The following is a 57,671-nucleotide window of genomic DNA, read 5'->3' as shown; positions in this document are numbered from 1 at the left end:
CCGACGAACAGACCCGCGCAATTCTCTGCGCCGCCATTCGCAACTACAGCCACGGCAAATCCGGCATTCATCGCCGGGTGGTCGAAGCCCTGTTGGCGCTGCTCAATCGCGGCATCACCCCGCAAGTGCCGTCCCAGGGTTCGGTGGGTTACCTGACCCACATGGCCCACATCAGCATTGCGCTGCTGGGTGTCGGCAATGTCAGCTATCGCGGGCAGATCGTTTCCGCGCAGCAGGCGCTGGCCGAAGAAGGTCTGCAGCCGGTTCAGCTGGGCGCCAAAGATGGCTTGTGCCTGGTCAACGGCACGCCGTGCATGTCCGGCTTCAGCTGCCTGGCACTCGCCGACGCGACGCGTCTGCTGCAATGGGCCGACGTGATCGGTGCCATGAGCTTCGAAGCCCAGCGCGGTCAGATTGCCGCGTTCGATGCCGAGATCATCGCGCTCAAACCGCATCCAGGCATGCAGCAAGTCGGCATCAACCTGCGTGCGTTGCTCGATGGCAGTGAAGTGATCGCCAGCAGCAAAGGTATTCGCACTCAGGATGCGTTGAGCATTCGCTCGATTCCGCAAGTCCATGGCGCCGCTCGCGATCAGCTTGAGCACGCGAAAAAGCAGATCGAAACCGAACTCAACTCCGTCACCGACAACCCGATGTTGCTGGGTACGCCGGACGACTTCCGCGTGATGTCCCAAGCCAACCCGCACGGTCAATCCGTGGCCTTGGCGGCGGATTTGCTGGCCATCGCCATGGCTGAAATCGGCTCCATCGCCGAACGTCGTCTGGACCGCTTGATCAACCCGCATGTCAGCGGTTTGCCGGCATTCCTGGTGGCCAATCCGGGGGTGAACTCCGGAATGATGATCGTCCAGTACGTCGCCGCTTCGCTGTGTGCGGAAAACCGCCAGTTGGCGCAACCGGCGGTACTCGACAACTACGTCACCTCAGGCCTGCAGGAAGATCACCTGAGCATGGGCACCAACGCCGCGTTGAAGCTGCATCGCGCGCTGGAAAACTGCACGCAGATCCTCGCCATCGAGTATTTGCTGGCGGCTCAGGCATTTGAATTTCTCAAGGAACAACGCTTCGGCGCAGGCACCAATACAGCCTGGCGTCTGCTGCGTGAGCGAGTCCCGGCCTACGATCAGGACCGCTGGTTGGCACCGGACATCGCCAGTGCCGCCGCCGTTTTGAAAGACCCGATTTTGCTGCACAAAGTGTTACCGAACCTGAACTGATTTCCACCACACCAGCGTGCCAAGGCGCGGCTCCCCAGAAGGCGAGACGCGACGGACAACGGATATCTCCGGAGCGTCTGGTGAGTTAATGACAAACTCTCAAAAGGAGCACGAAATGACTGCGTTAAACCTTATTCCCGGCCAACTGAGCCTTGCCCAACTGCGTGATGTTTATCAGCAACCGGTCAAAATCACCCTCGACAACAGTGCCTCGGCCCAGATCGAAGCCAGCGTTGCCTGCGTGGAACAGATCCTCGCCGAGAACCGCACCGCTTATGGCATCAACACCGGTTTCGGTCTGCTGGCTTCGACCCGTATCGCCAGCGAAGACCTGGAAAACCTCCAGCGCTCGCTCGTTTTGTCCCACGCTGCCGGTGTTGGCGAGCCGATCAGCGACGCGCTGGTTCGACTGGTCATGGTGCTCAAGGTCAACAGCCTGAGCCGTGGTTTCTCCGGCATTCGTCGCGTCGTGATCGACGCACTGATCGCTCTGATCAATGCCGAGGTTTACCCGCACATTCCATTGAAGGGTTCGGTCGGTGCATCCGGTGACCTGGCGCCTTTGGCCCACATGTCGCTGGTGCTGCTGGGCGAAGGCAAGGCTCGCTACAAAGGCGAGTGGATGGAAGCCACCGAAGCACTGAAAGTGGCCGGTCTGACCCCGCTGACCCTGGCGGCCAAAGAAGGTCTGGCGCTGCTCAACGGTACTCAGGTGTCCACCGCTTACGCGCTGCGTGGTCTGTTCGAAGGCGAAGACCTGTTCGCCGGGGCCCTGGCCATTGGTGGCATGACGGTTGAAGCGGTATTGGGCTCGCGCTCGCCGTTCGACGCCCGCATCCACGCCGCTCGTGGCCAGAAAGGCCAGATCGACGCCGCTGCCGCTTACCGCGATCTGCTGGGCGAGCGTAGCGAAGTGTCCGACTCGCACCAAAACTGCGAAAAAGTCCAGGACCCGTACTCCCTGCGCTGCCAGCCGCAAGTCATGGGCGCCTGCCTGACTCAGTTCCGTCAGGCTGCCGAAGTGCTCGCCATCGAAGCCAACGCCGTTTCGGACAACCCGCTGGTATTCGCCGCTGAAGGCGACGTGATCTCCGGCGGTAACTTCCACGCCGAACCGGTCGCCATGGCTGCCGACAACATGGCCTTGGCCATCGCTGAAATCGGTTCCCTGAGCGAGCGTCGTATCTCGCTGATGATGGACAAGCACATGTCGCAACTGCCGCCGTTCCTGGTGGCCAATGGCGGCGTGAACTCCGGCTTCATGATCGCCCAGGTGACTGCTGCGGCACTGGCCAGCGAGAACAAAGCGCTGTCCCATCCGCACTCGGTGGACAGCCTGCCGACTTCCGCAAACCAGGAAGACCACGTTTCCATGGCGCCGGCTGCCGGCAAGCGTCTGTGGGAAATGGCCGAAAACACTCGTGGTGTTCTGGCGGTTGAATGGTTGGCGGCGGCTCAGGGCCTCGACCTGCGTGAAGGTCTGAAGACCTCGACGAAACTGGAAAAGGCTCGTGCCATCCTGCGTGCCGAAGTGCCGTTCTATGAGAAAGACCGTTTCTTCGCGCCGGACATCAATGCGGCGAGCGAGTTGTTGGCGACGCGTTGCCTGAATGAGCTGGTCACGGCGAAGTTGCTGCCGAGCCTGTAATGTCCCCATCGCGAGCAGGCTCGCTCCCACAGGGTTTACGCAATCTGATGTGGGAGCGAGCCTGCTCGCGATTCGATTTAGCGTCGAATAAGAATAAATAAGGACGAGCAATGCAACAGTCAGAAAAGGGTTTGAAACGCGGGCTCTCTGCCCGACATATTCGCTTCATGGCGCTGGGGTCGGCGATCGGCACCGGGCTGTTTTACGGTTCTGCCTCGGCCATTCAAATGGCCGGGCCTGCGGTCCTGCTCGCTTACCTGATCGGTGGCGCGGCGGTGTTCATGGTCATGCGCGCCCTCGGCGAGATGGCGGTGCACAACCCGGTGGCCGGCTCTTTCGGTCACTACGCCAGCACTTATCTTGGGCCGATGGCGGGCTTCATCCTCGGTTGGACCTACGCGTTTGAAATGGTCATCGTCGGCATGGCCGACGTCACCGCATTCGGTATTTACATGGGCTTCTGGTTTCCGGAAGTCGCCCGCTGGATCTGGGTACTGGGCATCGTTTCGGTGGTCGGCGGCCTGAACCTGTGCAACGTCAAAGTCTTCGGTGAAATGGAGTTCTGGCTGTCGCTGCTCAAGGTCGCGGCCATCGTCGCGATGATCCTCGGTGGCTTCGGCATCATGCTGTTCGGCATCAGCACCGCGCCGGGTGCCCAGGCGACCGACATCAGCAATCTCTGGAGCCATGGCGGCTTCATGCCTAATGGTGTGGGCGGCCTGATCGCTTCGTTTGCGGTGGTGATGTTTGCGTTTGGCGGCATTGAAATCATCGGCGTCACCGCCGGTGAAGCCAAAGACCCGCAACGCGTCCTGCCCAGGGCGATCAATGCCGTACCGTTGCGTATCTTGCTGTTCTACGTGCTGACGATGTTCGTGTTGATGTCGATCTTTCCATGGCAGCAGATCGGCAGCCAAGGCAGCCCATTCGTGCAGATTTTCGACAACCTGGGGATCAGCTCGGCGGCGACCATCCTCAATATCGTGGTGATCTCGGCGGCGGTGTCGGCGATCAACAGTGACATCTTCGGCGCTGGCCGCATGATGTACGGTCTGGCCCAACAAGGGCATGCGCCCAAGGGCTTTGCCCGCTTGTCGCGCAATGGCGTGCCATGGATGACGGTCGTGGTGATGAGTGTCGCGTTGCTGTTGGGCGTGCTGCTGAACTACCTGATTCCGGAAAACGTATTTCTGTTGATCGCGTCCATCGCGACCTTCGCCACTGTATGGGTCTGGTTGATGATTCTGTTCACTCAAGTGGCCATGCGTCGCTCCATGAGTGCCGAGCAGGTCGCCCAACTGAAATTCCCGGTGCCGTTCTGGCCCTATGCGCCGATGGCGGCGATTGCCTTCATGCTGTTCATCTTTGGCGTGCTGGGCTATTTCCCGGACACCCAGGCGGCTCTGATCGTCGGCGTGGTCTGGATTGTATTGCTGGTGCTGGCCTACCTGACGTGGGTGAAACCGGCGGCAGGGAAGGCAGTACCGGTGGAGCGGGAACCTTCTTTTTCTCATCGATAACCTAACGGAGGCCACGGATGAAAACTCTCTGGCAACACTGCCACGTCGCAACCATGGCGCAAGGCGCCTACTCGATCATCGAGGATGCGGCCATCGTGACGTCAGGAGCGCACATTGAGTGGATCGGCCCACGCGCTGAACTGCCGGCGGGCGAGTACCCGGCAGTCAATGATCTTAAAGGGGCCTGGGTGACGCCGGGCCTGATCGACTGCCACACCCACACGGTGTTCGGCGGTAACCGCAGCGGTGAATTCGAACAGCGTCTGCAAGGCGTCAGCTATGCAGAAATCGCAGCGGCCGGTGGTGGCATCGCCAGCACCGTGCGCGCCACTCGCGCGGCCACTGAAGATGAACTGTTCGCCAGCGCCGCCAAGCGTCTGAAGAGCCTGATGCGCGACGGCGTGACTACGGTCGAAATGAAATCCGGCTACGGCCTGGACCTGGCCAGCGAACGCAAGATCCTGCGGGTCATCCGCCGTCTCGGCGCCGAGCTCCCGGTCAGCGTGCGCAGCACTTGCCTGGCCGCTCACGCCTTGCCGCCGGAATACGCGGACCGTGCCGACGACTACATCGATCACATCTGCGCCGAGATGCTCCCGGCCCTGGCCGCCGAAGGACTGGTGGATGCGGTGGACGCGTTCTGCGAATACCTAGCGTTTTCGCCAGCGCAGGTCGAGCGGGTGTTCATCACCGCGCAGCAGCTCGGTTTGCCGGTGAAGCTGCACGCCGAACAGTTGTCGTCGTTGCATGGTTCGAGTCTGGCCGCGCGTTACCACGCACTGTCGGCCGACCACCTGGAATTCATGACCGAAGACGACGCCATCGCCATGGCCAAGTCCGGCACCGTCGCGGTGTTGCTGCCCGGCGCCTTCTACTTCCTGCGGGAAACCCAATTGCCGCCGATGGAGGCGCTGCGCAAACACGGCGTGAAAATCGCCATCGCCAGCGACCTCAACCCAGGCACCTCACCAGCACTGTCGTTGCGTTTGATGCTGAACATGGCGTGCACCTGTTTCCGCATGACCCCGGAAGAAGCCTTGGCGGGTGCAACGATTCATGCCGCTACGGCGCTGGGCATGGCTGAAACCCACGGTTCGCTGGAAGTCGGCAAGTGTGCAGATTTCGTCGCCTGGCAAATCGATCGTCCGGCCGACCTGTCGTACTGGCTGGGCGGTGACCTGGAAAAACGCGTCGTGCGTCACGGCGTTGAAGTGAGCATTTAGGAGAACAGTTGTGGATAAGGTTCTGAACTTCAAACAAGGTCGTGTACCGCTGCTGATCAGCATGCCCCACGCCGGCCTGCGCCTGACCCCGACGGTCGAAGCCGGGTTGATCCCCGACGCGAAAAGCCTGCCGGACACCGACTGGCATATTCCGCAGCTTTACGAATTTGCTGCCGAGCTGGGCTCCAGCACCTTGGCCGCCGAGTACTCGCGTTTTGTCATCGACCTGAATCGACCGTCTGACGACAAGCCGTTGTATGCCGGCGCGACCACCGGTCTGTACCCGGCGACACTGTTCGACGGTATTCCGTTGTTCCGCGAAGGGCATGAGCCATCGGCCGCAGAGCGCGCGACTTACCTGGAGCAGATCTGGACGCCGTATCACACGACCTTGCAGCAGGAACTGGCGAGATTGAAAGCCGAGTTCGGCTACGCGCTGCTGTTCGATGCGCACTCGATCCGCTCGATCATCCCGCACCTGTTCGACGGCAAACTGCCGGACTTCAACCTCGGTACCTTCAACGGCGCCAGTTGCGATCCACAGTTGGCCACTCAGCTGGAAGCCATCTGCGCGCGCCACGGCGATTACAGCCATGTGCTGAACGGTCGCTTCAAGGGCGGCCACATCACCCGGCATTACGGCAATCCGGCCGAGAATATCCATGCGGTGCAACTGGAGTTGGGCCAGTGCACGTACATGGAAGAGTTCGAGCCATTCCGTTATCGCCCGGACCTGGCGGCGCCGACGCAGGTGGTGCTCAAGGAATTGCTGCAAGGCCTGCTGGCCTGGGGCGAGAAACACTACAACGCATAACCCTGTGGGAGCGAGCCTGCTCGCGATGAGGTCATAGCATTCAATATCTATGTTGACTGTTACACCGCAATCGCGAGCAGGCTCGCTCCCACAGTTTTGGGTTCTTCTCGATACCTTTCCGGAACAGTCGCCACCGTGCAAAACACGGTCGCTACAGTTCGCTTTTACCCTCTCGACGCTGCGTAATGTTCCGGGCACGGTGCACAAAGACACCGGCCCGACAATAATCCGCTGCCGCACGAGAACCTCCCCAATGAAAAGACTGTTTACCCGCTGTCTCTCAATCCTCTGCGGCACTGCTCTCCTGAGCACCAGCGTCCTGGCCAGTGACGACGCTTCTTGCAAGGCCGTGCGCATGGGCGTGGTCAACTGGACCGACGTGATCGCCACCAGCGGCATGGCTGACGTACTGCTCAATGGCCTCGGCTACGAAAGCAAGCAAACCAGCGCCGTGCAGCAAATCATCTTCGCCGGCATCCGCGACAAGCGTCTGGACATCTACCTCGGTTACTGGAAACCGGCGATGGACAAAAACATCGCGCCTTTCCTGGCTGCCAATCAAGTGAAAGTCATGGACAAGCCGAGCCTGGCCGACGCCCAGGCAACGCTCGCCGTACCTGAGTACGTCGCCCAAGCGGGGCTGAAAACCTTCGCCGATATCGCCAAATTCAAGGACCAACTCGGCGGCAAGATCTACGGCATCGAACCGGGCAGTGGCGCCAACACCACCATCAAAACCATGATCGAGACCAATCAATTTGGCTTGAAGGATTTCAAGCTGATCGAGTCAGGCGAGGCCGGCATGCTTGCCGCCGTTCAGCGGGCGGTGAATCGCAAGGAATTCGTGGTGTTCGTCGGCTGGACCCCGCACCCGATGAACATCAACATGAAGATCGCCTACCTGACCGGCAGTGAAGACGTTTACGGCCCGAACGAGGGCGCCGCTACCGTCTCCACCGTGACCGCCCCGGACTACGCCCAGCGCTGCCCGAACGTAAACCGCCTGCTGGAAAACCTGACCTTCACCGCCGCCCAGGAAAGCCAGTTGATGGTGCCGATCATGGAGCGCAAGACGCCTCAGGATGTTGCCAAACAATGGCTGCGCGACCATCCAGAGGATTTGCAGCGCTGGCTTGCCGGTGTCAGCAGTCTCGATGGCAAGGATGGCGTTGCGACCGTTCAGACCAGTTTGAAAAACTGATCGCAACCGCAAAACCCTGTGGGAGCGAGCCTGCTCGCGAAGGCGGTGTGTCAGGCAACATCAATTTGAATGACACGCCCTCTTCGCGAGCAGGCTCGCTCCCACAGGGGGCAGGGGGTTGACCCTACCTATCTCCTTGATCGAGCACCGGCTCATGGCTCCTTACCCGCTTTCTGCACAGATGACGGCTTTCGTCGAGAAAACCGTCAGCTTCAACAGCATCGACAGCATCGACAGCAGTCTCGCCGGTTTGCGTCAGGCCTACAGCGACATGTGCCGGGCGTTCACACCGTCACGTCCCGGCGGGCTTTATGTTGTGGATTTCGAATTGGCCGGCGTGCCGGTCCGGTCTTATCAACCGCCCATTTCACCACCGACCAGCGGTTGCCCGTGCATCGTGTATCTGCACGGCGGCGGTTGGGTGGTGGGGGACCTGGATTCCCACGACTTCATCTGCGCCGAACTGGCGTCGACGCTCGGTGTGCTGGTGATCGCCGTGGATTATCGGTTGGCGCCGGAACATCCGTTTCCGGCGGCGTTCGAGGATTGTCTGGGTGTCTGGCGCGCGCTACGGACCGGGCCATTCCGGCTCGATCCCGAGCGAACGCTGGTGGCCGGGGACAGCGCCGGTGGCAACCTTGCGGCGGCGCTGTGTCTGGCGTTACGCGATGCGGGCGAGCCATTGCCGGCTGCGCAGGTGCTGATTTATCCGGGGCTGGGCGGTGATCACCGATTGCCGTCGCGCAGTGAATGCGTCGATGCTCCCTTGCTCAGCAGCAGCGATCTGGACTGTTATCACGCCCTGTACTTGCGCGGCACTGGACAGCCAAGTGCCTATGCAATGCCGTTGCTCGCCGAGGATTTCAGTGGGTTGCCGCCGACCTTGATCGCCGTGGCGCAATTTGATCCGTTGCGCGATGACGGCATGCTCTACGCCGAGCGACTGAACGCAGCAAATGTGGACGCGACGCTTTACTACGGCGAAGGGTTGGTCCACGGCTGTTTGCGGGCGCGAGGGCAGGTCGCCGAGGTCGACGCCCTCTATGAAACGCTGCTTGGCTATTTGTCTGAAAAAACCGGCTGAAAAACTCTGACCCTGCAAGGCATGCTCATTGGCGTAATTCGGGTTTATGATGCCGGACGGCAGAATAATAGAAGTCCCCCCAGGGATGACCTCGACCCCTTACGGAGCGCGCAATGCAGACTTTGTACCCGCAGATCAAACCCCACGCCCGGCACGATCTGGCCGTCGATGAAACCCACACGCTGTATGTCGACGAAAGCGGTTCACCGGAAGGTTTGCCGGTGGTGTTCATCCACGGCGGCCCCGGCGCCGGGTGTGATGCCCAGAGCCGTCGGTATTTCGATCCGAACCTGTATCGCATTGTGACCTTCGACCAGCGCGGTTGCGGTCGTTCCACGCCCCACGCCAGCCTGGAAAACAACACCACCTGGGATCTGGTCGCCGACCTTGAGCGAATTCGCCAGCACCTTGGCATCGATAAGTGGGTGTTGTTCGGCGGTTCATGGGGCTCGACCCTGGCGCTGGCCTACGCGCAAACCCACCCGGAGCGCGTGCACGGTCTGATTCTGCGCGGGATCTTTCTCTGCCGTCCGCAGGAAATCGAGTGGTTCTACCAGTGTGGCGCCAGTCGTCTGTTCCCCGATTACTGGCAGGACTACATCGCGCCGATCCCGCTGGACGAGCGCGAAGACTTGCTCTCGGCTTTCCACAAGCGCCTGGTCGGCAACGATCAGATTGCCCAGATGCACGCGGCCAAGGCCTGGTCTACCTGGGAAGGCCGGACCGCCACCCTGCGCCCGAACCCGATGGTGGTCGATCGTTTCTCCGAGCCGCAGCGCGCGCTGTCGATTGCCCGCATCGAATGTCACTACTTCACCAACAATGCGTTCCTTGAGCCCAACCAGCTGATCCGCGACATGGGCAAGATCGCCCATTTGCCTGGCGTGATCGTCCACGGTCGCTACGACGTGATCTGCCCGCTGGACAACGCCTGGGAACTGCATCAGAACTGGCCGAACAGTGAATTGCAGGTAATCCGTGACGCCGGCCATGCCGCCTCCGAACCTGGCATTACTGACGCACTGGTTCGTGCCGCCGATCAGATGGCCCATCGTCTGCTCGACCTGGCCCCTGAAGAAGCATGAAGGGCCTGCTGCAACGCGTGCGTGGCGCGCGAGTCGAGGTAGCGGGGGAGGTGGTTGGCGCCGTTGATCAGGGATTGCTGGTGCTGGTGGCGGTCGAGCCGGAGGATACTCGGGCCAGCGCCGACAAACTTCTGCAGAAACTGCTTAACTATCGTGTGTTCAGTGACGCCGAGGGCAAGATGAATCTGTCCCTGGCGGATGTAGGCGGTGGGTTGCTGCTGGTCTCACAGTTCACCCTGGCCGCCGATACCAAGAGCGGGTTGCGCCCGAGTTTTTCGACCGCTGCCCCTCCGGCCTTGGGCGAGGAGCTTTTCGACTATCTATTAGGTAAGGCGAAACAGGTGCATGGCACTGTGGCATCAGGTAGATTCGGCGCGGATATGCAGGTGCACCTGGTCAATGACGGCCCAGTCACCTTCCTGTTACAGACCTGAAAGCGCTTGAAACATGTTTTTAAGGGCTTTTCGACTGAAAACAGGCGTTTTTCGCGATAAATACTTTGTTACCCCTGATGCGTTGTAACGCGGCCTACTAGATAATCGCGCGCTACGGGGATCAGCGTTCGTTGGTCCATTTTGACTTAGGTAGAGACTTGTCCTGAACCTCTTGGGGAATCATTTAGCCCCATAGGAGTCGGAACAATGCTCGCCAACTTGGCAAGAGTGGTCTGTAGGGTCGGTTTTTTCATGCCGTAAACCTCACAGGCACTTTAACTGGCCGTTGGTTTTTTGATCTGTTTTCGGCGAGGGTTGCTCGTGATTGTTAGTCCCTGTAATGCAAAATTGTCTGCCAAACGGTTACGAAGCGCTCTGGTAGCGGGCTCTGCACTGCTCTGCCTGCTCAGCGCCGGTCAGCTTTGGGCATTCAATCTGGATGATGTATCGGTCAAGGCAAAAGAGCTGGCCGGGCAGAAATACGAAGCTCCGCGCAGTAACCTGCCGAACGAGTTTCGCGAGATGAAATTCGCGGACTATCAAAAAATTCGCTTCCTGACCGAAAAAGCCGAGTGGGCCGATCAGAAAACCCCATTCAAGCTGTCGTTCTATCACCAGGGTATGCATTTCGATACGCCGGTGAAAATCAACGAAATCACAGCTAACACCGTCGAAGAGATCAAATACGACCCAAGTCGTTTCGATTTCGGCGACGTGAAGTTCGATCCTAAAGCCACCGAACAACTGGGTTATGCCGGTTTCCGTGTGCTGTACCCGATCAACAAGGCTGACAAGCAAGACGAAATCATGACCATGCTCGGCGCGAGTTACTTCCGCGTTGTCGGCAAGGGTCACACCTATGGCTTGTCCGCTCGCGGCATGGCCATCGATACCGCTTTGCCGTCCGGCGAAGAATTCCCGCGTTTCACCGAGTTCTGGATTCAACAGCCAAAACCGGGTGACAGGCATCTGGTTATCTTTGCGCTGCTGGATTCGCCACGCGCTACCGGTGCCTATCGCCTGACCCTGCGTCCGGGCAGCGACACCGTTGTCGACGTCAAGGCCAAGATGTTCCTGCGTGACAAGGTCACCAAGCTTGGCGTTGCCCCGCTGACCAGCATGTTCCTGTTCGGCGCCAATCAGCCGTCGAAAGTGCTGAACTACCGTCGCGAACTGCATGACTCCAGCGGTCTGTCGATCCATGCCGGCAACGGCGAGTGGATCTGGCGCCCACTGAACAATCCGAAACACTTGTCGGTGAGCAACTTCTCGATCGAGAACCCGCGCGGTTTCGGCCTGCTGCAACGTGGCCGTGACTTCAGCCACTACGAAGACCTCGACGACCGCTACGACAAGCGCCCAAGTGCCTGGATCGAACCAAAAGGTGATTGGGGCAAGGGCTCCGTCGATCTGGTAGAGATTCCGACTGCCGACGAAACCAACGACAATATCGTTGCGTTCTGGAGTCCGGAAAAACTGCCTGAGCCTGGCCAGCCGCTGGACGTCGCTTATCGCATGCACTGGACCATCGACGAAGCCGCGCTTCACGCACCGGACAGCGCCTGGGTCCAACAGACCCTGCGTTCCACGGGTGACGTGAAACAGTCCAACCTGATTCGTCAGCCGGACGGTAGCGTTGCCTATCTGGTGGACTTCGAAGGCCCGTCCCTTTCGGCATTGCCGGAAGATACGGAGATTCGTAGCCAGGTCAGCGTTGGCGAGAATGCCGAGCTGGTCGAGAACAGCGTACGTTACAACCCTGAAACCAAGGGCTGGCGCCTGACGCTGCGGATGAAAATCAAGGATCCGGGCAAGCCTACCGAGATGCGTGCAGCACTGGTCAAGAACATCGTGACTGCTGACCTGGCCAAAACATCGTTGCCGGCCTCCAATTCTTCTGTCGCCAAGGCTGACAAGATTGCCGCTCGGCAACAGGAGAAGCTGGACAAGGAAGCCAAGGAAGCGAAGGAAACCAAGCAAGCTGAGGCCAAGCAGGTTGAAGCCAAGCCGGCCGCAGCCAAGCCAGCCGCAGATTCCAAGGACAAGGACAACAAAGACGCCAAGCAGCCAGTCGCTGCTGAAGCGGTCCCAGCCACACCGGAATCGGTACCGACTGAAGAAGTCCTGACCGAGACCTGGAGCTATCAGTTGCCTGCCGATGAGTAATTCTCAAGTACAGCCAGAGACTCTTGCCGAGTATCTGGCGCATCTGCCGATGACCGACGAGCAGCGCGCGGAACTCGCGGGCTGCCAGTCTTTCAGCGAATTGCATGAGCGCCTTTCGTCCTCGACGTTCGACGCGCCGACCGAGGCTGCTCAAGCTTCGGTGGGTCGTCGTTTGACGCTGAACACCGCCGAAGAACTGGCCGACGCCGAAATGCTGGTGCTCGACGCCAGCGGCCGGGTTTGCCTGCGGGCAACCCCGCCGATTCGTCGGACCAAAGTCGTGCCGGAGCCGTGGCGCACCAATATCCTGGTGCGTGGCTGGCGTCGTCTGACCGGTCGCACCAATCCGCCGGCCCCGCCGAAGGATGAAAATGTGCTGCCGGCGGCTCGCTGGCGCACCGTCGGTTCGATCCGTCGCTACATTCTGCTGGTACTGATGCTCGGCCAGACCATCGTCGCCGGCTGGTACATGAAAGGCATCATGCCGTACCAGGGCTGGTCGTTCGTCGACCTGAACGAAGTCCTGCACCAGCCATTCCTGCAAACCGTCACGCAAGTACTGCCGTATGCGCTGCAAACCAGCATCCTGATTCTGTTCGGGATTCTGTTCTGCTGGGTGTCGGCCGGTTTCTGGACCGCGCTGATGGGCTTCCTCGAGTTGCTCACCGGCCATGACAAATACCGCATATCCGGTAAAAGCGCCGGTAACGAGCCGATCCCCAAGAACGCGCGCACCGCTCTGGTGATGCCGATCTGCAACGAAGACGTGCCGCGAGTGTTTGCCGGTCTGCGGGCGACCTTCGAGTCGGTCGCGGCCACGGGTGACCTGGATCGCTTCGACTTCTTCGTCCTCAGCGACAGTAACGACGCCGATATCTGCGTCGCCGAGCAACAAGCCTGGCTGGACGTCTGCCGTGAGGCCAAGGGCTTCGGCAAGATTTTCTATCGCCGCCGTCGCCGTCGCGTCAAGCGTAAGAGCGGTAACCTCGACGACTTCTGCCGTCGTTGGGGCGGTGATTACAAGTACATGGTCGTGCTCGACGCGGACTCCGTGATGAGCGGCGATTGCCTGACCAGTCTGGTGCGCTTGATGGAAGCCACCCCGGACGCCGGGATCATCCAGACCGCGCCGCGCGCGTCTGGCATGGACACGCTGTATGCACGCATGCAGCAGTTCGCCACCCGCGTGTACGGTCCGCTGTTTACCGCCGGTCTGCACTTCTGGCAGTTGGGCGAATCCCACTATTGGGGCCACAACGCGATCATCCGCATGAAGCCGTTCATCGAGCACTGCGCCCTGGCGCCATTGCCCGGTAAAGGCGCGTTTGCCGGTGCAATTCTGTCCCACGACTTCGTTGAAGCGGCGCTGATGCGCCGTGCCGGCTGGGGCGTGTGGATTGCCTACGACTTGCCGGGCAGCTACGAAGAATTGCCGCCGAACCTGCTGGACGAACTCAAGCGTGACCGTCGCTGGTGTCACGGCAACCTGATGAACTTCCGGCTGTTCCTGGTAAAAGGCATGCACCCGGTGCACCGTGCGGTGTTCCTGACGGGCGTGATGTCTTACTTGTCGGCGCCGTTGTGGTTCTTCTTCCTCGTGCTGTCGACGGCGCTGCTGGCGGTCAACACGTTGATGGAGCCGCAGTACTTCCTTGAGCCACGTCAGCTCTATCCGTTGTGGCCACAATGGCACCCGGACAAGGCGATCGCGCTGTTCTCGACCACCGTCGTGCTGCTGTTCCTGCCGAAGTTGTTGAGCATCATCCTGATCTGGGCCAAGGGCGCGAAAGAGTTCGGTGGCAAGTTCAAGGTGACCCTGTCGATGCTGCTGGAGATGCTGTTCTCCATGCTGCTGGCGCCGGTACGGATGATTTTCCACACCCGCTTCGTGCTCGCCGCGTTCCTCGGCTGGGCCGCGACCTGGAACTCGCCGCAACGTGACGACGACTCCACGCCATGGAGCGAAGCGGTAAAACGCCACGGTCCGCAAACCTTGCTGGGCTTCTTCTGGGCCCTGCTGGTGATCTGGCTGAACCCGAGTTTCCTCTGGTGGCTGGTGCCGATCGTCGGTTCGTTGATGCTGTCGATTCCGGTGTCGGTGATCTCCAGTCGAGTCGGCCTGGGCCTCAAGTCCCGTGACGAAAGCCTGTTCCTGATCCCTGAGGAATACAATCCGCCACAGGCGTTGCTGGCGACCGACCAGTACACCCACGAAAACCGTTGGCATGCGCTGAACGACGGCTTCGTCCGGGCAGTGGTCGATCCACAGCAGAACGCCTTGGCGTGCTCGCTGGCGACTTCACGCCACCGTGAGGCAGAGCCGATCGAATGGTTGCGGGTCGAACGGGTGCGTCATGCGCTGAAAGTCGGGCCTGAGGGTCTGAACAATAATGAGCGCGTGCAACTGCTCAGTGACCCGGTTGCACTGGGTCGTCTGCATGAGCAGATCTGGAGCGAAGGTCACCCCGAGTGGCTGGAAGCGTGGCGTAAATCGGTGAAAGCCGACCCCCATGCGCCGCTGTTGCCGCTCAAGCCGCTGAGTGAACAGCCTCAGTTGGCCTAACGAAAAGCCCCGCGAAAGCGGGGTTTTTTGTTTGTGGTGGGGCATGAATTTGAATCAACCTTCAGATCCACCCCTCACCCTAGCCCTCCCGAAACGTCGGACCGCCCGAAGGGAGAGGGGACTGACCGAGGTGTCTTGCGTCATACATCGACCTGAGATATCGAGTAGAACTCAGGTTCTGAGAGCGCCGGAGATCTGCTCCCTTTCCCCCTCTCCCCCTTGGGGAGAGGGCTGGGGTGAGGGGGGGCTCTTGAATTCCACAACAAATCCCAACCAAACCCTTGTGCAAACGAACGAGTGCGTTAGCATCCGTCCCCGAATTGGTGCGCCCGGACAACTTTCTGTTCGTATCTGCCGGTTTTCCAAGGGAAATCCGCGGTTTGCGCGCCTCACAACGCGATGGTTTTGGGGACTTGAAGATGAAGAAGTATCTCTCGATGCTGCTGGTCGGCGTCACGGCATTGGTTGCAATCAGCGCGGCGCACGCCGGTGCCATCGATGACGCGGTCAAGCGCGGCACGCTGAAAGTCGGCATGGACCCGACCTACATGCCGTTCGAAATGACCAACAAGCGCGGCGAGATCATCGGCTTCGAAGTCGACATCCTCAAAGCCATGACCAAGGCCATGGGCGTCAAGCTGGAGATGGTTTCCACCGGCTACGACGGCATTATCCCGGCCTTGCTCACCGATAAGTTCGACATGATCGGCAGCGGCATGACCCTGACCCAGGAACGCAACCTGCGCCTGAACTTCAGCGAACCGTTCATCGTGGTGGGCCAGACCCTGCTGATCCGCAAGGAGCTGGAAGGCACCATCAAGTCCTATAAAGACCTGAACACCGCCGACTACCGCATCACTTCCAAGCTCGGCACCACCGGCGAGATGGTCGCCAGAAAGCTGATCTCCAAGGCCAAGTACCACGGCTACGACAACGAGCAGGAAGCCGTGCTTGATGTGGTCAACGGCAAGGCCGACGCCTTCATCTACGACGCGCCTTACAACGTTGTGGCGGTTAACAAGGTCGGCAACGGCAAACTGGTGTTCCTCGACAAGCCGTTCACCTACGAGCCGCTGGCTTTCGGCCTGAAGAAGGGTGACTACGACAGCATCAACTTCATCAACAACTTCCTGCGCCAGATCCACGAAGACGGCACCTACGATCGCATCCATGACAAGTGGTTCAAAGACACCGCTTGGCTCAAGGACATGGAATAAGGCTCGGTCAGCTAGACCGCGTCGCTCCCATCGCCAGCAGGCTGGCTCCCACAGGGGATTTGTGTACGCCACAGATCCAGTGTGGGAGCCAGCCTGCTGGCGATGACGGCCTTCCTGGCGACACAACTTTCGGATTTTGCTAAACCCATGAAACAGAAAAAAGCCCAATGGCCGTGGCACGTTTTAACCGTGCTGCTGCTGATCGGCCTGGCCGGCGCGTTGTATTACGCCACCTCGCTGATGTCCTACGAATGGCGCTGGAACCGTGTGCCGCAATACTTCGCCTACCACGCCGAAGAATCCCAGCGTGCCGCCGACATCTCCACCGTCAGCGAACTGGTGCGCAAGGGCGACAAGGCTGAAGTCACCCTGCGCAACGATGCCGGTACAGAGCAGCACCTGACCGTCGACGACAGCAGTCTGCAAGTCGCCCAAGGTGATGACGTGGCCGAAGGCGACGTGATCGGCGTGACCCGCCATTGGGCCGCCGGACCGCTGATGTGGGGGCTGTGGACCACCTTGTGGTTGTCCGTGGTTTCAGGTGTGCTCGGCCTGCTGATCGGCCTGGCCACGGGCCTGTGCCGACTGTCGAGCAACCCGACCCTGCGCGATCTCTCGACGATCTACGTCGAACTGGTGCGCGGTACGCCGCTGCTGGTGCAGATCTTCATCTTCTACTTCTTCATCGGCACTGTGATGAACCTCTCCCGGGAGTTCGCCGGGATCGCCGCGCTGTCGCTGTTCACCGGCGCTTATGTGGCGGAAATCATCCGTTCCGGCGTGCAATCCATTGCCCGTGGCCAGAACGAAGCGGCGCGCTCCCTGGGCCTGAGCGCTGGGCAGTCGATGCGCCACGTGGTGCTGCCGCAAGCCTTCAAACGGGTGCTGCCACCGCTGGCCGGTCAGTTCATCAGTCTGGTCAAGGACACCTCGCTGGTATCGGTGATCGCCATTACCGAGCTGCTCAAAAGCGGTCGCGAAGTCATCACCACCTCGTTCTCGCCGTTCGAAATCCTGTTCTGCGTGGCCGGTCTGTACCTGTTGATCAACCTGCCGCTGTCGAAAATCGCCAGCCGGCTTGAGCGGAGGCTCGCGCAAAGTGATTGAAGTCCGCGATCTGGTAAAAGTTTTCGACACCCGCGGCCACGTGGTTCGCGCGGTGGATAACGTCACCACGCAGGTGGCCAAGGGCGAAGTGCTGGTGGTGATCGGCCCGTCCGGTTCCGGCAAGTCCACCTTCCTGCGCTGCCTCAACGGGCTGGAGGAGTTCGACTCGGGCTCGGTGAGTATCGACGGCTTGCAACTGGCCGACCCGAAAACCGATGTGAATGCCTATCGCCGCGAAGTCGGCATGGTGTTCCAGCATTTCAACCTGTTCCCGCACATGACCGTGCTGGAAAACCTCTGCCTGGCCCAGAAAGTCGTGCGCAAGCGTGGCAAGAAGGAGCGCGAGGCCAAGGCTTTGGCGTTGCTGGAAAAGGTCGGTATTGCGCAGAAGGCCAACGAGTTTCCGTCGCGCCTGTCCGGCGGTCAGCAGCAGCGCGTGGCCATCGCCCGGGCACTGGCGATGGAACCGAAGGTCATGCTGTTTGATGAGCCAACCTCGGCGCTCGACCCGGAAATGGTCGGCGAAGTGTTGGACGTGATGAAAACCCTGGCGGTGGAAGGCATGACCATGGTGTGCGTCACCCACGAAATGGGCTTCGCCAGGGAAGTGGCGGATCGGGTGCTGTTCTTCGATCACGGCAAATTGCTGGAAGACGCTTCACCAGCCGAATTCTTCGATGCACCGAGGGATCCGCGGGCTCAGGCCTTCTTGCGCCAGGTTCTCTAACTTCAGCGCCTGATAAATCGCCATCGCGGGCAAGCCTTGCTCCTACGGATGAGCGTTTGCCGCGAGATTACGGCATAACACAAGACCTGTAGGAGCAAGGCTTGCCCGCGATGGCATCACCTCGGTCCCGAGCGAACCGAGGTCATCAAATCACCTCAAACCTTGAACCTGCCCACCAGCATCTGCAGATGCGTCCCCAGCCGTGCCAGCTCAACGCTGGAAGCCGCGGTCTCTTCACTGGCTGCCGAGGTTTGCTCGGACACATCACGCACGTTCAGCACGCTGCGGTTGATCTCTTCGGCCACGGCACTCTGCTGCTCGGCCGCCGCTGCAATCTGCTGGTTCATCGACTGAATCGCCGAGACGGTGCGGGTAATGCTTGCCAGCGAGCCACCGGCGCGGCGGGTCAGTTCGACGCTGCTGTCGGTCAGGCTGCGGCTGTTGTCCATGATGGTCGCCACTTGCTGGGTGCCGGTTTGCAGGCCGACGATCAGCTCTTCGATTTCTTCGGTGGACTTCTGGGTACGCTGGGCCAGGCTGCGGACTTCGTCGGCGACCACCGCAAAACCGCGTCCGGCCTCACCGGCACGGGCGGCCTCGATGGCGGCGTTGAGGGCCAGCAGGTTGGTTTGCTGGGCCACGGATTTGATTACGTCGAGCACGCTGCCGATCTTGTCGCTTTCGCGTTTGAGATGACCCATGGCTTCGGTGGAATTGCCGACTTCCTTGGCCAGGCGCTCGATCTGGGCGATGGCTTCGCCGACCACTTTGTCACCTTCACGGGCCTGCTGGTCAGCGGCGACGGCGGCTTCGGACGCTTCTTCGGCGTTACGCGCGACTTCCTGCACGGTGGCGGTCATTTCGTTCATGGCGGTAGCCACCTGGTCGGTCTCGACCTTCTGGCTGTTGACCCCGGCGCTGGTCTGTTCGGTGACTGCCGACAACTCTTCGGCGGCACTGGCGATTTGCGTGACGCCGTCACTGATGCCACCGATCAACTCGCGCAGGCCCAGGGTCATGCTCTGCATGGCGCGCTGTAGCTGGCCGAGTTCATCCTGACGCTCAGAGATCAGGTTTTGGGTCAGGTCGCCGGCAGCAACACGCTCCGCCACTTTGAGGGTCTGGCTCAGGGGAATCACGATCTGGCGGGTGATGGCCCACGCGGCAAGCATGCCGAAGGCCAGCGCCAGGGCGGTGGCCATCAGCAGCAGGTTTTTGGCATGCGCGGCGTCAGTGTCGCGGACGATGGTTTGCGACACGGTGAGTTTCTTGCTGACGTCGAGCAGGATATCGCCTTGCACAGCCATGCGTTTGAGCGCGGCAGCGCTGGCAACCTGAGAGTCACGGAACTGGCTGACGGCGGCGCGATAGGCCTTGAGCGAGTCGGTGGCCTGCTGCAGGTTGGCGATGTGCTGTTCCGGCAGTTTGGAGGGCAGGCCTTCGAGGTTTTTCAACGCGTTGTCGATGGCGTCCAGCGCCGGTTGCTCGGCCTCGGTCTTGCCGCTGTAGGTGTAACCGCGCACCTGGAAGCGCGCTTGCTGGATCAGTTTGCTCAGGTCGATCACGCTGTTGAAATCGGTGACGCTGTCACCTTGCAGCATGGATTTTTCGACCTCGGCGACACGAGCCACGGCATTGTCGGCGGTGGCGCCGAGTTTGCTGCGGGCGTCTTCCCGTTGGGCGCCAGCCTGGGTCATGGCGGTGAAGGCTTGTTTGTACTCACTGACGGCGGCCAGTTGCTGGTCGATCATGGCCACGTCGGCCGGTTGTTCAATCAGCGTGCGCGCGGTTTTCAGACCGGTATCGAGTTGGCCGAGCAGGTCATTGACCGCACCGGGGCCTTGTTCGCCGCGACGCATTTCGTAATCCAGACGGGCCAGGCGCAGGTCTTTGGTCAGGTCATTGAGGCTGGCAATAAACCCCAGCTTATCGCCGCGACTCATCACGCCGCTCAGGCCGGTCCAGCCGGTGAAGGTGATCAACAAGGTAAGCAGCAGCACCAGACCGAAGCCGACACTCAGTTTGCGATTGACGCTGACGTTCCCCAGTTTCTCGGCTAGCCATCGGTACATGCTGCAACTCCCTCGAACCATTCGTTGGTTTTATGGGAACTGTATCGGCCGGCAGCCGGGAATCTGTAGGTGCTACCCAATGTTCATGGCGGGGTAAATCCCCTCGCCACAGTGGAGCGTGTTTGACCTTAGAAAAGGCGGGCGAGAAGCGCGGTGACGGCGGTTTCGACCCGCAGGATGCGGTCGCCGAGTTGCACCGGTTGCAGGCCGGCCTTGCCCAGCAGGTCGATTTCGTAAGGAATCCAGCCACCTTCGGGGCCGATGGCCAGGGTCACCGGTTCGTCCAGGCCACGAGGGCAGGGCGGGTAGTTGCCGGGGTGGCCGACGAGGCCGAGGGTGCCATCGGTAATGGCTGGCAGACGGTCTTCGACGAACGGCTTGAAGCGCTTCTCGATGACGACTTCCGGCAGCACGCTGTCCCGGGCCTGTTCAAGGCCGAGGATCAACTGCTCGCGAATCGCCTCGGGCTCCAGGAACGGCGTTTGCCAGAAGCTCTTCTCGACGCGATAGCTGTTCACCAGAATGATTCGTGGCACACCCATGGCCGCTACGGTCTGGAAAACCCTGCGCAGCATTTTCGGCCGTGGCAGGGCCAGCACCAGGGTCAGCGGGAGCTTGGCCGGTGGTGGCTGGTCGAGGGTGATGCGCAGTTCGGCTTCATCGGTGTCCAGGCGCAGCAGTTCGGCCGAGCCCATCAGCCCACCGATACGCCCGACCCGCAGGCTGTCGCCGACAACTGAACGGTGGACTTCCTGCATGTGCGTCAACCGGCGATCACGCAGGATCGCCCGGTCGGCCGCAATGAAATCGGCCTCTTCGAGCAGCAGCAGGTTCACGGTTGAGTCGCTGGCGGCTGGTCGTTGTGATCGTCCACAGGTTGGTCGTCCGGATGCTCGCCGCGTTTGCTGATCAGGCCACCGAACAGGATGCCGATTTCAAACAGCAGCCACATCGGTACGGCCAACAGTGTCTGCGAGAAGATGTCCGGTGGCGTCAGGATCATGCCGACCACAAAGCAACCGATGACCACGTACGGGCGGATTTTCTTCAGGTAAGCGACGTTGACCACGCCGATCCACACCAGCAGCACCACGGCCACCGGAATCTCGAACGCTACGCCGAAGGCGAAGAACAGCGTCATGACGAAATCGAGGTAGCTGCTGATGTCGGTCATCATTTCCACGCCGGCCGGGGTGGCGGCGGCGAAGAATTTGAAGATCAGCGGGAACACCAGGTAATAGGCGAACGCCATGCCGGTATAGAACAGCAGGATGCTGGACACCAGCAGCGGCACCGCAATGCGTTTCTCATGCTTGTACAGGCCTGGCGCGATAAAGCCCCAGATCTGATGCAGGATCACCGGGATCGCCAGGAACAGCGAGACCATCATCGTCAGCTTCAGCGGCGTCAGGAACGGCGACGACACATCGGTGGCGATCATCGTCGCGCCCACGGGCAGGTATTGCCGCAGTGGCGTGGAGACGAAGGTGTAGATCTGCTGGGTGAAGGCAAACAACCCGGCGAAGATGATGAAGATCGCCGCTACACAACGCAGCAGGCGGGTACGCAACTCGGTGAGGTGCGAAACCAGCGGCATGTGCTGGTCGTTTTCGGGGAGATCGCTCATGAGACTCGCGGCGGCAAAGTGGTGTCGTGAGGAGCCGGCGTTGTCGGCGCGGCGGCAGGAGCAACAGGTTCTACGGTCGCGACAAGCGGCGCCGGTTCAACAGCTTTCACCGTTTCCGTCGGTGCCGCAGCAGGCGTAGCTTCTGCAATCGGAGCATGAATCGTCTGCTCCGCCACAGGCTCAACCGGCTGAACCGGCGTGGCCTCCTGCTGAGTCGGCGTGAAAATCTTCCGCGCCTCCTGCTCAAGCGACAGAATGTGCTCGTTGTGCAGTTGCCGACGAATCTCGTCGGCACCGATTTCACGTTCAACTTCCTGTTTGATCGCGTTGAAGCTGCGCTTCAGACGGCCGACCCACAGGCCGGCGGTGCGCGCAGCACCCGGCAGACGCTCGGGACCCAGCACCAGCAGGGCCACGAGGCCGACGAGCAGCAGTTCAGAGAAGCTGATACCAAACATTAGTCAGTGCTCACACGTCTTTGCGGATCGGCTCTTCGACTTTTTGCGCCTGCACGTCGATAGTGTGCGGCTGATTCACCGAGGCCTGCGGCTGAACCGGCGGTACCGGTTGGGACGGCGTTGCGGTCGGATCAGCTGGCTTGTCTTCATCGCTCATGGCTTTTTTGAAGCCCTTGATCGACTCGCCCACGTCAGTGCCGAGGTTTTTCAGTTTCTTGGTGCCGAACACCAGCACGACGACAACCAGGATGACGATCCAGTGTTTCCAGTCAAAAATGCCCATGTCGCTGCTCCTCTCTAATAGTTGTTCAGGCGGACGGACGCGAGGCTTTCTCAGCGTGTCCGGACAGACCGAAACGACGGTCCAGTTCATCGAGTACAGCCTGTGGATGCTGCCCCAGTTGGGCGAGCATGACCATGCTGTGGAACCACAAATCGGCGGTTTCGTAGATCACATCGCTGCAGTCACCGCTGATGGCGGCATCCTTGGCGGCAATGATGGTTTCGACCGACTCTTCGCCGACTTTTTCCAGAATCTTGTTCAAGCCTTTGTGGTACAGGCTGGCGACATACGAGCTGTCGGCGGCAGCGCCTTTGCGCTCTTCCAGCACTTGGGCCAGACGGGTCAGAGTGTCACTCATGGCTGTGTCCTGCGGAATAGATGGCGTGCGGGTCTTTCAGAACCGGGTCGACGGTTTTCCAGTCGCCGTTCTCGAAGACGCGGTAGAAGCAGCTCTGACGGCCGGTATGGCAAGCGATGTCGCCGATCTGCTCGACCATCAGGATGATCACGTCGGCGTCACAGTCCAGGCGCATCTCATGCAGGGTTTGCACGTGGCCGGACTCTTCGCCCTTGCGCCACAGCTTGCCACGGGAACGTGACCAGTAAATGGCGCGGTTCTCGGCAGCGGTCAGTTCCAGCGCTTCACGGTTCATCCAGGCCATCATCAGGACGCGCCCGGTCTTGTGATCCTGGGCAATCGCCGGCACAAGGCCATCGGCGTCCCACTTGATCTCGTCCAGCCAGTTTTTCATCTTCGACTCCGACAGCGGTTCCACACTTCATGAGTAGAACCCAAGCGTTGAAACAGTGTGCCAGCGTGCGGGGGCGCTGGCTATCGGCGAACGACCAGATACAAACCAACCGCCACCATGATGCCGGCCGGCCAGTGACCCAGTTCGTTCAGCGGCCCACCGGCAGCGAGTATTGTGCCGCCGGCCAGGTGCGCACAACCGAGCAGTCGCAGCAGCCAATCGTCCTTGCGACGGTGCCACGGTGGCGGCGGGTCGTAGGCGTGGGGCTGGGACATGCGTTCGAGCAGGTCGCGGGCCATGTTGGCCAGGTGCGGCAGCTGTTCGAACTGGCTCTGCACGTTGCCGATCAAGGCTTTGGGGCTGACGCGCTCACGCATCCAGCGTTCGAGGAACGGCTGGGCGGTGTTCCACAAATCGAGGTCCGGGTACAACTGACGGCCCAGGCCTTCAATGTTCAGCAGGGTTTTTTGCAGCAAAACGAGCTGCGGCTGCACTTCCATGTTGAAGCGCCGGGCGGTCTGGAACAGGCGCATCAGCACCTGGCCGAAAGAAATATCTTTTAACGGTTTTTCGAAGATCGGCTCGCACACGGTGCGGATCGCCGCCTCGAATTCGTTGAGTTTGGTTTCCGCCGGCACCCAGCCCGAATCGATGTGCAATTGCGCGACACGACGGTAATCACGCTTGAAGAACGCGAACAGGTTGCGCGCCAGGTAGTCCTGGTCTTCCGGCGTCAGGCTGCCGACGATGCCGCAGTCGATCGCAATGTACTGCGGGCTCCACGGGTTCACGGTGCTGACGAAGATGTTGCCGGGGTGCATGTCGGCATGGAAGAAGCTGTCGCGGAACACCTGGGTGAAGAAGATCTCGACGCCGCGCTCAGCGAGCATTTTCATGTCGGTGCGCTGGTCGGCCAGGGTCGCGAGGTCAGTGACCTGGATGCCGTAGATGCGCTCCATCACCAGCACTTTTGGCCGGCACCAGTTCCAATAGACTTGCGGCACGTAGAGCAGCTCCGAGCCGTCGAAGTTACGTCGCAACTGGCTGGCGTTGGCCGCTTCACGCAGCAGGTCGAGTTCGTCGTAGATAGTTTTTTCGTAGTCCTGGACCACGTCCACCGGGTGCAGCAGGCGCGCGTCGGCCGAGAGCTTTTCGGCGGCGCGGGCGAGGATGAACAGCCACGCCAGATCCTGCGCGATGATCGGTTTGAGGCCAGGGCGGATGACCTTGACCACCACTTCTTCGCCGGTTTTCAGCTGCGCGGCATGCACCTGCGCCACCGAGGCCGAGGCCAGCGGTTCGACGTCGAAGCGGCTGAAGACTTCGCTGATTTTTTTGCCGAGCTGTTCTTCGATCAGATTGACTGACACTTGCGAGTCGAACGGCGGCACGCGGTCCTGCAGCTTCATCAGCTCATCGGCGATGTCTTCCGGCAGCAAATCGCGGCGGGTGGACAGGATTTGCCCGAACTTGATGAAAATCGGTCCCAGGTCCTGCAACGCCAGACGCAATCGCGCGCCGCGGCTCAGGTCCAGCGTCTTGCGCGGGAACCAGCGCCACGGCAAGGCGTAGCGCAGCGCCAACAGAAACCACGGCAGTGGCAGGGCGAACAACAGGTCATCGAGGCGGTAGCGAATCACAACGCGCTGGATGCGCAACAAACGGCGGACGGCAAGCAGCTTCATGCGTTATCGCTTGGGTCGAGGGATCGGGAGAGGCGCTCGAAACGCGCCTCGAGACGTTCCAGATCGAGTTTGATCTGGTCCAGTTCACTAAAACGGGCTTCGGCTTCGCGCTGACCGACGAGGGTGCGCGATTCTTCGGCCAGGTACTCGCCAAGGTTCTGGTTCAGGCTGGCGAACCCTTGCTGATACCAGCGTGCACGACTGCGCAGGTGACCGCCGAGCAGTTGCGTGGCGACTGGTCCCAGCCAGCGCGAGAGTTCGTACTCCCAGTCCAGCTCAAGGTCCTGAAGGATCGCCGCCAGTTCCAGCAGCACGCCGCTGTCGCCGTCGAGTTCGACTTCAGGAGCATGCAGGACCGACGTCTTGTCCTTGCTCGTGGCCAGTTTCAACAGGCTGGAGGCCGGTGCGCGCAAGGTGCAGTCGGCGCCGGTTTCCCAGTGGGAAGCCAGCATCAAGCCTTCGTCGCTGGGCAGGATGAACACTTGCAGCGCCGGGCTGCGGCAGTCGACGGCAATCACCTTGCCACTCAAATGCGCCAGCCGCGGCAACGCCGTGCTGTCGAGACGCAGCACCCGGTTCAGACCGAGTTCAACGCTGGCGAGCAGGCCGGCCAGCAACATCAGGGTTTGATGCCACGGTGCAGGGCGACGATGCCTGCGGTCATGTTGTGGTAGGTCACGCGGTCGAAACCGGCCTCGACCATCATCGACTTCAGGGTTTCCTGATTCGGGTGCATGCGGATCGATTCGGCCAGGTAGCGATAGCTTTCCGAGTCGTTGGTGATCAGCTTGCCCATCAGCGGCATGAAGGCGAACGAGTAGGCGTCGTAGGCTTTGGACATCAACGCGTTGGTCGGCTTGGAGAACTCCAGCACCAGCAAACGGCCGCCCGGTTTCAGCACGCGCAGCATCGAGCGCAGGGCATCTTCTTTATGGGTAACGTTGCGCAGGCCGAAAGCGATGGTCACGCAGTCGAAATGGTTGTCCGGGAACGGCAGTTTTTCAGCGTCGGCCTGAACGAATTCGACGTTACCGGCCACACCCAGATCCAGCAGGCGGTCACGACCGACCTTGAGCATGGATTCGTTGATGTCGGCCAACACGACCTGGCCGGTCGGGCCAACGAGGTGCGAGAACTTCTTGGTCAGATCGCCCGTGCCGCCAGCGATGTCCAGCACGCGGTTACCGGTGCGAACGCCCGACAGCTCGATCGCGAAACGCTTCCACAGACGGTGCATGCCGCCCGACAGGAGGTCGTTCATCAAGTCGTACTTGGCGGCTACCGAGTGGAAAACCTCAGCGACTTTTTCCGCTTTCTGGCTTTCCGGAACGTTTTTGAAGCCGAAGTGAGTGGTGGGTTCGGCATCGCTGCCTTTGCGCTGATCAGTCATATCGCTGTCACCAAAAGAGAATGCGGGACATTCTAATCCCGGTGGCCTGCTTTGTCTTGGCAAGGCTGCAGGTAAGATAGGTAACCACCGGGACGTTTTGCCGCAGTAGCGGTCAAGATGCTTCAGGAAAGTATTCATAAAGCAGGAGTCATTCGATGGCCCGTATTAGTGTTGAGCGTTCCCACGGCCTGGGTAAGGAAGCGGCCCGCGAGAAGGCCGACAAGTTGGCGCAGAAACTGTCCGAACAATATGGCCTGGAGCCGCAGTGGTCCGGCGACACTCTGAATCTCAGACGCTCGGGTGTAAAAGGCGCGGTGTATGTGGGCGAGGATTCGATCAAGGTCGATGTCGAACTGGGCCTGTTGATGTCGGCCATGAGCGGCACCATCAAATCGGAAATCGAAAAGGCCCTCGATAAAGCCCTCACATAACTCACGCTTTTTCGTAGGAGCAAAGCTTGCTCGCGATGCAGACACCGCGGTATTTCAGTTAGTCCGTGGTGATGCTATCGCGAGCAAGCTTTGCTCCTACGGTGAGCGGTGGGGCATCACCGATTTGTGTCACTTGTTAGGGTGCCGTTTCTAATTATTCTCACTACTTTGTGCCTGAGCCCGACGCTTTCGCGGGCAGTTCCTCAAACCTTCTGCGCGTGAGGTGCACCATGGCCAAAGTTATTTTGAAGAAAAAAATCGACGCTTCGACGACTGCTCTGAGCGACGTTAAAACCTATGCTCGCAAGATCTGGCTGGCAGGCCTGGGTGCCTACACCAAGGTCGGCCAAGAGGGCAGCGAGTACTTTCAAGAGTTGGTAAAGGCTGGTCAAACTGTTGAAAAGAAAGGCAAAAAAGTAGTTGCCGAGAAACTTGAAGCGGCCAATGCCGAGATCGATGACGCCAAGAGTGAAGTAAGCACTTTCAAAGGCAAGGTCGAACTTCAACTCGACAAGGTCGAGAAGGCTTTTGACTCGCGTGTCGCAAGTACCTTGAATCGTATCGGCATTCCGTCTAAACATGACGTTGAGACACTCTCTGCCAAGCTCGATGAGCTGACGGCATTGCTCGAACGCGTCGCGCGTAAATCTTAAGGAGAACGGGATGGCTGGTAAAAAGAACACCGAAAAAGAAGGCAGCTCGTGGATCGGGAAAGTCGAAGACTACTCCCGCAAAATCTGGCTGGCTGGTTTAGGCGTGTACTCGAAGATCGACACTGACGGCAGCAAACTCTTCGATACATTGGTTAAAGACGGCGAGAAAGCCGAGAAGCTCACCAAGAGCGCTGTCGGCAAAAAAGTCGATGCTGCCAAGGACTCTGCCTCGTCGGCCAAGTCGCGCATCAGCGGCGTGAAAGATCGCGCACTGGGCAAGTGGGATGAGCTGGAAGGGGCTTTCGACAAGCGTCTGAACAGCGCCATTTCGCGCCTGGGTGTACCGAGCCGCAATGAAGTCAAAGCACTGCACAGCAAGGTCGATACCCTGACCAAGCAAATCGAAAAACTCACTGGTGCCAAGGTGGCGCCTGTTGCGGCGAAAACCGCGGCGGCCAAACCTGCAGCGAAGTCCGCTGCCAAACCACTGGCTAAAGCTGCCGCTAAACCGGCTGCCAAAACTGCCGCAGCGAAACCTGCAGCAGCCAAGCCAGCGGCCAAAGCAGCAGCAAAACCAGCGGCTAAACCGGCTGCCAAAACTGCAGCGGCCAAACCCGCTACCAAGCCAGCGGCCAAACCTGCCGCAGCGAAGAAGCCTGCGGTGAAAAAGCCGGCAGCGCCGAAAGCAGCTGCACCAAAACCAGCAGTAGCTGCCGCCAAACCGGTAACCCCGGCCCCGGTCAGCACATCGAACTCCGCTACTGCGCCGACCCCTGCTGTAACCCCGACTGTCGCGCCAGCTCCTTCGACGCCAACCAGTCAGTCCTGATTTCAGGGCTCAAGAAAACGCCCGGCCTGCAAAGGTCGGGCGTTTTTTTATGCACGGTTGCGGGAACACGAATAACCCTTGTAGGAGCTGAGCTTGCTCGCGATGGCGGTGTGTCAGTCCGCATTAATGTTGGCTGACACGCCGCCATCGCGAGCAAGCTCAGCTCCTACAGGGGTTACTCGTGCTCCTCGAGATACTGTAAAGCCATCTGCTCCGTCGCGACCTTGATCGGCGGCAACAAATGCGGCGCCACCAGCATCATGATCTGGTACACCACCAATCTCACCTCACCCTCGCGATCAAGAATCCGCTGATAGTCCAGCGAGAACAGCAGCGTCATGGTGATCTGTTCCACCAGCTGCCCCAACGCCTGGGTATCGCTGACCAATTGCCCCTGAGCCTTCAATCGTGCGAGCAACGAAGCCAGTGTGCGCTTCAGCGCATTGAGCAGGTTGCGTATGCCCTTGGCCAGTTTCGGCAAGCGCCCGGCGAGGTTCGACAGGTCCTGGAACAGAAACCGGTAATGGGCCAGGCGCTCGACGATCAGGTGCAGGAACAGCCAGTAATCTTCCGGTGCCAGTTCCACATCGGCCGGTGGATCGAGCAGGGGCGCCAGTTCGGCCTGGAAGCGCTCGAACAGTCCGAGAATTAACGGTTCCTTGCCGTGGAAGTGGTAGTAGAGATTGCCCGGGCTGATGCCCATTTCGTTGGCAACTTCCATGGTGGAGACGTTCGGCTCGCCCTTGTGATTGAACAACTGCAAAGCACATTCGAGAATCCGGTCGCGGGTTTTCATCCAGTCTTCTTAATGGTCGAGTCATGCCACGGCCGGCGCCGGCCGTGGTTCGTTGTCAGTCAGCGCACGCGCACATAAGTGCCGGGTGCCGCTTCCATCGGTGGATAGTTCTGGTTGCCGAGCGCCATGTGGGTTTCTTTTAGTGCGCCTGAACGTTCTTGAATCCAGCCCAGCCACTGGGTCCACCAACTGCCGTTGACTTGCTTGGCGTCGTAGTACCAGGCCCGTGGGTCAGTACTCAGCTTTGTGCTCTCGACGAAGTTGGCTTTCGGGTTTGAGGGTGGGTTGAGAATGCTCTGCACATGCCCACTGTTGGACAACACGAAGCGCCGCTCGCCACCCAGCAGCAGGGTCGAGCGGTACACCGCATCCCACGGGGTGATGTGGTCGTTGATGCCCGCGACGCTGAAGCTGTCGACGGTGACTTTCTGCAAGTCGATCGGTGTGCCGCACACTTCCAGTCCACCCGGATGACTCATCGGGTTGTGTTTGAAGAAGTCCAGCAAGTCGCCATGCAAGGCTGCCGGCAAACGTGTGTTGTCGTTGTTCCAGTAGAGGATGTCGAACGCCGGAGGCTCTTTGCCCAACAGGTAGTTGTTAACGAAATAGCTCCAGATCAAATCGTTGGGGCGCATCCAGGCGAAGACCTTGGCCATGTCGCGGCCGTCCAACACGCCTTTCTGATAGGAGCGACGCTTGGCCGCTTCAAGCGTCTGTTCGTCGGCGAAGAGGGTCGCAGGCGAGTCCATCTGACTGTCGAGCAGGCTCACGAGGTAGGTCGCGCTGGACACCCGCCGCAGTTGCCGCTTGGCCTGCAAGTGACCCTGCAGGGCGGCAATGGTCAGCCCGCCCGCGCAGGCGCCCATCAGGTTGACCTCGCGAGCGCCGGTGATTGCCCGGCACACATTCATCGCTTCTTCCACGGCTTCGACGTACGTCGACAGCCCCCATTCGCGATGACGCACATCCGGATTGCGCCAGCTGATCATGAAGGTTTGCAGGCCGTTCTTCAGGGCGAACTGGACGAAGCTGTTGTGCGGGCTCAGGTCGAAAATGTAGTACTTGTTGATCTGTGGCGGCACCACCAGCAGCGGTTTGGAATACTGCTTTTCGCTCATGGGCTTGTACTGGATCAACTCCAGCAGCTCATTGCGAAACACCACGGAGCCCGTAGTGGTGGCGACCGTTTTGCCGACCTCGAAAGCTTGCTTGGTGACTTGTCTGGGCAGACCGTCGTTGTGCAGGAAGTCGTCGACCAGGTGGCTGATACCTCGCACCAGGCTGTTGCCGCCGGAGTTGAAGATCTCCTTGATCGCCAGCGGATTAAGCAGGCTGTTGGACGGTGCCATGGCGTCGTTGAGCAAGGCGAACGCGAAGTGCGCGCGGGCGCGATCGTCCGGGGTCATGTTGCTCTCGTCGATCCAGTGTTTGACCTGCTTCTGCCAGCTCAGGTAAGCCTGCAAACTGCGGCGATAAAAAGGATTGAGGCTCCACGCCGGGTCAGCAAAGCGGTTGTCCTGCGGATTGGTCGGGTGCAGGGTTTCACCCAGCAGTACGCGGCCCAGTTGACCGCCCAGCTTCAAGGCGTGTCGGGCGGTGTGCACCGGGTTGCGCAATCCATGGGCGGCAACGCTGCGCAGGGTGGAAAACAGATCCCGACCACGCAGACCGGAAATCGCACTCTGCGCATTAATGAACGCGGCGGGAGTGGGTAAAAATTCCCTCGCTGGTTTTTCGCGCATGAATCAACACTCCTTCGTCTTCAGGCCAAATACAGTTACACCGAACCAGAACACCATAGACGCTGTTGCGGATTGTTGCGCGGCGCTGCGTCTTCCCGACCTCTTTTTGTAACAAAAGCCAAGGTCGATTAGCCGCCCAATGGCGCCGGATGCGGATGCATCACGGCACGCTGACGTTCTTCCTGGAGAAACTTCATGATGATCGGTGCCACTGCTTCGGCTCGGGTAATCAAGAACAGATGCCCGTCATCGATGATGTGCAACTGGGCGTTGGGAATCCGCCAGGCCAGTAACCGCATGTTGACCAACGGGATCAGTGGATCGTCGTCACCGGCCAGTACCAGGGTTGGCTGGTGGATCTTGTGCAACCAGTGAATGCTGGTCCAGCCGAGGCCGGCGAACAGCTGCCAGTAGTAACCGAGTTTGCCTGCCGAGCGGACCTTGGCGGCATGGCTGGCGGCGAGGGTCGGATCGCGACGGAAGGCACCGCCATAGATCATCGGCGCAATGCGAATCACGTGAGACGGCTGGATGTAGCGTCGTGGGCTGGCCATCATCCACAGGACTTTTGGCTTGCCCGGCACCATCACCGTGCCAGCCGCCGTGGCCGCCAGAACGAGTTTCTTGCAGCGCTCGGGATAGTCGTAAGCGAACTGCTGGGCGAGGGCGCCCCCCCAGGAAACGCCGATTACGTTGACTTGCCCGTAGTCGAGATAGTCGAGCATCCGCGCCGTGAGTTTCGCCAGGCCCGGAAAGCGATACGGTCGCCTTGGCGTCGACGAACCGCCGACACCAGGGACGTCGAAGGCGATGACTTCCAGGTCCGGGTCCAGCGCCGCGACGAACGGAAACACCAGCTCCAGGTTGGCGCCGATGCCGTTGAAAATCAGCAAGGGCGTCAAGTGAGGCTTGCCGGGGCGTACTGCCGTGCGGAGGGTCTGGCCATCCAGGTCGACGGTACGAAAAATGAACGGTTGCGGCATGCTTCAGGCCCTGTGGGTCACTGTCTCAATTTCACCCCCGTTCCCTTGTAGGAGCTGAGCTTGCTCGCGATAGCGGTGGGTCAGGCGCAGTAATGTTGACTGTGCCGCCGCCATCGCGAGCAAGCTCGGCTCCTACAGGGGCGCGAGGTGTGTCAGTTATCGCTCATGCACATAAGTGCCTGGTGCAGCTTCACCTGCTGGATAAGCCTTGTTGCCCAAACTGCCCGGAGACTTCTTCAGCTTGCCCGAACGCTCGGCTTGCCATGCCTGCCAGTGCAGCCACCAGGAATCGGTGTGCTTGGTGGAGTTTTCGTGCCATTCCTCGGCCTTGACCGGCATCTCGGTGCTGGTCATGTAGCGCGATTTCGGATTGCCCGGCGGGTTCAGAATGCTCTGGATATGCCCGCTGCTGGACAGCACGAATTCAACCTTGCCACCGAACAGTTGCGCCGACTTGTAGCAGGACTTCCACGGTGTGATGTGGTCGTTGGTTCCGGCCAGGGAGTAGATGTCGGCAGTGACGTGTTTCAGATTGATCGGTGTGCCGCACACTTCCAGTGCGTCGGGGCGGATCAATGGGTTGGTCTTGAACATCTCGATCAGGTCGCCGTGGAACGCTGCGGGCAACCGTGTGGTGTCATTGTTCCAGAACAGGATGTCGAACACCGGCGGCTCGTTGCCCAGCAGGTAGTTGTTGACCCAGTAGTTCCAGATCAGATCGTTGGGGCGCATCCAGGCGAAAACTTTCGCCATGTCGCGGCCTTCCAGTACGCCGGCCTGATAGGAGTGGCGCTTGGCGGATTCGAGGGTCTGCTCGTCGACGAACAGTGCCACGTCGCTGTCCAGGGTGGTGTCCAGCACGCTGACCAGCAGCGTCAGGGCGTTGACCTTGTTCTCGCCGAGCGCGGCGTAGTGGCCCAGCAGGGCGGTGCAGGTGATACCGCCGGAGCAGGCGCCGAGCATGTTGATGTCTTTGCTGCCGGTGATCGCGGTGACCACGTCGACCGCTTCCTTGAGCGCTTCGATGTAGGTCGACAGACCCCACTCGCGCTGCTCCTTGGTCGGGTTGCGCCAGCTGACGATGAACGTCTGCATGTTGTTGCGCAGGCAGAAGCGCGCCAGGCTCTTGTCCGGGCTCAGGTCGAAAACATAGAACTTGTTGATCTGCGGTGGCACCACCAACAGTGGGCGCTCGTGCACCTGCTCGGTGGTCGGCCGGTACTGGATCAGCTCCAGCACATCATTGCGAAACACCACCGCGCCTTCGGTGACGCCCAGGCTCGTGCCGACCTCGAACGCCCCCATGTTGACCTGGCTCGGCATGCCGCCGTTGTGCACCAGATCCTTGGCCAGATGGGAGAGGCCGTCGAGCAGGCTTTTGCCGCCGGTCTCGAAGAAGCGCTTGACCGCCGCCGGGTTGGCCGCACTGTTGGTCGGGGCCATGGCTTCGGTCATGAGGTTGATCACGAAATGCCCGCGTGCGACGTCCTTGGGCGAGAGGTTGCTTTCGCCGATCCAGTCGTGGAGCTCCTTGCGCCACGCCAGGTAAGTTTGCAAATAACGTTTGTAGAGCGGGTTCTGACTCCAGGCCGGGTCGTGGAAGCGACGGTCATCGCTTGTCGGTTGCAGCACGGATTTGCCGAACAGCACGTTCTTCAGTTCGATACCGAAATGAGCGACATGCTTTGCACTGTGAATCGGTTGTTTGATGGCCTGGGTCAGCACCATTCGGGCAGAGCCCAACAGATCTTTTCTACGCAGTCCAACGACCGGATTCAGCCCCAAGGTATTTTCCGAGGCCTGAACTTTCAGGTCATCGTTATTCTTGTTACTCATCTACGACGCTCCATTGTCCTGAGACGAGTACCTGGGTCCAGCTGTGCAGTCCACAGCCAATGCCAGGTACTACTGCTCGGGTGACCGTTAATTCTGCATCGCTGCTTTTTAGTTCAGAGAGCACTGCAGGTACCTTGCCAGCTCCATTGGTTACCCGAGTTTAATTTTTTTCGCAAGCAGGCCAATCGTTGACCCGAAAGCGGAGCATTCAAACAGATGGAATTAGAAAATGCCTTCTAATGAGCGAAAGGCCTGAGCTAGAGCATCAGCTTGACGATGGATTCGTTCGGGTCGCGGGTCTTTCCGGCGGCTTTGAGTTCGGCAAGATAATCGTTCCAGAGATCCTCTTGGCGCACGCCCAACTGGTACAGATATTCCCAGGTGAACAGGCCGCTGTCGTGGCCGTCGTCGAAGGTCAATTTCAGTGCGTACTGACCGGCTGGTTCGACCTTGGTCAGGCCTACGCCGATCTTGCCAAATTGCAGGATAGGTTTGCCGTGGCCCTGGACCTCGGCGGAAGGAGAGTGCACGCGCAGGAACTCGGCGGGCAGGTGATGCTCCTCGCCGGACGCATATTTCAGCGACAGGGTTTTCGAGGCTTTGTGCAGTTTGATGTCGGTGGGGAGTTGGGTCATGACCTGGAGTCCGTCTGTAGGCGCGTGGTCTGACTCCTGTAGGAGCACAGCTTGCTGGCGATGGCGATTTCAAGTGCGCCATCGTCAGCAAGCTGTGCTCCTACAGAGGGTCGCTTGGCTTACAGGATATAACGGGACAGGTCTTCGTTCTGCGCCAATTCGCCCAAGTGGCTGTTGACGTAATCGGCGTCGATCAGGATCGCCTTGTCGTCGTGGGCGCTGGCCAGATCACCGGCGCTGAACGACACCTCTTCAAGCAGGCGCTCAAGCAGTGTGTGCAGGCGACGGGCACCGATGTTCTCGGTCTTCTCGTTGACCTGCCAGGCGATCTCGGCAATGCGCTTGATACCGTCCGGCTGGAACTCGATCACCAGGCCTTCGGTTTTCAGCAGGGCGCAATATTGCTCGGTGAGCGAGGCGTGCGGCTCGCTGAGAATGCGTTCGAAATCTTCAGGCGTCAGCGCCTTGAGTTCGACACGAATCGGCAGACGACCTTGCAGCTCAGGCACCAGATCGCTCGGCTTGCTCAGGTGGAACGCACCGGACGCGATGAACAGGATGTGGTCGGTCTTGACCATGCCCAGTTTGGTGTTGACGGTGCAGCCTTCGATCAGTGGCAGCAAGTCGCGCTGTACGCCTTCACGGGAGACGTCGATGCCACCGGAGTTGCCGCGCTTGGCGACCTTGTCGATTTCGTCGATGAACACGATGCCGTGCTGCTCGACCGCTTCCAGCGCCTTGGCCTTCAACTCTTCTTCGTTGACCAGGCGACCGGCTTCTTCGTCACGCACCAGTTTCAGCGCTTCCTTGACCTTGATCTTGCGGCTCTTGCGTTTGCCCTTGCCCATGTTGGCGAACAGGCTCTGCAACTGGTTGGTCATCTCTTCCATGCCCGGCGGCGCGGAGATATCGACACCGGTCACTTCGGCGACTTCGATTTCGATCTCTTTGTCATCCAGCTGACCTTCGCGCAGACGCTTGCGGAACAGCTGACGGGTGTTGGAGTCGGCCGACGGTGCGGCGTCGTCGTTGCTGAAGCCCATGCGTGCCGGTGGCAGCAGGGCGTCGAGGATGCGTTCTTCGGCGGCGTCTTCGGCGCGGTGGCGAACCTTGGTCATTTCCTGTTCGCGCAGCAGCTTGATCGCCGCGTCGGCCAGGTCACGAATGATCGATTCAACGTCGCGGCCGACATAGCCGACTTCGGTGAACTTGGTCGCTTCGACCTTGATGAACGGCGCGTTGGCCAGTTTCGCCAGGCGACGAGCAATCTCGGTTTTACCGACACCGGTCGGACCGATCATCAGGATGTTTTTTGGCGTGACTTCAACGCGCAGCTCTTCAGGCAGCTGCATCCGGCGCCAGCGGTTACGCAGCGCGATGGCGACGGCGCGCTTGGCATCGTCCTGGCCGATGATATGGCGATTGAGTTCGTGGACGATTTCACGGGGAGTCATGGACATAGTAATTGGCGGTCCTCAGGTAAAAGTGAGCCGTGGCGTGGTGGCCAAAACAGGCTTACTCAGCGAGGTCCTGCTCCTCAATGGTGAAGGTGTGGTTGGTGAATACACAGATGTCGCCGGCGATGCCGAGGGCGGTTTCGACGATTTCCCGGGCCGACAGATCGGTTTTCTTCAGCAGCGCGCTGGCGGCCGCCTGGGCGTAACCGCCACCGGAACCCATGGCGATCAGACCTTCTTCGGGTTCGACCACGTCGCCGTTGCCGGTGATGATCAGAGAGGCGTCTTTGTTCGCGACCGCGAGCATGGCCTCGAGGCGGCTGAGGGAGCGGTCAGTGCGCCATTCTTTGGCGAGTTCGACAGCGGCGCGAACCAGGTGGCCCTGATGTTTCTCAAGCTGGCCTTCGAAACGCTCGAAGAGGGTGAAGGCGTCAGCGGTGGCCCCGGCAAAACCGGCGATCACCTGGCCGTGGTACAGGCGACGAACTTTCTTCGCGTTGCCTTTCATCACGGTATTGCCGAGAGAAACCTGGCCGTCGCCGCCCATGACGACTTTGCCGTGGCGGCGAACTGAAACGATGGTGGTCAAAGGGAGAGTCTCCACGCAGCGGGGCGAAAATGCCTTATGCCAACTCATATGGGGGTGGTGGAGCGTATTTCAACGGTGGGGGACGAATGGCGTGCGATAACTGTGGCGAGGGGATTTATCCCCGTTGGGTCGCGCAGCGGCCCTCAAACCTCCACCTGCGGAGTCTCAGACGTACCGCGGGCACTGGTTTAGCGACTGCTCCGCAGCCGAACGGGGATAAATCCCCTCACCACAGGTTTGTGGGCGACCTCAGATTAAGGTGCCCACAAATAAGGGTTAGCGGCTTTGGCGTTGTTGTAACAACAGGTTGCTGAACCCGCTGCCGGCCAGTTGTTTCTGGGCGGTGGTCAGTTGCTCGCGGTTGCTGAACGGTCCGACCAATACCCGGTACCAGGTTTCGTCCTTCACGGTGCCGGATTCAACCGCCACCGCCTGACCGAGCAGGATGATCTGGGCCCGAACCTTGTCCGCATCAGCCTCCTTGCGGAACGAGCCGGCCTGCAGGAAGAACTTGGTCACTGGCGCCGCTTTGGACACCGGTGGCGCTGGCGGCGGGGTAATCCCGGCCAGTGCGGCCTGAGCCCGCGCGGTATCGATCTTCGCCGCTTGCTCTGGCGTAACCGGCGTCGTCGGAATGGCCGGTACTTGTGGCGTCGGCAGGGTTTTCTCCGGCACGGCATCCGGCGGCACGATGACTTCCGATTCCGGCAGCAACGTGTAGAAGTCGTACTTCGGCTTCACCGGTTGCGTCGGGCTCGGCGGGGTCTTGTTGGCCTCGGCGATCTTGGTGGCTTTCTGCTGCTCGATCTTCTCGCGCTTGACGCTCTCGCTGCCCTTGCCCGGTTCCAGTTTCATCAGGAACACAATAAACGCGCCGACCGTCAGGCCGATGGCCATCCACAGCCAACCCGGGATCGGTTGCTTTGCAGGAGCTTGGTAACGGCTGGCGCCACGCTTGGGTGCTGGTTTTTTCTTGGCAGCCAACTTACATACGCTCCAGAGTTTCCAGACCCAAGAGTTCCAGGCCTTGCTTGAGAGTGCGGCCGGTCAGCGCGGCGAGGCGCAGACGGCTCTGCATTTGCGCCGGGGTGTCGGCGCTGAGGATCGGACAGTTCTCATAGAAACTGGAGAACAGGCCGGCGACATCGTACAGGTAGGTGCACAGGATGTGCGGCGTGCCTTTGTCGCAAACGTTGTTCAGCACTTCGCCGAACTGCGCGAGCTTCGCCGCCAGCTCGTGTTCGTGCGCTGCTTCGAGGACGATCTGGCCTTCGACTTCGCTGAAGTCCTTGCCGAGTTTGCGGAACACGCCGGCCACGCGGGTGTAGGCGTACAACAGGTACGGCGCAGTGTTGCCTTCGAAGTTCAGCATTAGGTCGAAGTTGAAGCTGTAGTCGCTGGTGCGGTGCTTGGACAGGTCGGCGTATTTCACCGCGCCAATGCCCACGACCTTGGCGATGTTGCGCAGTTCGTCTTCGGCAAGTGTAGGGTTCTTTTCTTTCACCAGGGTGTAGGCACGTTCCTGGGCTTCGGTCAGCAGGTCGATCAGCTTCACGGTGCCGCCGTCACGGGTCTTGAACGGACGGCCGTCGGCGCCGTTCATGGTGCCGAAGCCCATGTGTTCCATTTCCATCGGGTGCGTCACGAAGCCGGCCAGGCGCGCGACCTGGAATACTTGCTGGAAGTGCAAGGCCTGACGTTGGTCGACGAAGTACAACGCGCGATCAGCCTTCAACTTGCCGCTGCGGTAACGCACGGCCGCCAGGTCGGTGGTGGCGTAGAGGTAGCCGCCGTCAGCCTTGACGATGATCACTGGCAGCGGATCGCCGTCGGCGTTCTTGAACTCGTCGAGGAACACGCACTGGGCGCCGTTGCTCTCGACCAGCAGGCCAGCGGCCTTGAGGTCGTTGACTACGTTGATCAGGTCGTCGTTGTAGGCGCTTTCGCCCATCACGTCGGCCATGGTCAGTTTGACGTTCAGCAGTTCGTAGATTTTCTGGCAGTGCGACAGCGAGATGTCTTTGAACTTGGTCCACAGCGCCAGGCAGTCCGGGTCGCCGGCTTGCAGCTTGACCACCAGGCCACGGGCGCGATCGGCGAACTCTGCAGATTCGTCGAAGCGTTGCTTGGCGGCGCGGTAGAAGTTTTCCAGGTCCGACAGCTCGTCGCTGGTGATCGGGTTTTCCTGCAGATACGCCATCAGCATGCCGAACTGGGTGCCCCAGTCGCCGACGTGGTTCTGACGGATCACTTCGTCGCCGAGGAATTCCAGGACGCGCGCCACGCCGTCGCCGATGATGGTCGAGCGCAAGTGGCCGACGTGCATCTCTTTGGCCAGGTTCGGTGCCGACAGGTCGACGACAGTGCGCTGCACCGGGCCGGCCTTGCGCACGCCGATATGATCGTCGGCCAGAGCCGCGTCCAGGCGAGTGGCCAGGGCTTGGGTATTCTGGAAGAAGTTCAGGAAGCCGGGGCCGGCGATTTCGGTCTTGGTGACGTTTTCGTCAGCCGGCAGCGCGGCGATGATTTTCTCGGCCAGGTCGCGCGGCTTCATGCCGGCCGGTTTGGCCAGCATCATGGCGATGTTGCTGGCGAAATCGCCGTGAGTCTTGTCACGGGAGTTTTCCACCTGGATCGCCGGCGACAGGCCTTCAGGCAACACACCTTCGTTGACGAGTTGGGTGATGGCTTGTTGGATCAGCTGGCGAATGGTGTCTTTCATGGTGTTCTCTTTCGACCGCAAGCGCGGCGGCGCCTGGATGCGCTAGTGGAAAAACTGGGCATTATCCGTTGCGAAGACGGGCTTGCCAACTATAGCGGGCAGGTTATGGATATGTGGTGACAAATCGGCCGCCATTACGTGTAGGAGCATGGCTTGCCCGCGATGGCGATCTCAGGGGCGCTATCGCGGGCAAGCCATGCTCCTACAGATGATGGCGATCTTTCTATCAATACAAATCCACAGGATCGACATCCAAAGACCAGCGCACCGCCCGCCCACTCGGCATCTGCTCCAACACCAGCAGCCAGCTGCTTAATAGTCGATGCAGCGGCGCCCGGGCCGTCGCTTGCAGCAACAACTGCGCACGATAGCGCCCGGCCCGGCGTTCCATCGGTGCCGGCACCGGCCCTAGCAGTTCAATCCCGGTCAGGTGCTGTTCGGCCAGCAAACGCTCAGCCTCGCTGCATGCCTCATCAAGAAAACCTTCAGCTTGCCCCGGTTTGTGCGCTTCGGCCCGCAGCAGCGCCAAGTGCGCAAAGGGCGGCAGACCCGCCGAGCGACGTTCGCTCAACGCCTGTTCGGCAAAGGCGAAATAGCCCTGTTCAGTCAATTGCACCAGCAGCGGATGGTCGGCCAGGTGCGTCTGGATGATCACTTTGCCCGGCTCTTCAGCCCGGCCCGCGCGCCCGGCCACCTGGACGATCAACTGCGCCATGCGCTCGCTGGCGCGGAAGTCGCCGGAAAACAGCCCGCCGTCGGCATCGAGAATCGACACCAACGTCACCCGTGGGAAGTGGTGCCCTTTGGCAAGCATTTGCGTGCCCACCAGAATGCAGGGATGGCCCTTCTGAATGGTCGCGAACAGCTGATTCATGGCGTCTTTACGCGAAGTGCTGTCGCGGTCGACCCGCAGCACCGGGACGTCCGGAAACAAAATCCCCAATCGTTCTTCGGCGCGCTCGGTGCCAGCGCCGACTGGCCTTAAATCGACCTTACCGCACTTCGGGCAATGCCGAGGGACGCGTTCGACGTAGCCGCAATGGTGGCAGCGCAGTTCGCCGGAGCGCTGATGCACGGTCATGCGCGCATCGCAGCGCTGACACTCGGACATCCAGCCGCAGTCATGGCAGAGCAGCGTGGGCGCAAAACCGCGACGGTTGAGGAACACCAACACTTGTTGGCCAGCGGCCAGCGTCTGACCGATAGCCTGCTGCATCGGCCCGGAAATGCCGCTGTCCAGCGGACGACTTTTCACGTCCAGACGCAGGAAGCGCGGTTGCTTGGCGCCACCGGCACGCTCGTTCAAGCGTAAGAGTCCGTATCGACCGGTGTAGGCATTGTGCAGGCTTTCCAGCGAAGGCGTGGCGGAGCCGAGGACAATCGGGATGTTTTCCTGGCGTGCGCGCACCAATGCCAGGTCGCGGGCGTGATAGCGCAGGCCTTCCTGCTGTTTATAGGAACCGTCGTGCTCTTCATCAATGATGATCAGGCCGGGGTTCTTCATCGGCGTGAACAGCGCCGAGCGGGTGCCGATAATGATGTCGGCGTCACCGTCCCGGGCGGCGAGCCAGGCTTCAAGGCGTTCGCGGTCGTTGACCGCCGAGTGGATCAGCGCGATGCGTGCATTGAATCGCTGCTCGAAGCGCGCCAGGGTCTGCGGGCCGAGGTTGATCTCCGGGATCAGCACCAGCGCCTGCTTGCCGGCTTCAAGGGTTTCGCGGATCAGCTGCAAATAGACTTCGGTCTTGCCGCTGCCGGTGACGCCGGCCAGCAGGAACGCGTGATAACTGTCGAAACCGGCGCGAATCGCCTCATAGGCCGCACGCTGCTCAGGGTTTAGCGGCAGTTCCGGCTGTGCCAGCCAGTGTTCGTGGCGGGCGTCGGGGGCGTGCTTGCGGATTTCGACTTGTACCAGATCCTTGGCCAGCAGCAAATCCAGGCTGTCCTTGCTCAGCATCAGTTTGCTCAACAACTGATGGGCGACGCCGTGGGGATGTTGGGCCAGGGTCGCCAGGGCCTCCCGTTGACGCGGGGCGCGAGCGATGCGCGGGTCATCAAGGCTGGCGCCGGGCGCGGCGGACCAGAAGCGTTCCTGCCGTGCTTCGGCCAGTTCACCCTGACGCAGCAACACCGGCAGCGCCCAGCTCAAGGTGTCGCCGAGGCTGTGCTGGTAATACTGAGACGTCCACAGGCACAGTTTGAACAGCGCTGGTGGCAGGGGCGGCGTGGCATCGAGCAGGGCCAGGGCCGGTTTGAGCTTTTCTACCGGCACTTCACTGGTGTCAGTGACCTCCACCAGAATCCCGATCATCTCCCGTCGGCCGAACGGCACCCGCAGGCGCATGCCCGGCTGCAACTGGGCACGCAGGATCCCGGCCGGGGCACGGTAATCAAACAGGCGGCGCAGGGGCGAAGGCAGGGCGAGGCGCAAAATGGCGTCGGGCACGCGGTTGTTTTCTCGATGATGGGGCGGGGAAGAAGGCCGGGAGCCTAGCAGACGACTGGTGTAAGGGACAGCTTGCGTGATCGCAAAGGTCTGGTAGAATCCGCGGCCTAATTATGTGCGGTATTCAACAATAGTGTTGAGTGGCGGCACACTAGCCTGAGGAATACACCATGAAAGCCGATATCCATCCAGCGTACGAAACCATCGAAGTAACTTGCAGCTGCGGCAACAAGTTCGAAACTCGTTCGAACCTGTGCAAGCCACTGGGTACTGACGTATGCAACGAGTGCCACCCGTTCTACACCGGTAAGCAGAAGACTCTGGATACTGGCGGCCGTGTACAGCGCTTCGCAGACCGTTTCGGTGCTTTCGGCAAGAAACCTGCTGCTGCAGCAGAGTAAGGTTGCAAAGCCCCATGGGCTTTACCTTGCTGATGAAAAAGGCGTCCCTCGCGGGCGCCTTTTTTGTGTCTGCGATCTGGCTTTCCGGTGCCCAGGCCTTCTGCCCGGCGCCGAGCGGGCTGACATCCGTTGTGGTGCAGCGGGTGGTGGATGGTGACACGCTGCGCCTGAGCGATGGCCGCAGCGTGCGCATGATCGGTTTGAATACGCCGGAGCTGGGCAAGAAAGGCCGCTCCGACGAGCCGTTCGCGGTGGCGGCACGCCAACGCCTGGAAGCTCTGGTGGCTGCCAGCGACGGGCGGGTCGGTTTACTGCCCGGTAAAGAAAGCCAAGACCATTACGGCCGCACCTTGGCCCATGTCTACAGCGCCGATGGCGCCAACCTTGAAGCGCAGATGCTCGCTGAAGGGCTCGGTTTCCAGGTAGCGGTCTCGCCGAATGTCGATCTGGTCGACTGCCAGCAAGCGGCGGAACACAGCGCCCGTCAGGCCGGACTCGGGTTGTGGCGCCAATCCCCTGTGCTGAAAGCGGAGCAGATCAACACGTCCGGTTTCGCTGTGCTCAGCGGTCGTGTGAGCAAGGTTCAGCGCAATCGCGGCGGGGTTTGGATCGAGTTGCAGGATTCGGTTGTACTGCGCGTTGCACCCAATTTGCTGGGGCAGTTCGATGTGGCGAATCTCGAACGGCTGAAGGGCAGGCAGATCGAGGCCCGTGGCTGGGTGCTGGACCGTTCGCGGCGTGGCGGACTGAAAGAAGGGCAGGCGCGCTGGCTTTTGCCATTGACCGACCCGGCAATGCTTCAGATGGCGCAGTGATAAAAAGTTGTAGACATTTTTTCTGTCGATTGTGAACAGTCAATCCCTTGTGTTCCGTGGCTCTTGGTCCAAAGTCGTAGGGCCGGGCGCTTGACAGGGGTGACCGGTCAGTCTTGTAGGGACTTTGCGACACGAGTATCCTCGGCGGTCCGTCTGTCCCACAGTAAAAAGCGGAATGCCCCTATGTCTGATTTGAAAACTGCCGCTCTCGAATATCATGCCCATCCTCGTCCAGGGAAGCTGAGCGTCGAGCTCACCAAAGCCACCGCTACCGCCCGCGACCTGTCGCTGGCTTACAGCCCCGGTGTAGCCGAACCAGTCCGCGAAATCGCCCGCGACCCTGAACTCGCCTACAAGTACACCGGCAAGGGCAATCTGGTTGCAGTCATTTCCGATGGCACCGCAATTCTCGGCCTGGGTAACCTCGGCCCATTGGCTTCCAAGCCAGTAATGGAAGGTAAAGGCGTGCTGTTCAAGCGCTTCGCCGGCATCGACGTTTTCGACATCGAAGTCGACTCCGAAAGCCCGCAAGCCTTCATCGACACCGTCAAGCGCATCTCCATCACCTTCGGTGGCATCAACCTGGAAGACATCAAGGCACCTGAGTGCTTTGAGATCGAACGTGCTCTGATCGAGCAGTGCGACATTCCGGTATTCCACGATGACCAGCACGGCACCGCGATCGTTACTGCGGCCGGCATGATCAACGCCCTGGAAATCGCTGGCAAAACCCTCGCTGACGCCAAGATCGTCTGCCTGGGCGCCGGTGCTGCCGCCATCTCCTGCATGAAATTGCTGGTGAGCATGGGTGCCAACATCGAAAACATCTTCATGGTTGACCGTACCGGCGTGATCCACTCCGGCCGTGACGACCTGAACCAGTACAAGGCTGTTTTCGCTCACTCGACTGAAAAACGCACGCTGGCCGACGCCTTGAAAGGCGCGGACGTGTTCGTTGGCCTGTCCGGCCCGAACCTGCTGAGCGCTGAAGGCCTGAAGTCCATGGCGGCCAACCCGATCGTGTTCGCGTGCTCGAACCCTGATCCGGAAATCGCCCCGGAACTGGCTCACGCCACCCGTGACGACGTGATCATGGCGACCGGCCGTTCGGACTACCCGAACCAGGTCAACAACGTGCTGGGCTTCCCGTTCATCTTCCGTGGTGCCCTGGACGTTCGCGCCAAGCGCATCAACGAAGAAATGAAAGTGGCTGCGGCCAACGCCCTGCGCGAACTGGCCAAGCTGCCGGTTCCTCAGGAAGTGTGCGACGCCTACGGCGGCATCAAACTGGAATTCGGTCGTGAGTACATCATTCCGAAACCAATGGATGCCCGTCTGATCACCGTGATCTCCGATGCCGTGGCCAAGGCCGCGATCGAGACCGGCGTAGCGACCCTGCCGTATCCGAAGAACTACCCGCTGAAAAGCGTGGATGACGTGTTCAACGGCTAAGTCGTTGTAGCGCTTCAACACAAAGCCCCGGCTCTTATTGAGTCGGGGTTTTTTTATATCTGGGAGTTTTGCAGCGGTTGTGATGGCGCCTTCGCGAGCAAGCCCGCTCCCACATTTGGAATGCATTCCCCTGTGGGAGCGGGCTTGCTCGCGAAGGCGGCCGACCGGTCAATGCATTCATTACTGGCAGGCAACAAAAAACCCCGCTCCTCTTTCGAAGGCGGGGCTTTTTGCAGCATCAGGCGATCAGAACAAATCGATCGGTGCCGCTTCATCCGCAGGCAGTGGGCTGCCCGGCGCAGTGCCGTTGCCCAGTTCGTTCGCCGACGGTGGCGTGTCTTCGGCCTTGAACAGCTCGAAGTAGGCGCCTGGCGTGCCTGGGGTGGCTGCACGGCCGCTGATCGGGTCGACTCGCAGACTGAGAATACCTTCCGGCTCTGGCTGCGTATGGGGCGGCAGGCCTTTGAGTGCGGCGCCCATGTAGTTCATCCAGATAGGCAGGGCGACGGTACCGCCGAACTCCTTGCGACCCAGGCTTTCAGGCTGGTCGAAACCGGTCCAGACAGTGGTCACATAATCGGCGTTGTACCCAGAGAACCAGGCGTCCTTGGATTCGTTGGTAGTACCGGTCTTGCCCGCAATGTCGCTGCGGCCCAAGGCCAGGGCGCGGCGGCCGGTGCCGAGTTTGATGACGTCCTCGAGCATGCTGTTGAGGATGAAAGTGGTGCGACCATCGATAATGCGCTCGGCCACGGCCGGCGTTTGTGGCGCTGGCTGGGCAGTCAGCGCTTCGCCCGGGGTTGCGTTGACGGTGAAGGCGTTGGCCGCGACAGGGGCGGCGATGCCGTCGGTGGCGACGTTGCCTTTCGGGACGCTCGACGGGTTGGCGACGAACAGCGTGTCGCCATTGCGGCTTTCGATCTTCTCGATGATGTAAGGGGTGATCTTGTAGCCGCCGTTGGCGAAAGTACTCCAGCCGGTGGCGATTTCCATTGGCGTCAGCGTCGCGGTGCCCAGGGCCAGCGACAAGTTGCGCGGCAGGTCCTGCTTGTTGAAGCCGAACTTGCTGATGTAGTCGATGGTGCGATCAACGCCCAGCGCCTGCACCAGGCGGATCGACACCAGGTTGCGCGACTTGTACAGCCCTTCGCGCAGACGGATCGGGCCGAGGAAGGTGTTGGTGTCGTTCTTCGGCCGCCAGACCTTGTCCAGGTATTCGTCGACGAACACGATCGGTGCGTCGTTCACCAGGCTGGCGGCGGTGTAGCCGTTATCCAGTGCGGCGCTGTAGACGAACGGTTTGAAGCTCGAGCCCGGCTGACGCTTGGCCTGCAGGGCGCGGTTGTAATTGCTCTGCTCGAAGGCGAAGCCGCCGACCAGGGAGCGAATGGCACCGTTCTGCGGATCGAGGGAAACCAGCGCACCCTGAGCCTGCGGGATCTGGCTGAATTTCAGCGAGTTGTCCGGCTGGCGCTGCACACGAATCAGGTCGCCGACCTGGGCGACGTCCGAAGGCTGCTTCGGATTGGCGCCCATGCTGTTGGTGTTCAGGAACGGACGCGCCCATTTCATGCTGTCCCAGCCGACGTGTTCGTCACCGGTACGGGTCATCACTTGCAGGCCGGTCTTGTCGACCTGGGTGACGATGGCAGGTTCAAGGCCGCTGATGGTGCGTTGCTTGGTCAGCTCGATTGTCCAGGCCTCGCGAGTCTTGCCCGGCAGGCGCGACTCCGGGCCGCGATAACCATGACGCTGGTCGTAGGTCATCAACCCTTCGTGGACTGCGGTGTTGGCCATTTCCTGCAGGTTGCTCGGCACCGTGGTGGTGACGCGGAAACCCTCGGTATAGGCGTCGCTGCCATAACGGCCGACCATTTCGGCGCGGGCCATTTCAGCGATGTACGGTGCGTTCACTTCCGGGGTCGGCACGTGATAACTGGCGTTCAGCGGCTCGTTGATCGCGGTGGTGTAGTCGGCTTCGGTGATTTTGCCGAGCTTGTACATGCGCCCAAGGATCCAGTCGCGACGTTCCTTGCTGCGGGCCGGATTGGCCAGCGGGTTGAAGCGCGAAGGGGCTTTCGGCAGGCCGGCGATCATCGCCATCTGCGCCAGGCTGACATCACGAATCGACTTGCCATAGTAAACCTGTGCAGCGGCCTCGATGCCGTAGGCGCGGTTGCCCAGATAGATCTTGTTGACGTAGAGCTCTAGGATCTCGTCCTTGGTCAACTGCCGTTCAATCTGCAGGGCCAGGAGAATTTCGGTGGTTTTGCGTGAGAAGCTGCGTTCGCTGGTCAGGAAGAAGTTCTTCGCCACCTGCATGGTGATGGTGCTGCCGCCGGACTGAATGTGTCCGCTTTTTACCAACTGGGTGGCCGCGCGCATCAGGCTGCTGGGGTCGACACCGTAGTGATTGGCGAAGTTGTCATCTTCAGCACTTAGTAACGCATTAATGAAATTGGGCGGAATGTCGGCGAACCGGATCGGTGTGCGGCGCATTTCGCCAAATTCTGCGATCAGCTTGTTGTCGCTGCTGTAGACCCGCAAAGGAATCTGCAACTGGATGCTTCTCAGAGCCTCCACGGATGGTAAACCCGGACTAAGGTAGAGAAAGGCGCCGCTAAGACCGAGGAGCAGTCCGCAGAAAACGGCGACGATGGACCATCCGAAAAATTTCAGCAGACGAATCAAGGCTTTTGGACATCCAGGGCAAAGAATGAATTAGGCATCAGGGTTCAGATAAACAGGGAACGACCCGCGCTTGAAGTAAAAACCGGAAAAAAACGCTGGGCATTATAAGCATTTTTCCGTCGAGGGCGTCATTTGCGCTGCTGTCAAGACGGGTGGTTTGAACGCAACTGATATTACAGAGTCCGTAAGACACGGATAGTCATAGGGAATTGGTAGTGCTAGGACTCTTCAATAAAAAGGCCAACACGCTTCTGGGGATCGACATCAGCTCCACGTCGGTCAAGCTTCTGGAGCTAAGCCGCCAAGGCGACCGTTATCGGGTCGAGGCCTATGCGGTGGAACCTTTACCCACTAACGCTGTGGTCGAGAAAAATATCGCCGAGCTCGAAGGCGTAGGGCAGGCACTCGCGCGCGTGCTGCTCAAGGCCAGGACCAACCTCAAGAACGTCGCCGTGGCGGTGGCCGGTTCGGCGGTGATTACCAAGACCATCGAGATGGACGCCGGTCTTTCCGACGATGAAATGGAAAACCAGCTGAAGATCGAGGCCGATCAATACATCCCTTATCCATTGGACGAAGTGGCCATCGACTTTGAGGTCCAGGGCGTTTCTGCGCGCAACCCCGAGCGAGTCAATGTGCTGCTGGCGGCCTGTCGCAAGGAAAACGTCGAGGTTCGGGAAGCGGCTCTGGCACTGGCCGGCCTGACAGCCCGTGTGGTCGACGTCGAGGCCTATGCGCTGGAGCGTTCCTACGGATTGCTGGCGAGCCAGCTGGCTGCTTCTCAGGAGCGTCTGACGGTAGCGGTGGTCGATATCGGCGCCACCATGACCACCCTGAGCGTGCTGCACCAGGGGCGGATCATCTACACCCGCGAACAATTGTTCGGTGGTCGTCAACTGACGGAGGAAATCCAGCGACGTTATGGCCTGACCATCGAGCAGGCGGGGCTGGCGAAGAAGCAGGGTGGTTTGCCGGACGATTACGTCAGTGAGGTGTTGCAGCCGTTTCGCGATGCGCTGGTGCAGCAGGTGTCGCGTTCGTTGCAGTTTTTCTTCGCCTCCGGTCAGTACAGCTCGGTTGATCACATTCTGTTGGCCGGCGGTACCGCATCGGTCCCGGGGCTGGACCGGTTGATCGAGCAACGATTGGGAACGCCGACGCAAGTGGCCAACCCCTTCTCCGACATGACCCTGAGCAGCAAGGTCAACGCCGGTGCCCTGGCCAGCGATGCGCCGGCACTGATGATCGCCTGCGGGCTGGCCCTCAGGAGTTTCGACTGATGGCGCGGATCAATCTTTTACCCTGGCGTGAAGAGCTGCGTGAAGCGCGCCGCAAACGCTTTTTGCTGACACTGGTCGGTGTGATGGTGGGGGCCGTGGGCGCGGTGTTGATCGCGAACCAGGCCATCAGTGGCGCTATCGATCGGCAAGTGGCTCGTAACGACTACATCGGCAAACAGATTGCCGTGGTCGACGAGCGGATTAAACAGATCAGCGATTTGAAGGCCCGTCGCCAGCAACTGGTCGAGAGGATGCGCATCATCCAGGACCTGCAAGGCAACCGGCCGATCAGCGGGCGTATTTTCGATCAACTGGCGCGGACGCTGCCTGACGGCGTGTATTTCACTGAGGTGAAAATGGCCGGCAAGTCCTTGTCCATCACTGGCGCGGCGGAGTCCAACAATCGTGTGTCAGACCTGATGCGCAATCTGGATGCGTCCGATTGGTTTGATGCGCCCAGCCTCACGGAAGTCAAAGCGACGACCGCCGGTCAGCTGGATCAGGCCAACGTCTTTCAGCTGACCGTTCGTCAGGCTCAGCCCGCCGCTACGGAGGGCGGCAAATGAGGCTGTCTGACTGGATCGAAGGCCTGCGCAAGATCGATATCAATGACCTGGACACCAATAACATGGGTTCCTGGCCGCCAGCCATCAAGGCACTGGCGGGTATCCTGCTCATGATCCTGGTGTTTTCACTGGGCTACAGTTTTTCCATCAGCGACCTTCAGAGCCAACTCGAACTCAAGCGCGAGGAAGAGTCGACCCTCAAGGAGCAATTCGCCGACAAAGCCCATATGGCGGCGAATCTGGAGCTGTATACGCAGCAGATGAAGGAAATGGAGAACTCCTTTGGCGTGCTGCTGCGGCAATTGCCCAGTGACACCGAAGTGCCCGGCCTGCTGGAGGACATCACTCGCACCGGCCTGGGCAGTGGCCTTGAGTTCGAAGAGATCAAACTGCTGCCGGAGAACACGCAGCAGTTCTACATCGAGCTGCCGATCCAGATCACCGTCACCGGTGCCTATCATGACCTGGCCACCTTCGTCAGCGGCGTCGCCGGGCTGCCACGGATTGTCACCCTGCATGACTTCGACCTTGCGCCGGCCAGCCCGGAAGGTGGTCCGAAGTTGCGCATGAGCATCCTCGCCAAGACCTACCGCTACAACGACAAGGGGCTGCAAAAATGAGCCCGATTCGTTGTTTTTCGATGGTTGTGTTGGTCGCCGGCCTGGCCGGTTGCGGCAGCGACAATGACTTCAGCGACCTGGACGCGTACATGAACGAAATGCGTTTGCGTGCGCCCGGCAAGATTGAACCAACGCCGACATTTCGGTCTTACCCCACATTCACCTACAGCGCCGCCAACCTGCGAAGCCCGTTTTCCCGACAGATCAGAGTCGATCTGGCCGGCCAGAAACACGGCTCGCGCAACGTAAAACCTGACCCGAATCGGGTCAAGCAGTACCTCGAAGGTTTCAACATCGAGCAGTTTGAAATGGTCGGAACGATCGCCAATGCGACCGGCTCCTTTGCGCTGCTGCGCGGGGCGGGCGGAGTGCATCGGTTGAAAGTCGGCGATTACCTGGGGCGTAACGATGGGCGGATCGTCGCCATCAGTGGCTCGCAGGTCGATGTGGTCGAAATCGTTCCCGACGGCGAAGGCGCCTGGCTGGAGCGGCCGCGGACCATCCCTTTGAAAGAGCACTCATAGTGGAACTCGAAAAATGAACAGGATTTTCTCAACCTTCGGTATTTCGCTATGGATAGCGTTGCTGTCGCCGATGGTGCTAGCGGCCAACCTCAAAGCGCTGGATGTTGCGGCGCTGCCGGGGGACCGCGTCGAGTTGAAGTTGTCGTTCGATGGGCCGCCACCGTCGCCGCACGGTTACACCACGGAATCGCCTGCACGGATTGCGCTGGATCTGCCTGGCGTCGTCAGTCAGCTAAAAAGCAAAAGTCGCGAACTGGGTGGCGGAAATGCCCGCAGCGCCACGGTGGTGCAAGCCAATGACCGTACGCGGCTGATCATCAATCTGACCCAGTTGACGCCATACAACGCACGGGTCGAAGGCAACACTCTGTTTGTGGTGGTCGGGCAAGGCGCCAACAAAACGGCCTCCAGCCCGGCGCCCAAAACGCCGCGCGCAGCGACTGCAACGCCAGCCCCGGCGAAAGCCTATGCGCCGGTAGGCAAGGCCATCCGGGGTGTGGATTTCCAGCGCGGCACTCAGGGCGAAGGCAATGTGGTCATCGACCTGTCGGATCCTTCCATCGCCCCGGACATTCAGGAGCGCGACGGCAAGATCATCCTCGGTTTCCCCAAGACCCAATTACCTGAACCGTTGCGTGTGCGTCTGGACGTCAAGGATTTCGCCACCCCGGTGCAGTTCGTCAACGCCAGCGCCACGGGTGATCGGGCCACGATCAGCATTGAACCCAGCGGCGCCTTCGATTATTCGACTTACCAGACCGACAACAAGCTGACCGTCAGCATCCGGCCGATGACCGTCGATGACTTGCAGAAACGCAACACCGAGCGTTTCGCCTACACCGGTGAAAAGCTCTCGCTGAATTTCCAGGACATCGATGTGCGTTCGGTGCTGCAACTGATCGCCGATTTCACCAACCTCAATCTGGTGGCCAGCGACACGGTGCAGGGCGGCATCACCCTGCGTTTGCAGAACGTGCCGTGGGATCAGGCGCTGGATCTGGTGTTGAAAACCAAGGGCCTGGATAAACGCAAGATCGGTAATGTTTTGCTGGTGGCGCCGGCCGATGAAATCTCCGCCCGCGAGCGTCAGGAACTGGAGTCGCAGAAGCAAATCGCCGACCTGGCCCCCCTGCGTCGCGAGCTGTTGCAGGTCAACTACGCCAAAGCTGCCGATATCGCCAAGCTGTTCCAGTCAGTGACCAGTGCCGAGGCGAAAGTCGACGAGCGGGGCTCGATTACGGTGGATGAGCGGACCAACAACATCATTGCCTACCAGACCCAGGATCGCCTCGACGAACTGCGTCGTATCGTTGCGCAACTGGATATTCCGGTGCGTCAGGTGATGATCGAGGCGCGCATCGTCGAAGCCAACGTCGATTATGACAAAAGCCTCGGCGTGCGCTGGGGTGGATCGATGCAGAACAGGGGCAACTGGAACACCTCAGGCGTCAGCAACGGGGCGAATTCTTCATCGACCATCGGTACACCTGGCAGTACCAGCACCAACTCGCCGTTCGTCGACCTGGGCGCCGCCGGCAACACCTCGGGGCTCGGCATCGCTTTCATCACCGACAATGTGCTGCTGGATCTTGAGCTGACGGCCATGGAAAAAACCGGCAACGGCGAAATCGTCTCGCAGCCCAAGGTGGTCACCTCGGACAAGGAAACCGCGAAAATCCTCAAGGGCACGGAGATCCCCTATCAGGAAGCCAGCTCCAGCGGCGCTACCTCGGTGTCGTTCAAGGAGGCCTCGCTGTCTCTGGAAGTGACGCCGCAGATCACTCCGGACAACCGGATCATCATGGAGGTCAAGGTCACCAAGGACGAACCGGACTACCTGAACAAGGTGCAGGATGTACCTCCGATCAAGAAAAACGAGGTCAATGCCAAGGTCCTGGTCAACGACGGCGAGACCATCGTGATTGGCGGGGTTTTCTCAAATACTCAGAGCAAGGTTGTAGATAAGGTGCCATTTCTCGGTGATGTGCCGTATCTTGGCCGCCTTTTCCGGCGTGACGTGGTTTCGGAGAAAAAATCCGAGCTGCTGGTATTTCTCACTCCGCGTATCATGAATAACCAGGCGATTGCTGTGAGTCATTGATTCTGTGCGAAATTTGATTCTTGTTGGACCGATGGGGGCTGGAAAAAGCACCATCGGCCGGTTGCTGGCCAAAGAGCTGCGCCTGCCGTTCAAAGATTCCGATAAGGAAATTGAATTGCGCACGGGCGCCAATATCCCGTGGATTTTCGATAAGGAAGGCGAACCGGGCTTTCGTGACCGCGAGCAGGCGATGATCGCCGAGCTGTGCGGGTGCGACGGCGTGGTGCTGGCGACCGGTGGCGGCGCGGTGATGCGCGAGGCCAATCGCCGGGCGCTGCACGCCGGGGGGAGGGTGGTTTATCTGCATGCGTCTGTCGAGCAGCAGGTGGGCCGCACGTCCCGCGATCGCAATCGACCCCTGTTGCGTACTGCCGATCCGGCCAAGACCCTTCGGGATCTGCTGGCGATCCGCGATCCGCTTTATCGGGAAATCGCCGATCTGGTGGTGGAAACCGATGAGCGGCCGCCGCGAATGGTGGTGCTCGATATTCTCGAACGCTTGCAGCAGCTACCTCCCCGTTAAAGCGCAGCGCGAAATGCGCTATCCTCGGCGTCCTGTCATGGCCGCTCAAGGTTGTGGCAGATGGCTACCGAACGGCGTCACACCAGCAGACGCCGTGGATATTCGTTAACTCAAGGCAGGACGCCTGATTCCATCTTCACTGTGGGGACACATGCAGACACTCAAGGTCGATCTAGGCGAGCGCAGCTACCCGATTCATATTGGCGAAGGTTTGTTGGATCAGCCTGAGCTGCTGGCCCCGCACATCCGCGGACGGCAAGTGGCGATCATCTCCAACGAGACCGTTGCGCCGCTCTATCTCGAGCGTCTGACCCGCAGCCTCGCACAGTTCTCGGTGGTTTCCGTGGTGCTGCCGGACGGCGAAGCGTTCAAGACCTGGGAAACCCTGCAACTGATTTTCGACGGTCTGCTGACCGCGCGGCACGACCGCCGTACCACGGTCATCGCCCTCGGTGGCGGTGTGATTGGTGACATGGCCGGTTTTGCTGCCGCCTGCTACCAGCGTGGTGTCGATTTCATCCAGATTCCGACCACGTTGCTGTCGCAAGTCGACTCTTCGGTGGGCGGCAAGACCGGGATCAACCATCCGCTGGGCAAGAACATGGTCGGCGCTTTCTATCAGCCGAACGTGGTGCTGATTGATACCGCAACCCTCAATACCCTGCCGGCCCGCGAACTCTCCGCCGGGCTTGCCGAGGTCATCAAATACGGGCTGATCTGCGACGAGCCGTTTCTGACCTGGCTTGAAGACAACGTCGATCGCCTGCGCGCCCTGGATCAGGTCGCCCTGACTTACGCCATCGAGCGCTCTTGCGCGGCCAAGGCTGCGGTGGTGGGTGCCGACGAACGGGAGACCGGTGTTCGCGCCACGCTTAACCTGGGTCACACCTTCGGCCACGCCATCGAAACCCACATGGGCTATGGTGTCTGGCTACATGGTGAGGCAGTCGCTGCTGGCACCGTAATGGCCTTGGAAATGTCCGCGCGCCTGGGCTGGATCAGTGAACAAGAGCGCGATCGCGGCATTCGGCTGTTCCAGCGTGCCGGCCTGCCGGTTATCCCGCCTGAAGAGATGACTGAAGCCGATTTTCTCGAACACATGGCAATTGACAAGAAAGTGATCGACGGTCGTTTGCGCCTGGTGCTGCTGCGCCACATAGGCGAAGCGGTGGTGACCGACGATTATCCGAAAGAGGTTTTACAGGCCACGCTGGCAGCGGATTACCGCGCTCTGGCTCAGCTTAAAGGTTGATAAGATCCCGATGACTAGTTTGCACGCCGACGAGGCTTTCCTCGGCCATTACCAGTTGAGTCATGACCCTTTTTCTCCACGGGTGCCTGGCTTCAAATTCTTCCCGGCCCAGCGCAAACCGGTGCTGGGGCAACTGCATCACCTGGCACGCTACAGTCAGTTGTTGCTGGTCGTCACCGGCCCGCAAGGCAGTGGCAAAACGCTGTTGCGTCAGGCCCTGGTGGCCAGCACCAACAAACAGTCGGTGCAGAGCGTGGTGGTTTCCGCCCGTGGCGCCGGTGATGCGGCCGGCGTGCTGCGTCAAGTGGCTCAGGCGCTGAACGTCGCCCAGGCCGAAATCGGCGCGATTCTGGCCCAAGTGGTGCAACTTGCGTTGACGGGGCAGGAAGTCTATTTGCTGGTGGATGACGCCGAGCAGCTTGACGAGTCCGCGCTGGAAGCCTTGCTGGCCCTGGCTGCCGGTGCGCCGGAAGGTCGCCCGCATGTGTTCCTGTTCGGCGAGTCGTCGCTAATTGCTCAACTGGATGCGCTGAGCCTTGAGGAAGAGCGTTTCCACGTCATCGAATTGCAGCCTTACACCGAAGAAGAAACCCGCGAATATCTGGACCAGCGACTCGAAGGCGCCGGGCGGGGTATCGAACTTTTCACTGCAGATCAGATCTCTGATATTCACGAAAGCTCCGACGGTTGGCCTGGCACCATCAACCAGGTTGCCCGCGATGCGATGATCGAAGCCATGATTGCCAGCCGCTCAGCGGTGAAGCGTCCAAGTATGGGGTTCAACATGCCGAAGAAACACGTATTGGCGATTTCCGCTGTTGTCGTGGTCGCGGTAGCCGCCGCCTGGTTGATGCCGGGTCGCAGCAAAGCACCGACCACTGGCGCACCTGCCAACGAACAGGCGCAACTGCCGCTCGGCCAGGGCACGCCACAACCAAACAGCGGCGGCGCGCCTGCCGTCGAATTCGCCGGTAACTCGCAACCGATGCCATTGCCGCTGGTCGGCAACTCGCAGCCGGTCATGCGCGGTCCGCTGGCCGAAGCCGCCGGTGGCATCACCGAAGGCGATGACGGTGTGCCGGTCGAAGGTTCAAGCGCTAAGCCGCCGACCGTGACTACTACCGCGCCGCCTGCGGGCGTCCAGCCTGGCCCGGCACCGACACCTGCCGCCAAGCCTGTGCCTGCGCCGACTCAGGTCGCGACGGCCAAGCCAGTCCCGGTTGCGCCTGCCGTGAAGCCGGCTCCAGTGCCAGCCAAACCAGCCGCCACCGCTGCTGCCGCCAAGCCTGTCGAGAAACCAGCCACCGTGGCCAAGGCCGCCGGCGGCACCTGGTACTCAGCGCAAGCGCCGGGTAACTACGTGGTGCAGATCCTCGGCACCAGCTCCGAAGCGGCCGCGCAATCCTTCGTCAAGGAGCAGGGCGGCGAGTACCGTTATTTCAAGAAAGTCCTCAACGGCAAGCCGCTTTACGTCATCACTTACGGTAGCTTCGCTAACCGCGATGCAGCTGTTACCGCCATCAAGGCCTTGCCAGCGAAGGTTCAGGCTGGTAAACCTTGGCCTCGCACTGTCGCCAGCGTCCAACAGGAACTGGCAACAACTCGCTGAAGATTCGGCGGCCTTACCCAGGCCGCCTCTCCCGGCACCTCAAAATTTCTACAAGCGCATGCCGCCTCTACAGGCCGCGTGCCTTGTGGTGTCTGCGTCACAGTAGTCTTTGAGTCGTTGCGGTCAAAATTAAAAAAGTTTTGACTAGCACAGCATATCGCTTTAAACCTTTCACAAATGCGACATAGATTTGCGACATTTCGTCGTCAAATTTGTGAGCCTCTGTGTCGGTGTGTACAATGACCTCCCTTTTGCCCCCGCAAAGCTGGCGTACGTTCGGCGCGGATGGCAAGTGGTTGAATTGAAAAGAAATTTGCCTCGACAAGAGGCAGCCTGGTGAGAAAGTGTCTATGAAAGCAGGTCTGTACCAACCAGATGAATTCAAGGATAACTGCGGTTTCGGCCTGATAGCCCATATGCAGGGCGAGCCCAGTCATACCCTTTTGCAAACGGCCATCGAGGCCCTGACCTGCATGACCCACCGCGGTGGGATCAACGCCGACGGCAAGACCGGTGACGGTTGCGGTCTGCTGATTCAAAAGCCGGATGTGTTCCTGCGAGCCATCGCCCAGGAAACCTTCGGCGTCGAACTGCCCAAGCAATATGCGGTGGGCATGGTCTTCTTCAACCAGGACCCGGTCAAAGCCGAAGCCGCTCGCGAGAACATGAACCGCGAGATCCTCGCTGCCGGCCTGACCCTCGTCGGCTGGCGCAAAGTGCCGATTGACACCAGCGTCCTCGGTCGCCTGGCCCTTGAGCGCCTGCCGCAGATCGAACAAGTGTTCATCGCCGGTGAAGGCCTGAGCGATCAGGACATGGCCGTCAAGCTGTTCACCTCCCGTCGTCGCTCGTCCGTGGCCAACGCCGCCGACGCCGATCACTACGTCTGCAGCTTTTCGCACAAGACCATCATTTATAAAGGCCTGATGATGCCGGCGGATTTGACCGCCTTCTATCCAGACCTCAGCGACCAGCGCCTGCAGACCTCGATTTGCGTGTTCCACCAGCGCTTCTCGACCAACACCCTGCCGAAATGGCCGCTGGCTCAGCCGTTCCGCTTCCTCGCCCACAACGGCGAGATCAACACCATCACCGGTAACCGCAACTGGGCCGTGGCCCGTCGCACCAAGTTCACCAATGACCTGATGGACCTGGAAGAACTCGGCCCGCTGGTCAACCGTGTCGGTTCCGACTCCTCCAGCATGGACAACATGCTCGAGCTGATGGTCACCGGTGGCATCGACCTGTTCCGTGGCGTGCGGATGATCATTCCGCCTGCGTGGCAGAACGTCGAAACCATGGACCCGGACCTGCGTGCATTCTACGAATACAACTCCATGCACATGGAACCGTGGGACGGCCCGGCCGGTGTGGTAATGACCGACGGTCGCTACGCGGTGTGCCTGCTCGACCGTAACGGTCTGCGTCCGGCGCGTTGGGTCACCACCAAGAACGGTTTCATCACCCTGGCCTCGGAAATCGGTGTCTGGAACTACCAGCCTGAAGACGTGATCGCCAAGGGCCGCGTTGGCCCGGGTCAGATCTTCGCCGTGGACACTGAAACCGGCCAGATCCTCGACACCGACGCCATCGACAACCGCTTGAAGTCGCGTCATCCGTACAAGCAATGGCTGCGCAAGAATGCCCTGCGCATCCAGGCGACCATGGAAGACAACGACCACGGTTCGGCGTTCTACGACGTCGACCAGCTCAAGCAGTACATGAAGATGTACCAGGTCACTTTCGAAGAACGTGATCAGGTGCTGCGTCCGCTCGGCGAGCAAGGCTACGAAGCCGTTGGCTCGATGGGCGACGATACGCCGATGGCCGTGCTGTCCCAGCGCGTGCGCACGCCGTACGACTATTTCCGCCAGCAGTTCGCGCAGGTCACCAACCCGCCGATCGACCCGCTGCGTGAAGCCATCGTCATGTCGCTGGAGATCTGCCTCGGTGCCGAGCGCAATATCTTCCAGGAGTCGCCGGAACACGCCTCGCGTGTGATCCTCAGCTCGCCGGTCATTTCTCCGGCCAAGTGGCGTTCGCTGATGAACCTTGATCGTCCGGGCTTCGAGCGCGCGATCATCGACCTCAACTACGACGAAAGCGTCGGCCTCGAAGCGGCGATCCGCAACGTTGCCGATCAGGCTGAAGAAGCTGTGCGCTCCGGTCGTACCCAGGTCGTGCTGAGTGACCGTCACATTGCCCCGGGCAAGTTGCCGATCCACGCTTCCCTGGCCACTGGCGCGGTGCACCATCGCCTGACCGAAAAAGGCCTGCGTTGCGACTCCAACATCCTCGTGGAAACCGCGACGGCTCGCGATCCGCACCACTTCGCCGTGTTGATCGGTTTTGGCGCCTCGGCGGTCTATCCGTTCCTGGCCTACGAAGTGCTGGGCGACCTGATCCGCACCGGTGAAGTGCTGG

The 57,671-nt window shown here is 60.2% G+C and carries 50 protein-coding genes and 1 pseudogene (2 of these 51 running past the window's edge); 29 read left to right on the top strand and 22 right to left on the bottom strand.

Annotated elements, in window-relative coordinates:
* The 14 genes from hutH (PMI27_RS27885) to PMI27_RS27950 form a co-directional block, all read left to right on the top strand.
* Nucleotides 1-1,238 carry the 3' portion of a histidine ammonia-lyase gene (hutH, locus tag PMI27_RS27885; RefSeq protein WP_008149480.1) on the top strand. The gene continues 286 nt to the left of window position 1, outside the view, so 1,238 of the gene's 1,524 nt are visible here — the last part of the coding sequence; the start codon falls outside the window, past its left edge; the stop codon is at nt 1,236-1,238.
* A gap of 115 nt (nt 1,239-1,353) precedes the next feature.
* Complete coding sequence (gene hutH, locus PMI27_RS27890; RefSeq protein ID WP_008149481.1) at nt 1,354-2,886, top strand: histidine ammonia-lyase; 1,533 nt, start codon at nt 1,354-1,356, stop codon at nt 2,884-2,886.
* A 110-nt stretch (nt 2,887-2,996) separates the two neighbouring features.
* Complete coding sequence (locus tag PMI27_RS27895; protein WP_008149483.1) at nt 2,997-4,406, top strand: amino acid permease; 1,410 nt, start codon at nt 2,997-2,999, stop codon at nt 4,404-4,406.
* A 17-nt stretch (nt 4,407-4,423) separates the two neighbouring features.
* Nucleotides 4,424-5,629 carry an imidazolonepropionase gene (hutI, locus tag PMI27_RS27900; protein ID WP_008149484.1) on the top strand — a complete coding sequence of 402 codons (1,206 nt, stop codon included), beginning with the start codon at nt 4,424-4,426 and terminating at the stop codon, nt 5,627-5,629.
* 10 nt (nt 5,630-5,639) lie between these two features.
* Entirely contained in the window at nt 5,640-6,443 is an 804-nt protein-coding gene (gene hutG / locus PMI27_RS27905; protein ID WP_008149487.1) for an N-formylglutamate deformylase, read from the top strand.
* A gap of 253 nt (nt 6,444-6,696) precedes the next feature.
* Entirely contained in the window at nt 6,697-7,644 is a 948-nt protein-coding gene (locus PMI27_RS27910) for a choline ABC transporter substrate-binding protein (protein WP_008149489.1), read from the top strand.
* 154 nt (nt 7,645-7,798) lie between these two features.
* Nucleotides 7,799-8,728 (top strand): alpha/beta hydrolase, encoded by a 930-nt coding sequence (locus PMI27_RS27915; protein ID WP_008149491.1) that lies wholly within the window; start codon nt 7,799-7,801, stop codon nt 8,726-8,728.
* Between the two features lie 113 nt (nt 8,729-8,841).
* The gene (gene pip / locus PMI27_RS27920) at nt 8,842-9,813 is read left to right on the top strand and encodes a prolyl aminopeptidase (RefSeq protein WP_008149494.1); all 972 of its coding nucleotides are present in this window, start codon (nt 8,842-8,844) and stop codon (nt 9,811-9,813) included.
* Nucleotides 9,810-10,247, top strand: a complete 438-nt coding sequence (dtd, locus tag PMI27_RS27925) for a D-aminoacyl-tRNA deacylase (protein ID WP_008149496.1) — start codon at nt 9,810-9,812, stop codon at nt 10,245-10,247. The genes pip and dtd overlap by 4 nt, the downstream gene beginning before the upstream one ends.
* Nucleotides 10,248-10,568: 321 nt before the next feature.
* Nucleotides 10,569-12,413: a glucan biosynthesis protein G gene (locus PMI27_RS27930; protein WP_008149498.1), complete on the top strand. Its 1,845-nt coding sequence runs from the start codon at nt 10,569-10,571 to the stop codon at nt 12,411-12,413.
* Nucleotides 12,406-14,976 carry a glucans biosynthesis glucosyltransferase MdoH gene (gene mdoH / locus PMI27_RS27935; protein ID WP_008149500.1) on the top strand — a complete coding sequence of 857 codons (2,571 nt, stop codon included), beginning with the start codon at nt 12,406-12,408 and terminating at the stop codon, nt 14,974-14,976. The genes PMI27_RS27930 and mdoH overlap by 8 nt, the downstream gene beginning before the upstream one ends.
* A gap of 419 nt (nt 14,977-15,395) precedes the next feature.
* The gene (locus PMI27_RS27940; protein ID WP_008149503.1) at nt 15,396-16,193 is read left to right on the top strand and encodes a transporter substrate-binding domain-containing protein; all 798 of its coding nucleotides are present in this window, start codon (nt 15,396-15,398) and stop codon (nt 16,191-16,193) included.
* 147 nt (nt 16,194-16,340) lie between these two features.
* Complete coding sequence (locus tag PMI27_RS27945) at nt 16,341-17,300, top strand: amino acid ABC transporter permease (protein ID WP_008149506.1); 960 nt, start codon at nt 16,341-16,343, stop codon at nt 17,298-17,300.
* Entirely contained in the window at nt 17,293-18,027 is a 735-nt protein-coding gene (locus tag PMI27_RS27950) for an amino acid ABC transporter ATP-binding protein (RefSeq protein ID WP_008149509.1), read from the top strand. The genes PMI27_RS27945 and PMI27_RS27950 overlap by 8 nt, the downstream gene beginning before the upstream one ends.
* Before the next feature lie 155 nt (nt 18,028-18,182).
* On the opposite strand, the gene PMI27_RS32365 is transcribed toward PMI27_RS27950, so the two are convergent.
* From PMI27_RS32365 to ubiE, 11 genes and pseudogenes are all read right to left on the bottom strand, one after another.
* Nucleotides 18,183-18,896 (bottom strand): methyl-accepting chemotaxis protein, encoded by a 714-nt coding sequence (locus PMI27_RS32365; RefSeq protein WP_412072286.1) that lies wholly within the window; start codon nt 18,894-18,896, stop codon nt 18,183-18,185.
* Nucleotides 18,897-19,040: 144 nt separating this feature from the next.
* A pseudogene (locus tag PMI27_RS32360) lies at nt 19,041-20,099 on the bottom strand (methyl-accepting chemotaxis protein); the annotation flags it as partial.
* A 128-nt stretch (nt 20,100-20,227) separates the two neighbouring features.
* A complete protein-coding gene (locus PMI27_RS27960) occupies nt 20,228-20,935 on the bottom strand; it encodes a 16S rRNA (uracil(1498)-N(3))-methyltransferase (protein ID WP_008149512.1) in 708 nt (235 codons plus the stop codon).
* Nucleotides 20,932-21,726: a twin-arginine translocase subunit TatC gene (tatC, locus tag PMI27_RS27965; RefSeq protein WP_008149515.1), complete on the bottom strand. Its 795-nt coding sequence runs from the start codon at nt 21,724-21,726 to the stop codon at nt 20,932-20,934. The genes PMI27_RS27960 and tatC overlap by 4 nt, the downstream gene beginning before the upstream one ends.
* Nucleotides 21,723-22,184 carry a Sec-independent protein translocase protein TatB gene (gene tatB, locus PMI27_RS27970; protein ID WP_008149518.1) on the bottom strand — a complete coding sequence of 154 codons (462 nt, stop codon included), beginning with the start codon at nt 22,182-22,184 and terminating at the stop codon, nt 21,723-21,725. Before tatB ends, tatC begins: the two co-directional genes overlap by 4 nt.
* Before the next feature lie 10 nt (nt 22,185-22,194).
* On the bottom strand, nt 22,195-22,467 hold the full coding sequence (locus PMI27_RS27975) for a twin-arginine translocase TatA/TatE family subunit (protein ID WP_008149519.1): 273 nt from the start codon (nt 22,465-22,467) through the stop codon (nt 22,195-22,197).
* A gap of 25 nt (nt 22,468-22,492) precedes the next feature.
* Nucleotides 22,493-22,825, bottom strand: a complete 333-nt coding sequence (locus PMI27_RS27980) for a phosphoribosyl-ATP diphosphatase (RefSeq protein WP_007899279.1) — start codon at nt 22,823-22,825, stop codon at nt 22,493-22,495.
* A complete protein-coding gene (hisI, locus tag PMI27_RS27985; protein WP_008149521.1) occupies nt 22,818-23,219 on the bottom strand; it encodes a phosphoribosyl-AMP cyclohydrolase in 402 nt (133 codons plus the stop codon). Before hisI ends, PMI27_RS27980 begins: the two co-directional genes overlap by 8 nt.
* Nucleotides 23,220-23,299: 80 nt before the next feature.
* Nucleotides 23,300-24,904, bottom strand: coding sequence for a ubiquinone biosynthesis regulatory protein kinase UbiB (gene ubiB, locus PMI27_RS27990; protein WP_008149523.1), 1,605 nt, complete (start codon nt 24,902-24,904; stop codon nt 23,300-23,302).
* On the bottom strand, nt 24,901-25,524 hold the full coding sequence (locus PMI27_RS27995; RefSeq protein WP_008149524.1) for a ubiquinone biosynthesis accessory factor UbiJ: 624 nt from the start codon (nt 25,522-25,524) through the stop codon (nt 24,901-24,903). The genes ubiB and PMI27_RS27995 overlap by 4 nt, the downstream gene beginning before the upstream one ends.
* Nucleotides 25,524-26,294 (bottom strand): bifunctional demethylmenaquinone methyltransferase/2-methoxy-6-polyprenyl-1,4-benzoquinol methylase UbiE, encoded by a 771-nt coding sequence (gene ubiE, locus PMI27_RS28000; protein ID WP_007948968.1) that lies wholly within the window; start codon nt 26,292-26,294, stop codon nt 25,524-25,526. Before ubiE ends, PMI27_RS27995 begins: the two co-directional genes overlap by 1 nt.
* Before the next feature lie 155 nt (nt 26,295-26,449).
* Between ubiE and PMI27_RS28005 the strand changes: the two genes are divergently transcribed.
* The 3 genes from PMI27_RS28005 to PMI27_RS28015 all read left to right on the top strand — a co-directional run bounded on the left by PMI27_RS28005 (nt 26,450) and on the right by PMI27_RS28015 (nt 28,207).
* On the top strand, nt 26,450-26,725 hold the full coding sequence (locus PMI27_RS28005) for a polyhydroxyalkanoic acid system family protein (protein ID WP_008149526.1): 276 nt from the start codon (nt 26,450-26,452) through the stop codon (nt 26,723-26,725).
* 230 nt (nt 26,726-26,955) lie between these two features.
* Nucleotides 26,956-27,378, top strand: a complete 423-nt coding sequence (locus PMI27_RS28010; protein ID WP_008149527.1) for a phasin family protein — start codon at nt 26,956-26,958, stop codon at nt 27,376-27,378.
* 10 nt (nt 27,379-27,388) lie between these two features.
* Nucleotides 27,389-28,207, top strand: a complete 819-nt coding sequence (locus PMI27_RS28015) for a phasin family protein (protein WP_008149529.1) — start codon at nt 27,389-27,391, stop codon at nt 28,205-28,207.
* A gap of 175 nt (nt 28,208-28,382) precedes the next feature.
* Here PMI27_RS28015 and PMI27_RS28020 read toward each other — a convergent pair whose 3' ends face one another.
* The 10 genes from PMI27_RS28020 to PMI27_RS28065 all read right to left on the bottom strand — a co-directional run bounded on the left by PMI27_RS28020 (nt 28,383) and on the right by PMI27_RS28065 (nt 41,413).
* Nucleotides 28,383-29,003: a TetR/AcrR family transcriptional regulator gene (locus PMI27_RS28020; protein ID WP_008149531.1), complete on the bottom strand. Its 621-nt coding sequence runs from the start codon at nt 29,001-29,003 to the stop codon at nt 28,383-28,385.
* Nucleotides 29,004-29,062: 59 nt separating this feature from the next.
* Nucleotides 29,063-30,745, bottom strand: a complete 1,683-nt coding sequence (gene phaC / locus PMI27_RS28025) for a class II poly(R)-hydroxyalkanoic acid synthase (protein ID WP_008149533.1) — start codon at nt 30,743-30,745, stop codon at nt 29,063-29,065.
* Between the two features lie 128 nt (nt 30,746-30,873).
* Nucleotides 30,874-31,728: a poly(3-hydroxyalkanoate) depolymerase gene (phaZ, locus tag PMI27_RS28030; RefSeq protein ID WP_008149536.1), complete on the bottom strand. Its 855-nt coding sequence runs from the start codon at nt 31,726-31,728 to the stop codon at nt 30,874-30,876.
* A gap of 156 nt (nt 31,729-31,884) precedes the next feature.
* A complete protein-coding gene (gene phaC / locus PMI27_RS28035) occupies nt 31,885-33,564 on the bottom strand; it encodes a class II poly(R)-hydroxyalkanoic acid synthase (protein WP_008149538.1) in 1,680 nt (559 codons plus the stop codon).
* A 257-nt stretch (nt 33,565-33,821) separates the two neighbouring features.
* Nucleotides 33,822-34,199, bottom strand: a complete 378-nt coding sequence (locus tag PMI27_RS28040) for a gamma-butyrobetaine hydroxylase-like domain-containing protein (RefSeq protein WP_008149540.1) — start codon at nt 34,197-34,199, stop codon at nt 33,822-33,824.
* A gap of 119 nt (nt 34,200-34,318) precedes the next feature.
* Complete coding sequence (hslU, locus tag PMI27_RS28045; RefSeq protein ID WP_008149543.1) at nt 34,319-35,659, bottom strand: ATP-dependent protease ATPase subunit HslU; 1,341 nt, start codon at nt 35,657-35,659, stop codon at nt 34,319-34,321.
* A 55-nt stretch (nt 35,660-35,714) separates the two neighbouring features.
* Nucleotides 35,715-36,245, bottom strand: coding sequence for an ATP-dependent protease subunit HslV (gene hslV / locus PMI27_RS28050; protein ID WP_007899242.1), 531 nt, complete (start codon nt 36,243-36,245; stop codon nt 35,715-35,717).
* Between the two features lie 276 nt (nt 36,246-36,521).
* A complete protein-coding gene (locus PMI27_RS28055; RefSeq protein WP_008149545.1) occupies nt 36,522-37,229 on the bottom strand; it encodes an SPOR domain-containing protein in 708 nt (235 codons plus the stop codon).
* 1 nt (nt 37,230) lies between these two features.
* Nucleotides 37,231-38,967: an arginine--tRNA ligase gene (argS, locus tag PMI27_RS28060; protein ID WP_008149548.1), complete on the bottom strand. Its 1,737-nt coding sequence runs from the start codon at nt 38,965-38,967 to the stop codon at nt 37,231-37,233.
* A gap of 226 nt (nt 38,968-39,193) precedes the next feature.
* Complete coding sequence (locus PMI27_RS28065; RefSeq protein WP_008149551.1) at nt 39,194-41,413, bottom strand: primosomal protein N'; 2,220 nt, start codon at nt 41,411-41,413, stop codon at nt 39,194-39,196.
* A gap of 170 nt (nt 41,414-41,583) precedes the next feature.
* Between PMI27_RS28065 and rpmE the strand changes: the two genes are divergently transcribed.
* The 3 genes from rpmE to PMI27_RS28080 all read left to right on the top strand — a co-directional run bounded on the left by rpmE (nt 41,584) and on the right by PMI27_RS28080 (nt 44,081).
* Nucleotides 41,584-41,814 (top strand): 50S ribosomal protein L31, encoded by a 231-nt coding sequence (gene rpmE, locus PMI27_RS28070; RefSeq protein WP_008149553.1) that lies wholly within the window; start codon nt 41,584-41,586, stop codon nt 41,812-41,814.
* A gap of 14 nt (nt 41,815-41,828) precedes the next feature.
* A complete protein-coding gene (locus PMI27_RS28075) occupies nt 41,829-42,629 on the top strand; it encodes a thermonuclease family protein (protein ID WP_008149555.1) in 801 nt (266 codons plus the stop codon).
* A gap of 183 nt (nt 42,630-42,812) precedes the next feature.
* Nucleotides 42,813-44,081 carry a malic enzyme-like NAD(P)-binding protein gene (locus PMI27_RS28080; RefSeq protein ID WP_008149557.1) on the top strand — a complete coding sequence of 423 codons (1,269 nt, stop codon included), beginning with the start codon at nt 42,813-42,815 and terminating at the stop codon, nt 44,079-44,081.
* Nucleotides 44,082-44,327: 246 nt separating this feature from the next.
* On the opposite strand, the gene PMI27_RS28085 is transcribed toward PMI27_RS28080, so the two are convergent.
* Nucleotides 44,328-46,772 carry a penicillin-binding protein 1A gene (locus tag PMI27_RS28085; protein ID WP_008149559.1) on the bottom strand — a complete coding sequence of 815 codons (2,445 nt, stop codon included), beginning with the start codon at nt 46,770-46,772 and terminating at the stop codon, nt 44,328-44,330.
* A gap of 215 nt (nt 46,773-46,987) precedes the next feature.
* Here PMI27_RS28085 and PMI27_RS28090 point away from each other — a divergent pair, with 215 nt between their 5' ends.
* The 9 genes from PMI27_RS28090 to gltB all read left to right on the top strand — a co-directional run.
* Nucleotides 46,988-48,052 (top strand): pilus assembly protein PilM, encoded by a 1,065-nt coding sequence (locus PMI27_RS28090; RefSeq protein ID WP_008149561.1) that lies wholly within the window; start codon nt 46,988-46,990, stop codon nt 48,050-48,052.
* The gene (locus PMI27_RS28095) at nt 48,052-48,618 is read left to right on the top strand and encodes a PilN domain-containing protein (protein WP_008149563.1); all 567 of its coding nucleotides are present in this window, start codon (nt 48,052-48,054) and stop codon (nt 48,616-48,618) included. The genes PMI27_RS28090 and PMI27_RS28095 overlap by 1 nt, the downstream gene beginning before the upstream one ends.
* Complete coding sequence (pilO, locus tag PMI27_RS28100; protein ID WP_008149565.1) at nt 48,615-49,238, top strand: type 4a pilus biogenesis protein PilO; 624 nt, start codon at nt 48,615-48,617, stop codon at nt 49,236-49,238. Before PMI27_RS28095 ends, pilO begins: the two co-directional genes overlap by 4 nt.
* Nucleotides 49,235-49,762, top strand: coding sequence for a pilus assembly protein PilP (locus PMI27_RS28105; RefSeq protein WP_008149568.1), 528 nt, complete (start codon nt 49,235-49,237; stop codon nt 49,760-49,762). The genes pilO and PMI27_RS28105 overlap by 4 nt, the downstream gene beginning before the upstream one ends.
* Nucleotides 49,763-49,775: 13 nt before the next feature.
* Nucleotides 49,776-51,863, top strand: a complete 2,088-nt coding sequence (gene pilQ, locus PMI27_RS28110; RefSeq protein ID WP_008149571.1) for a type IV pilus secretin PilQ — start codon at nt 49,776-49,778, stop codon at nt 51,861-51,863.
* 4 nt (nt 51,864-51,867) lie between these two features.
* The gene (aroK, locus tag PMI27_RS28115; protein WP_010464421.1) at nt 51,868-52,386 is read left to right on the top strand and encodes a shikimate kinase AroK; all 519 of its coding nucleotides are present in this window, start codon (nt 51,868-51,870) and stop codon (nt 52,384-52,386) included.
* A gap of 151 nt (nt 52,387-52,537) precedes the next feature.
* On the top strand, nt 52,538-53,638 hold the full coding sequence (gene aroB / locus PMI27_RS28120) for a 3-dehydroquinate synthase (RefSeq protein ID WP_008149575.1): 1,101 nt from the start codon (nt 52,538-52,540) through the stop codon (nt 53,636-53,638).
* 10 nt (nt 53,639-53,648) lie between these two features.
* Nucleotides 53,649-55,247 (top strand): AAA family ATPase, encoded by a 1,599-nt coding sequence (locus tag PMI27_RS28125; protein ID WP_008149576.1) that lies wholly within the window; start codon nt 53,649-53,651, stop codon nt 55,245-55,247.
* A 350-nt stretch (nt 55,248-55,597) separates the two neighbouring features.
* Nucleotides 55,598-57,671, top strand: partial view of a glutamate synthase large subunit gene (gene gltB, locus PMI27_RS28130; RefSeq protein ID WP_008149578.1) — the beginning only. The gene runs 2,372 nt beyond the window's last position; only the first 2,074 of its 4,446 coding nucleotides appear in the window; the start codon lies at nt 55,598-55,600; its stop codon lies off the right edge, out of view.

The organism is Pseudomonas sp. GM41(2012), from assembly GCF_000282315.2.
GTDB lineage: Bacteria > Pseudomonadota > Gammaproteobacteria > Pseudomonadales > Pseudomonadaceae > Aquipseudomonas.
This window is presented reverse-complemented; position numbering and strand designations above follow the sequence as displayed.

Coding starts and splice junctions, on each gene's coding strand:
- hutH (WP_008149481.1), top strand. CDS start 1,354: ATGACTGCGTTAAACCTTATTCCCGGCCAACTGAGCCTTGCCCAACTG.
- PMI27_RS27895 (WP_008149483.1), top strand. CDS start 2,997: ATGCAACAGTCAGAAAAGGGTTTGAAACGCGGGCTCTCTGCCCGACAT.
- hutI (WP_008149484.1), top strand. CDS start 4,424: ATGAAAACTCTCTGGCAACACTGCCACGTCGCAACCATGGCGCAAGGC.
- PMI27_RS27910 (WP_008149489.1), top strand. CDS start 6,697: ATGAAAAGACTGTTTACCCGCTGTCTCTCAATCCTCTGCGGCACTGCT.
- PMI27_RS27915 (WP_008149491.1), top strand. CDS start 7,799: ATGGCTCCTTACCCGCTTTCTGCACAGATGACGGCTTTCGTCGAGAAA.
- pip (WP_008149494.1), top strand. CDS start 8,842: ATGCAGACTTTGTACCCGCAGATCAAACCCCACGCCCGGCACGATCTG.
- dtd (WP_008149496.1), top strand. CDS start 9,810: ATGAAGGGCCTGCTGCAACGCGTGCGTGGCGCGCGAGTCGAGGTAGCG.
- mdoH (WP_008149500.1), top strand. CDS start 12,406: ATGAGTAATTCTCAAGTACAGCCAGAGACTCTTGCCGAGTATCTGGCG.
- PMI27_RS27940 (WP_008149503.1), top strand. CDS start 15,396: ATGAAGAAGTATCTCTCGATGCTGCTGGTCGGCGTCACGGCATTGGTT.
- PMI27_RS27945 (WP_008149506.1), top strand. CDS start 16,341: ATGAAACAGAAAAAAGCCCAATGGCCGTGGCACGTTTTAACCGTGCTG.
- PMI27_RS32365 (WP_412072286.1), bottom strand. CDS start 18,896: ATGAACGAAATGACCGCCACCGTGCAGGAAGTCGCGCGTAACGCCGAA.
- tatC (WP_008149515.1), bottom strand. CDS start 21,726: ATGAGCGATCTCCCCGAAAACGACCAGCACATGCCGCTGGTTTCGCAC.
- tatB (WP_008149518.1), bottom strand. CDS start 22,184: ATGTTTGGTATCAGCTTCTCTGAACTGCTGCTCGTCGGCCTCGTGGCC.
- PMI27_RS27975 (WP_008149519.1), bottom strand. CDS start 22,467: ATGGGCATTTTTGACTGGAAACACTGGATCGTCATCCTGGTTGTCGTC.
- PMI27_RS27980 (WP_007899279.1), bottom strand. CDS start 22,825: ATGAGTGACACTCTGACCCGTCTGGCCCAAGTGCTGGAAGAGCGCAAA.
- hisI (WP_008149521.1), bottom strand. CDS start 23,219: ATGAAAAACTGGCTGGACGAGATCAAGTGGGACGCCGATGGCCTTGTG.
- ubiB (WP_008149523.1), bottom strand. CDS start 24,904: ATGAAGCTGCTTGCCGTCCGCCGTTTGTTGCGCATCCAGCGCGTTGTG.
- PMI27_RS27995 (WP_008149524.1), bottom strand. CDS start 25,524: ATGTTGCTGGCCGGCCTGCTCGCCAGCGTTGAACTCGGTCTGAACCGG.
- ubiE (WP_007948968.1), bottom strand. CDS start 26,294: ATGACTGATCAGCGCAAAGGCAGCGATGCCGAACCCACCACTCACTTC.
- PMI27_RS28005 (WP_008149526.1), top strand. CDS start 26,450: ATGGCCCGTATTAGTGTTGAGCGTTCCCACGGCCTGGGTAAGGAAGCG.
- PMI27_RS28010 (WP_008149527.1), top strand. CDS start 26,956: ATGGCCAAAGTTATTTTGAAGAAAAAAATCGACGCTTCGACGACTGCT.
- PMI27_RS28015 (WP_008149529.1), top strand. CDS start 27,389: ATGGCTGGTAAAAAGAACACCGAAAAAGAAGGCAGCTCGTGGATCGGG.
- PMI27_RS28020 (WP_008149531.1), bottom strand. CDS start 29,003: ATGAAAACCCGCGACCGGATTCTCGAATGTGCTTTGCAGTTGTTCAAT.
- phaC (WP_008149533.1), bottom strand. CDS start 30,745: ATGCGCGAAAAACCAGCGAGGGAATTTTTACCCACTCCCGCCGCGTTC.
- phaZ (WP_008149536.1), bottom strand. CDS start 31,728: ATGCCGCAACCGTTCATTTTTCGTACCGTCGACCTGGATGGCCAGACC.
- phaC (WP_008149538.1), bottom strand. CDS start 33,564: ATGAGTAACAAGAATAACGATGACCTGAAAGTTCAGGCCTCGGAAAAT.
- PMI27_RS28040 (WP_008149540.1), bottom strand. CDS start 34,199: ATGACCCAACTCCCCACCGACATCAAACTGCACAAAGCCTCGAAAACC.
- hslU (WP_008149543.1), bottom strand. CDS start 35,659: ATGTCCATGACTCCCCGTGAAATCGTCCACGAACTCAATCGCCATATC.
- argS (WP_008149548.1), bottom strand. CDS start 38,967: ATGAAAGACACCATTCGCCAGCTGATCCAACAAGCCATCACCCAACTC.
- rpmE (WP_008149553.1), top strand. CDS start 41,584: ATGAAAGCCGATATCCATCCAGCGTACGAAACCATCGAAGTAACTTGC.
- PMI27_RS28075 (WP_008149555.1), top strand. CDS start 41,829: ATGGGCTTTACCTTGCTGATGAAAAAGGCGTCCCTCGCGGGCGCCTTT.
- PMI27_RS28080 (WP_008149557.1), top strand. CDS start 42,813: ATGTCTGATTTGAAAACTGCCGCTCTCGAATATCATGCCCATCCTCGT.
- PMI27_RS28095 (WP_008149563.1), top strand. CDS start 48,052: ATGGCGCGGATCAATCTTTTACCCTGGCGTGAAGAGCTGCGTGAAGCG.
- pilO (WP_008149565.1), top strand. CDS start 48,615: ATGAGGCTGTCTGACTGGATCGAAGGCCTGCGCAAGATCGATATCAAT.
- PMI27_RS28105 (WP_008149568.1), top strand. CDS start 49,235: ATGAGCCCGATTCGTTGTTTTTCGATGGTTGTGTTGGTCGCCGGCCTG.
- pilQ (WP_008149571.1), top strand. CDS start 49,776: ATGAACAGGATTTTCTCAACCTTCGGTATTTCGCTATGGATAGCGTTG.
- aroB (WP_008149575.1), top strand. CDS start 52,538: ATGCAGACACTCAAGGTCGATCTAGGCGAGCGCAGCTACCCGATTCAT.
- PMI27_RS28125 (WP_008149576.1), top strand. CDS start 53,649: ATGACTAGTTTGCACGCCGACGAGGCTTTCCTCGGCCATTACCAGTTG.